The 56,621-nt window shown below is 60.8% G+C and carries 52 protein-coding genes and 1 pseudogene (1 of these 53 running past the window's edge); 34 read left to right on the top strand and 19 right to left on the bottom strand.

Going from position 1 to position 56,621, the window contains the following annotated elements:
- The 10 genes from AB4Z00_RS19810 to AB4Z00_RS19765 form a co-directional block, all read left to right on the top strand.
- On the top strand, positions 1-420 hold the 3' portion of the coding sequence (locus tag AB4Z00_RS19810) for a VOC family protein (protein WP_133085075.1). It extends 93 nt beyond the left edge of the window; 420 of the gene's 513 nt are visible here — the last part of the coding sequence; its start codon lies off the left edge, out of view; it ends in the stop codon at positions 418-420.
- A 4-nt stretch (positions 421-424) separates the two neighbouring features.
- Positions 425-1,189, top strand: a complete 765-nt coding sequence (locus AB4Z00_RS19805; RefSeq protein ID WP_133085076.1) for a tyrosine-protein phosphatase — start codon at positions 425-427, stop codon at positions 1,187-1,189.
- Positions 1,190-1,208: 19 nt separating this feature from the next.
- Complete coding sequence (locus AB4Z00_RS19800) at positions 1,209-2,492, top strand: DUF1214 domain-containing protein (protein WP_236549392.1); 1,284 nt, start codon at positions 1,209-1,211, stop codon at positions 2,490-2,492.
- 12 nt (positions 2,493-2,504) lie between these two features.
- Positions 2,505-2,960 carry a nuclear transport factor 2 family protein gene (locus AB4Z00_RS19795; protein WP_133085078.1) on the top strand — a complete coding sequence of 152 codons (456 nt, stop codon included), beginning with the start codon at positions 2,505-2,507 and terminating at the stop codon, positions 2,958-2,960.
- A 61-nt stretch (positions 2,961-3,021) separates the two neighbouring features.
- Positions 3,022-4,104 carry a TIGR03857 family LLM class F420-dependent oxidoreductase gene (locus AB4Z00_RS19790; RefSeq protein ID WP_133085079.1) on the top strand — a complete coding sequence of 361 codons (1,083 nt, stop codon included), beginning with the start codon at positions 3,022-3,024 and terminating at the stop codon, positions 4,102-4,104.
- A 2-nt stretch (positions 4,105-4,106) separates the two neighbouring features.
- Complete coding sequence (locus AB4Z00_RS19785; RefSeq protein ID WP_133085080.1) at positions 4,107-5,234, top strand: phosphotransferase family protein; 1,128 nt, start codon at positions 4,107-4,109, stop codon at positions 5,232-5,234.
- Between the two features lie 76 nt (positions 5,235-5,310).
- Positions 5,311-6,498: a sulfotransferase family protein gene (locus AB4Z00_RS19780; protein ID WP_133085081.1), complete on the top strand. Its 1,188-nt coding sequence runs from the start codon at positions 5,311-5,313 to the stop codon at positions 6,496-6,498.
- Between the two features lie 22 nt (positions 6,499-6,520).
- Positions 6,521-7,297: an SDR family NAD(P)-dependent oxidoreductase gene (locus tag AB4Z00_RS19775; protein ID WP_133085082.1), complete on the top strand. Its 777-nt coding sequence runs from the start codon at positions 6,521-6,523 to the stop codon at positions 7,295-7,297.
- Positions 7,294-8,559 carry a hypothetical protein gene (locus tag AB4Z00_RS19770; RefSeq protein ID WP_133085083.1) on the top strand — a complete coding sequence of 422 codons (1,266 nt, stop codon included), beginning with the start codon at positions 7,294-7,296 and terminating at the stop codon, positions 8,557-8,559. The genes AB4Z00_RS19775 and AB4Z00_RS19770 overlap by 4 nt, the downstream gene beginning before the upstream one ends.
- Complete coding sequence (locus tag AB4Z00_RS19765; protein WP_255490519.1) at positions 8,559-9,089, top strand: VOC family protein; 531 nt, start codon at positions 8,559-8,561, stop codon at positions 9,087-9,089. Before AB4Z00_RS19770 ends, AB4Z00_RS19765 begins: the two co-directional genes overlap by 1 nt.
- 74 nt (positions 9,090-9,163) lie before the next feature.
- Here AB4Z00_RS19765 and AB4Z00_RS19760 read toward each other — a convergent pair whose 3' ends face one another.
- The gene (locus tag AB4Z00_RS19760; protein WP_133085085.1) at positions 9,164-9,436 is read right to left on the bottom strand and encodes a PRC-barrel domain-containing protein; all 273 of its coding nucleotides are present in this window, start codon (positions 9,434-9,436) and stop codon (positions 9,164-9,166) included.
- Positions 9,437-9,582: 146 nt separating this feature from the next.
- Between AB4Z00_RS19760 and AB4Z00_RS19755 the strand changes: the two genes are divergently transcribed.
- The 3 genes from AB4Z00_RS19755 (at position 9,583) to AB4Z00_RS19745 (ending at position 12,268) form a co-directional block, all read left to right on the top strand.
- Positions 9,583-10,902 carry an MFS transporter gene (locus AB4Z00_RS19755; RefSeq protein WP_133085086.1) on the top strand — a complete coding sequence of 440 codons (1,320 nt, stop codon included), beginning with the start codon at positions 9,583-9,585 and terminating at the stop codon, positions 10,900-10,902.
- Positions 10,903-11,027: 125 nt separating this feature from the next.
- Positions 11,028-11,876: an NAD(P)-dependent oxidoreductase gene (locus tag AB4Z00_RS19750; RefSeq protein WP_133085087.1), complete on the top strand. Its 849-nt coding sequence runs from the start codon at positions 11,028-11,030 to the stop codon at positions 11,874-11,876.
- On the top strand, positions 11,873-12,268 hold the full coding sequence (locus AB4Z00_RS19745) for a carboxymuconolactone decarboxylase family protein (protein ID WP_133085088.1): 396 nt from the start codon (positions 11,873-11,875) through the stop codon (positions 12,266-12,268). The genes AB4Z00_RS19750 and AB4Z00_RS19745 overlap by 4 nt, the downstream gene beginning before the upstream one ends.
- Before the next feature lie 60 nt (positions 12,269-12,328).
- Here AB4Z00_RS19745 and AB4Z00_RS19740 read toward each other — a convergent pair whose 3' ends face one another.
- Positions 12,329-13,561 carry a spinster family MFS transporter gene (locus AB4Z00_RS19740; RefSeq protein ID WP_236549389.1) on the bottom strand — a complete coding sequence of 411 codons (1,233 nt, stop codon included), beginning with the start codon at positions 13,559-13,561 and terminating at the stop codon, positions 12,329-12,331.
- Positions 13,562-13,875: 314 nt separating this feature from the next.
- On the opposite strand from AB4Z00_RS19740, the gene AB4Z00_RS19735 reads away from it, so the two are divergent.
- The 3 genes from AB4Z00_RS19735 (at position 13,876) to AB4Z00_RS19725 (ending at position 18,188) form a co-directional block, all read left to right on the top strand.
- Entirely contained in the window at positions 13,876-14,754 is an 879-nt protein-coding gene (locus AB4Z00_RS19735) for an AraC family transcriptional regulator (protein WP_133085090.1), read from the top strand.
- 159 nt (positions 14,755-14,913) lie between these two features.
- Entirely contained in the window at positions 14,914-17,307 is a 2,394-nt protein-coding gene (locus AB4Z00_RS19730) for a TonB-dependent receptor (RefSeq protein ID WP_133085091.1), read from the top strand.
- An 80-nt stretch (positions 17,308-17,387) separates the two neighbouring features.
- Positions 17,388-18,188, top strand: a complete 801-nt coding sequence (locus AB4Z00_RS19725; RefSeq protein ID WP_133085092.1) for an SDR family NAD(P)-dependent oxidoreductase — start codon at positions 17,388-17,390, stop codon at positions 18,186-18,188.
- Positions 18,189-18,224: 36 nt separating this feature from the next.
- On the opposite strand, the gene AB4Z00_RS19720 is transcribed toward AB4Z00_RS19725, so the two are convergent.
- Positions 18,225-18,590 carry a hypothetical protein gene (locus AB4Z00_RS19720; RefSeq protein ID WP_133085093.1) on the bottom strand — a complete coding sequence of 122 codons (366 nt, stop codon included), beginning with the start codon at positions 18,588-18,590 and terminating at the stop codon, positions 18,225-18,227.
- Between the two features lie 117 nt (positions 18,591-18,707).
- Here AB4Z00_RS19720 and AB4Z00_RS19715 point away from each other — a divergent pair, with 117 nt between their 5' ends.
- Positions 18,708-19,940: a cytochrome P450 gene (locus tag AB4Z00_RS19715; protein ID WP_133085094.1), complete on the top strand. Its 1,233-nt coding sequence runs from the start codon at positions 18,708-18,710 to the stop codon at positions 19,938-19,940.
- A gap of 200 nt (positions 19,941-20,140) precedes the next feature.
- Here AB4Z00_RS19715 and AB4Z00_RS19710 read toward each other — a convergent pair whose 3' ends face one another.
- From AB4Z00_RS19710 to AB4Z00_RS19690, 5 genes are all read right to left on the bottom strand, one after another.
- Positions 20,141-21,631 carry an aldehyde dehydrogenase family protein gene (locus AB4Z00_RS19710; RefSeq protein ID WP_442046986.1) on the bottom strand — a complete coding sequence of 497 codons (1,491 nt, stop codon included), beginning with the start codon at positions 21,629-21,631 and terminating at the stop codon, positions 20,141-20,143.
- Positions 21,628-23,250 carry a GMC family oxidoreductase gene (locus tag AB4Z00_RS19705; RefSeq protein ID WP_133085096.1) on the bottom strand — a complete coding sequence of 541 codons (1,623 nt, stop codon included), beginning with the start codon at positions 23,248-23,250 and terminating at the stop codon, positions 21,628-21,630. Before AB4Z00_RS19705 ends, AB4Z00_RS19710 begins: the two co-directional genes overlap by 4 nt.
- Before the next feature lie 441 nt (positions 23,251-23,691).
- Positions 23,692-24,915, bottom strand: coding sequence for a cytochrome P450 (locus tag AB4Z00_RS19700; protein WP_442046985.1), 1,224 nt, complete (start codon positions 24,913-24,915; stop codon positions 23,692-23,694).
- A 467-nt stretch (positions 24,916-25,382) separates the two neighbouring features.
- On the bottom strand, positions 25,383-26,246 hold the full coding sequence (locus AB4Z00_RS19695; RefSeq protein ID WP_133085098.1) for an NAD(P)-dependent oxidoreductase: 864 nt from the start codon (positions 26,244-26,246) through the stop codon (positions 25,383-25,385).
- Between the two features lie 118 nt (positions 26,247-26,364).
- A complete protein-coding gene (locus AB4Z00_RS19690; RefSeq protein WP_442046984.1) occupies positions 26,365-28,884 on the bottom strand; it encodes a TonB-dependent receptor in 2,520 nt (839 codons plus the stop codon).
- 347 nt (positions 28,885-29,231) lie between these two features.
- Here AB4Z00_RS19690 and AB4Z00_RS19685 point away from each other — a divergent pair, with 347 nt between their 5' ends.
- The 7 genes from AB4Z00_RS19685 (at position 29,232) to AB4Z00_RS19655 (ending at position 38,383) form a co-directional block, all read left to right on the top strand.
- Positions 29,232-30,059: a hypothetical protein gene (locus AB4Z00_RS19685; protein ID WP_395335183.1), complete on the top strand. Its 828-nt coding sequence runs from the start codon at positions 29,232-29,234 to the stop codon at positions 30,057-30,059.
- Positions 30,056-30,646, top strand: coding sequence for a cytochrome c oxidase subunit 3 (locus tag AB4Z00_RS19680; RefSeq protein WP_395335181.1), 591 nt, complete (start codon positions 30,056-30,058; stop codon positions 30,644-30,646). The genes AB4Z00_RS19685 and AB4Z00_RS19680 overlap by 4 nt, the downstream gene beginning before the upstream one ends.
- A gap of 11 nt (positions 30,647-30,657) precedes the next feature.
- On the top strand, positions 30,658-30,915 hold the full coding sequence (locus tag AB4Z00_RS19675) for a cytochrome C oxidase subunit IV family protein (RefSeq protein WP_395335179.1): 258 nt from the start codon (positions 30,658-30,660) through the stop codon (positions 30,913-30,915).
- A gap of 1,129 nt (positions 30,916-32,044) precedes the next feature.
- Positions 32,045-32,617, top strand: a complete 573-nt coding sequence (locus AB4Z00_RS19670; RefSeq protein ID WP_395335177.1) for an RNA polymerase sigma factor — start codon at positions 32,045-32,047, stop codon at positions 32,615-32,617.
- Entirely contained in the window at positions 32,610-33,590 is a 981-nt protein-coding gene (locus AB4Z00_RS19665) for a FecR domain-containing protein (RefSeq protein ID WP_442046983.1), read from the top strand. The genes AB4Z00_RS19670 and AB4Z00_RS19665 overlap by 8 nt, the downstream gene beginning before the upstream one ends.
- Before the next feature lie 102 nt (positions 33,591-33,692).
- Positions 33,693-36,260, top strand: a complete 2,568-nt coding sequence (locus AB4Z00_RS19660; protein WP_442046982.1) for a TonB-dependent receptor domain-containing protein — start codon at positions 33,693-33,695, stop codon at positions 36,258-36,260.
- Positions 36,261-36,295: 35 nt separating this feature from the next.
- Positions 36,296-38,383: an Atxe2 family lasso peptide isopeptidase gene (locus AB4Z00_RS19655; RefSeq protein WP_442046981.1), complete on the top strand. Its 2,088-nt coding sequence runs from the start codon at positions 36,296-36,298 to the stop codon at positions 38,381-38,383.
- Here AB4Z00_RS19655 and AB4Z00_RS19650 read toward each other — a convergent pair.
- From AB4Z00_RS19650 to AB4Z00_RS19620, 7 genes are all read right to left on the bottom strand, one after another.
- Positions 38,374-40,134, bottom strand: coding sequence for an asparagine synthase-related protein (locus AB4Z00_RS19650; protein WP_442046980.1), 1,761 nt, complete (start codon positions 40,132-40,134; stop codon positions 38,374-38,376). The genes AB4Z00_RS19655 and AB4Z00_RS19650 overlap by 10 nt on opposite strands.
- A complete protein-coding gene (locus tag AB4Z00_RS19645) occupies positions 40,134-40,805 on the bottom strand; it encodes a lasso peptide biosynthesis B2 protein (protein WP_442046979.1) in 672 nt (223 codons plus the stop codon). The genes AB4Z00_RS19650 and AB4Z00_RS19645 overlap by 1 nt, the downstream gene beginning before the upstream one ends.
- 73 nt (positions 40,806-40,878) lie before the next feature.
- Positions 40,879-40,998, bottom strand: a complete 120-nt coding sequence (locus AB4Z00_RS19640) for a benenodin family lasso peptide (protein WP_132392713.1) — start codon at positions 40,996-40,998, stop codon at positions 40,879-40,881.
- Between the two features lie 169 nt (positions 40,999-41,167).
- Positions 41,168-41,779 (bottom strand): GntR family transcriptional regulator, encoded by a 612-nt coding sequence (locus AB4Z00_RS19635; protein ID WP_442046978.1) that lies wholly within the window; start codon positions 41,777-41,779, stop codon positions 41,168-41,170.
- A complete protein-coding gene (locus tag AB4Z00_RS19630) occupies positions 41,776-42,651 on the bottom strand; it encodes a phytanoyl-CoA dioxygenase family protein (RefSeq protein ID WP_442046977.1) in 876 nt (291 codons plus the stop codon). Before AB4Z00_RS19630 ends, AB4Z00_RS19635 begins: the two co-directional genes overlap by 4 nt.
- Positions 42,652-42,664: 13 nt before the next feature.
- Positions 42,665-43,276, bottom strand: coding sequence for an acyl-homoserine-lactone synthase (locus tag AB4Z00_RS19625; RefSeq protein ID WP_442046976.1), 612 nt, complete (start codon positions 43,274-43,276; stop codon positions 42,665-42,667).
- 89 nt (positions 43,277-43,365) lie between these two features.
- Entirely contained in the window at positions 43,366-44,100 is a 735-nt protein-coding gene (locus AB4Z00_RS19620; protein WP_442046975.1) for a LuxR family transcriptional regulator, read from the bottom strand.
- Between the two features lie 269 nt (positions 44,101-44,369).
- On the opposite strand from AB4Z00_RS19620, the pseudogene AB4Z00_RS19615 reads away from it, so the two are divergent.
- Both AB4Z00_RS19615 and AB4Z00_RS19610 read left to right on the top strand, forming a co-directional pair.
- Positions 44,370-44,546 (top strand): annotated as a pseudogene (locus AB4Z00_RS19615) (transcriptional regulator domain-containing protein); the annotation flags it as partial.
- Positions 44,547-44,772: 226 nt separating this feature from the next.
- Positions 44,773-45,144: a DNA -binding domain-containing protein gene (locus tag AB4Z00_RS19610; protein WP_442046974.1), complete on the top strand. Its 372-nt coding sequence runs from the start codon at positions 44,773-44,775 to the stop codon at positions 45,142-45,144.
- Positions 45,145-45,182: 38 nt separating this feature from the next.
- Here the strand turns inward: AB4Z00_RS19610 and AB4Z00_RS19605 are convergent, their stop codons facing one another.
- The 4 genes from AB4Z00_RS19605 to AB4Z00_RS19590 all read right to left on the bottom strand — a co-directional run bounded on the left by AB4Z00_RS19605 (position 45,183) and on the right by AB4Z00_RS19590 (position 47,518).
- Complete coding sequence (locus AB4Z00_RS19605) at positions 45,183-45,356, bottom strand: hypothetical protein (protein WP_442046973.1); 174 nt, start codon at positions 45,354-45,356, stop codon at positions 45,183-45,185.
- 48 nt (positions 45,357-45,404) lie between these two features.
- Positions 45,405-45,773, bottom strand: coding sequence for a hypothetical protein (locus AB4Z00_RS19600; protein ID WP_442046972.1), 369 nt, complete (start codon positions 45,771-45,773; stop codon positions 45,405-45,407).
- 158 nt (positions 45,774-45,931) lie between these two features.
- Complete coding sequence (locus AB4Z00_RS19595; RefSeq protein ID WP_442046971.1) at positions 45,932-46,675, bottom strand: hypothetical protein; 744 nt, start codon at positions 46,673-46,675, stop codon at positions 45,932-45,934.
- A gap of 183 nt (positions 46,676-46,858) precedes the next feature.
- Positions 46,859-47,518 carry a MucR family transcriptional regulator gene (locus tag AB4Z00_RS19590; RefSeq protein ID WP_442046970.1) on the bottom strand — a complete coding sequence of 220 codons (660 nt, stop codon included), beginning with the start codon at positions 47,516-47,518 and terminating at the stop codon, positions 46,859-46,861.
- Between the two features lie 426 nt (positions 47,519-47,944).
- Between AB4Z00_RS19590 and AB4Z00_RS19585 the strand changes: the two genes are divergently transcribed.
- The 8 genes from AB4Z00_RS19585 (at position 47,945) to AB4Z00_RS19550 (ending at position 56,317) form a co-directional block, all read left to right on the top strand.
- On the top strand, positions 47,945-48,583 hold the full coding sequence (locus AB4Z00_RS19585; protein WP_442046969.1) for an SOS response-associated peptidase family protein: 639 nt from the start codon (positions 47,945-47,947) through the stop codon (positions 48,581-48,583).
- Between the two features lie 103 nt (positions 48,584-48,686).
- On the top strand, positions 48,687-49,136 hold the full coding sequence (locus tag AB4Z00_RS19580) for a LexA family protein (protein WP_442046968.1): 450 nt from the start codon (positions 48,687-48,689) through the stop codon (positions 49,134-49,136).
- 3 nt (positions 49,137-49,139) lie between these two features.
- The gene (locus tag AB4Z00_RS19575; RefSeq protein ID WP_442046967.1) at positions 49,140-50,402 is read left to right on the top strand and encodes a Y-family DNA polymerase; all 1,263 of its coding nucleotides are present in this window, start codon (positions 49,140-49,142) and stop codon (positions 50,400-50,402) included.
- 123 nt (positions 50,403-50,525) lie between these two features.
- Positions 50,526-52,109 carry an SIR2 family protein gene (locus tag AB4Z00_RS19570; RefSeq protein WP_442046966.1) on the top strand — a complete coding sequence of 528 codons (1,584 nt, stop codon included), beginning with the start codon at positions 50,526-50,528 and terminating at the stop codon, positions 52,107-52,109.
- Between the two features lie 689 nt (positions 52,110-52,798).
- Entirely contained in the window at positions 52,799-53,908 is a 1,110-nt protein-coding gene (locus AB4Z00_RS19565; protein ID WP_442047009.1) for an ArdC family protein, read from the top strand.
- Positions 53,905-54,309 carry a DUF2958 domain-containing protein gene (locus AB4Z00_RS19560; protein WP_442046965.1) on the top strand — a complete coding sequence of 135 codons (405 nt, stop codon included), beginning with the start codon at positions 53,905-53,907 and terminating at the stop codon, positions 54,307-54,309. Before AB4Z00_RS19565 ends, AB4Z00_RS19560 begins: the two co-directional genes overlap by 4 nt.
- Positions 54,310-54,425: 116 nt before the next feature.
- Positions 54,426-54,806 carry a ParB/RepB/Spo0J family partition protein gene (locus AB4Z00_RS19555; RefSeq protein ID WP_442046964.1) on the top strand — a complete coding sequence of 127 codons (381 nt, stop codon included), beginning with the start codon at positions 54,426-54,428 and terminating at the stop codon, positions 54,804-54,806.
- A complete protein-coding gene (locus tag AB4Z00_RS19550; RefSeq protein WP_442046963.1) occupies positions 54,803-56,317 on the top strand; it encodes a chromosome partitioning protein ParB in 1,515 nt (504 codons plus the stop codon). The genes AB4Z00_RS19555 and AB4Z00_RS19550 overlap by 4 nt, the downstream gene beginning before the upstream one ends.
- The last annotated feature ends 304 nt before the right edge of the window (positions 56,318-56,621 follow it).

The following is a 56,621-nucleotide window of genomic DNA, read 5'->3' as shown; positions in this document are numbered from 1 at the left end:
ACGCCCGGCTTCTTCGAGATGTGCAACATCCAGCCAGGGGAAGATCCCACAGGCAAGCCGGTGCTCAAGATCGCCATTGCGGTCGTGGGGGGCGTCGAAATCGAACTGATCGAGCCGGTGGGCGACACTGCGCCGCTGTTCAGGGATTTCCTGCCGCAAGGGGATGAGCTTGCTATCCGCTTCCATCATATCGCGACCCGGATCGGCGGGCCAATGGCGAATTGGGAAGCGCATCTGGGCTCGATCGATCAGGAGCGCCACCCGGTGGTGTTCGAAGGCGCGGTCGGAGACATGCTGCGCTATGTCTATACCGACGAGCGCCCAACGCTCGGGCATTTCGTTGAACATGTCTGGATGTCTCCAGAATTGCTTGCACAAATGCGAACGCTGATCCCGAGCTTCCCCCCGGTGGAGGGCTGAGACGATGACCCTCGCGCTATCCCGCCTGAACTTTCGCGATATCGGCGGAACGCCTACCTCAGACGGCCGAAGGGTTCGGCACGGCATTCTTTTCCGGTCCGAGGGGCCGGCCAGTTTCGTGGAAGATCACCGCGAAGAACTGGTGAGGCTTGGTTTTCGCAGCGTTGCGGATCTGCGCTCGGACATTGAACGTCAATCGGCACCACACGATTGGTGCGGACCGGATTGCAGGCTTCTCAATCTCGACATGAATACCGACCTGCGCGCGCAAGGGGAGGATATGTGGGCATCGCTCGGGCAGGAGCCGAGTGCCTCGCGCGCGTCGGAAGTAATGGCGCATAACTATGGCCTGATGCCCCAGGCTTTCCTGCGCCATTTGCCGACAATGGTTGAGGCACTTCTTTCCCGCGAAACACCGATGCTGGTTCATTGTACGGCCGGCAAGGACAGGACCGGGGTCGTCGTGGGACTACTCTTGGAACTTCTGGGCGTTCCGCGAGCGGTGATTGCCGAAGATTACCGCAAGTCCGATGTCTTCGGGGAAAATCTGCGCATGTCGGATCATCTCAAGCGTGACCTTGAAAAGACGTTCGGCTTCGTGCCGCCCGACGAAATGGTCGCGGTGCTGATCGGCGTTCAGGACAGTTTCCTCGCGCGCGCCTTTGACGAGATGGAGAGCCGGTGGGGCGGCGTCGACGGTTATTTTGCCGCTGCCGGAATCGATGAGGAACAGCGCGCGGCGCTGCGCGCGCTGCTTGTCACTGACTAGGCGCGAGGTTCGTGCGGGGATGACGACAATCGCGGCCTTGACGACGATGCCGGAAAGCGGAGCGACCCAAGGTGCAGCATGGATCGGTCGCAGAAAGGTGGAGAGCGATATGAGCGATAACGGCGTATTCGAATGGGAAGACCTTCTCGACCAGCTTCGTCCGCTGGGTCAGCAGATGCGCGATCGCATTCCCGAGCGTCTCCGCAGCGATCCGCATGTCATGCAGGAATCGATGCGGCTCTTGCTCTCCGGAGTGCTCAGGACCGCGAACGATGCGATCATGCACGATCGTAGTCATCCGATCTTCGTCCCCGAACTCAATATCTGCCAGAACATCTTCCAGCCCAACGCAGACACCATTTACAAGGCGGCGCTGATCGAGAAGGGCGGCACTTACCGCATTCGCGGCGATCGCGGCACCACGCGAATGATGATCCTGGCCCAGCTCGGTCCCGACACGCTCCGCACGGGGAAGCATCATCCCGCCCAGGATGCGAATGATTTCGATGACCTGCGGATTGCGCCTGACGGCAGTTTCGACGTTATCCTCTCGCCGCAGCGTCCCGCCGATTATGACGGCGACTGGTGGGAGCTCAAGCCCGAGACGGAAAAGTTGATGGTGAGGATCGTGGCCTGCGACTGGGGTTGTGAGCGCGAGCCTCGCTTCGGCATCGTCCGCCTGGATGCCGAACATGCCGCCAAGGGAAGACCAAGCCTCGCCCAGCTCGCGCACCGGTTCGCGGAGATTCCCATGACGGCGGCGGTATGTGCGATGGCATTTCCCGACAAGGTCCAGAAGCTGCGGGACGAAGGGTTGATCAACACTCTGAAAGTGGCTGATTTCTCGCAGATGACGGGTCTTGCTCGGCAGTCGTACTATGAAGGCGCCTACGAACTCGCCGAGGACGAGGCCCTCATAACCGAAGTGCGGATCCCGAAGGAGGTCGGGTACTGGTCCTTGATCCTGACCAACGAGCTCTACGAAACGACTGACTGGTATCACAATCAGTCCAGCCTCAATGCTGCGCAGGCCGTGGTCGACGTCGACGGCGTCTTTCGGGCTGTTATTTCCGCGCGCGACCCGGGCGTGCACAACTGGCTCGATACCTCGGGCTATTCCAGCGGCGCGGTGCAGGGACGGTGGTTCAACACTGACGAGCGTCCAACCCCCAGCATGAAGAAGGTGAAATTGAACGAGGTCCGCCAGTATTTGCCGGCAGGCACCGTTTTGGTGGCACCGCGCGAACGCGCCGAGGCAATCCGCGAGCGGGCGCTGCGAGCGCATACCCGCATCATCTGGTGAAGGACGGATGCGATGAACGATGCACTTTCGATGCTGCTCGATTACGAGGCGATCCGCAACGTCAAGGCGCGCTACTGCCGCATGCTCGATACCAAGGACTGGGAGGGGTTCATCGACCTTTTTACCAGCGACGCGGTGATGGACGTACAGGAGGATACCGGACACGCGCCGATCACCGGCCATGAGGCGATACTCGACCAGGTGCGGTTTGCAGTGGCGGATGCCCGGTCGGCCCATCAGGTTCATTCCTCTGAGATCGATCTCAAAGGGGATGAGGCGAACGTCGTGACTGCTATGCAGGACCGCGTCGTCTGGGCGCCGGGCAAGAGCCCAATACCCGGCGCGCAATCCATCACCGGATTTGGTCATTACACGGAGCGTTACGTCCGCCAGGCCGGGACATGGAGGATCGCCTCGCTCAAGCTGACACGTCTTTATGTCGAGGTTCATCCCGAGCCTGTCTTTTGACAGGTTGCAATCAAAGTCGCGGCCGCAAATCTGCGGCGCATAACGAACTGAGAGGATTTCAATGACGCTGGCGGTGGAACCGGGAGCACAGGCGCTTTTCGACAGGTTCGGCACGTATATTCTGCCGGGGCGTGTCAACGACCCGCGGCGCGGCATCGAAGAAGCCCGGGAAGCCGAGCGGATCGGCCTGGGGTGCGTGTGGATCTCCGAACGCTATGCGCTCAAGGAACCGGCTGTGCTCTCGGGCGCTGTGGCTGAGGCCACATCGAAGATCCGCATAACGGGAACCATGTATGCGACGATGCGCCATCCGCTGGTGACTGCAAGCGTTGCGGACATGATGCAAGCGATGAGCGGGGAACGCTTCCGCCTCATGTTCGCCCGCGCGGTACCGGCCTATATGAAGATGCTCGGATCCCCGCCCATCACGATGGAGCGGCTTGCCGATCTGATCACGATCTGTCGCCGGCTCTGGGCCGGTGAAAAGGTCGATTACGACGGCATACTCGGCAAGTTTCCGGCCATCAACCTGACCGATCGCCACGGAGGAACGCCCCCGCCGATCATTTTCACGGCGATCGGGCCAAAAAGCCTCGAATTTGCAGGCGAGCACTGCGACGGCGTGCTGCTTCACCCCTTCGTTTCGGCGCAGGGCGTGAAGAACAGCGCCAGAATCGTCCGCGAGGCCGCGGAAAAGGCAGGGCGCGACCCGATGTCAGTGCGCATCTACCATAATATCATTGTCGCTCCCGATCTGCCCAAGGACGAGGAAGAGGCCGTCGTCGGCGGGCGCGCGATCACCTATTTCGAACTCCCCGGTTTTGGCGACCTGATCGTCGACATCAACGGCTGGGACAAGAAGGTGCTCGACGACATCCGCGCCCACCCCAAGATTGCAGGGCTCAACGGAAAGCCCGCCGACCAGGCCTATACGCGTCAGGAACTCGTCGATGTAAGCCGTCTCATACCCCAGCAGTGGCTGGACGAGGGGGCTGCAGTGGGAACGGCAGCGCAGTGCGCCGATCAGCTGATGTCCTTCCTTGATGCAGGCGCCGACGAAATCCTACTGCACGGCTCCTCCCCCAAGGACATGGGTCCTCTCACGAGCGAACTGAAGCGCGCATTGGCTGCAAAGGGACTGTGATCATGGACGTGCTGACCCCCGATCGCATTACCGTCCAGTTGCAGGATTGGCTGGCCGGGCAGAAACCGCAATGGCGCCAGATCCATGTTCGCCCCCTCGACGTGACATTGGGGGCGGGCTTCTCTGCCGACATCTTCTTCGTGGAGGTCGACTATGTCGACGAGGCAGGCCCCCAGGCGCAGACACTTGTGGTGCGCCGCCAGCCGATGGACCTGGAAGTCGTCTTCGGCAGCAGTCTGGCCCTTCAGGGGAAAATGATGGCCGCGCTCGATGCGCGCGGAGATCTCCCCGTTCCGCCATGGATCGGGATGCACCTCGATCCCGAGATTCTCGGCCTGCCTTTCCTCGTGATGGGCAAAGTGGCGGGTGAATGCGCCAAGCAGACGCCGAACTACAATCTTGAAGGCTGGCTGGTCGACATGGCGCCGGAGCAGCGGCGCGCGGCCTTTACCAATGCCATATCGGCGTTTGCCAGCCTGGCGAGTATTGACTGGCGCGACGGGTTCGAATTCCTCGCACAACCCGAAAACGGTGAGCCGGGCCTCGATCAATACGTCGGTGCATTGGAAGCGTGGCACAAGGCCGCAGGACGCGGGCGGGCAATGCCCATTGTCGATACGGCAATGGCTTATGTGCGCGCCAACATGCCGCAAGATGCGGCCGTCAACGTACTGTGGGGCGATCCCACACCGTCCAACGTCATGTTCGCGCCCGATGGCCGCGTCAACGCGCTGATCGACTGGGAACTGGCAGCGTTAGGACCGGCCGAGCTCGACCTCGCATGGTGGCTTTACTTCGACGACCTGTTCGGTCGCCGGTTCGGCATTACCCGGCTTGAAGGGCTGCCCAGCAAGCAAGAAACGATCGCGATCTGGGAGGAGACCACCCGGCAGACGGCGAGAAACCTTGAATACTACGATATCGTCGTCGCACTGCGCATGGCGCTGGTGGCGATCGGCGCGTTCGACCGCCAGGTTGGTATCGGCAATATTCCTGAGACCAACAAGTCGCTGAATGACAACTTCATGACGCTCTACCTCGCGGAACGTCTGGGTTTGCCAATCCCTGAATTGGGTCCGGATTTCGTTGCTTTCATGAAGAACCTGACACCGGTCGAAGACAAGGCCTGAGCGACCGGATTCCATACCGGATCGCGGCACCTGGGAGAAGTACGGCAATGGCGCAGCACCGTGAAAAGCGGCCTGCATGAACGCGGGCTCTTGTGAAGCGGCGGTTTTGGAACCGCAAACCCTGATCGCGCGCGCGCGCGATCTCACGGGCCTTACGGATTTCGGAAATGACCTTTCGTTCATGGCCGGCTTTCAACGTCTGGTCGAGGCGGTGGAGACGATGGATCCGCCGCCGCAACTGCGCCAGACAGTAAGTGAGAAGATTGTCGGCCTGCTGGCGACCCGGCTGCGCTACATCGAGGATGAGAAACGCCACCCGGAGATTACGCAGCAGGATCTCGGCGACCCTCTCATAGTCTGCGGTCTGCCGCGCACAGGGACAACGATCACCTACGATCTGCTCTGTCTCGATCCGTCCGCGAGGGCGCCGCGCGAGTGGGAATGGTATATTCCCTGGCCCGCTCCTGAAGAAGCAAATTTCGAGAGTGATCCGCGCATCGGCCAGGTCCAGGCGATCTACGAGAATTGGCTTAAGCATGCCCCGCAGCTGGCCGACATCCAACGGATGGATTGTACCCAGCCCGGTGAATGCAATCACGGGATGATGCTGCATTTCGCCAGCACCAATTTTCCGGCCGAACTCGGTGTTCCCGATTTTGCGCGCTGGCTGCAGGAAACCGTGCCCGACGGGCAATATCGCACGCATCGGAGAATGCTGCAGCAATTCCAGTGGAAAGGTCCGAAGGGACGGTGGACGCTGAAGTCGCCGCAGCATCTGATGGACCTGCCAGGCCTGCTGCAGGCCTATCCCGGCGCGATGCTGGTCTGGACCCACCGCGATCCGGTTCTCACCTTCTCCTCGCTCTCGAGCATGATTGCAGGTTTCCTTGCTGCTGTGGGCGGCGCGAACGACCTGGCGGCAATCGGGCGATCGGTCGTCGACACCTGGTGTGCGGCGATGGCGCGCGCGACAGAAGCACGGTCGGGCGATCCGGCGTTGGAAGGTCGCATCGTTGACCTTGCTCACCGCGATGTCGTCAGCGATCCAATGGCTGCAATCGAACACATCTACAGCCGGTTCGATCTGCCATTTTCGGTGCAGCACCGCGATCGCATCGCCCGCTTTCTTGCCGAGAATCCTGCAGCGAACCGGTTGGGGAGGCATCGGCACAGTCCGGAGCAGTTCGGGATTGATCCGGCCGAGGTACACGCGCGCCTTGCCGGATACTACACGCGCTACGGCCATCTTTTCGACCATTCATAGGCCTGACCTGGGGAACGAGACCATGGGCATTCTCGACCGTTTCCGCCTTGACGGGCGCACTGCAATCCTGACCGGCGTTGGTCCGGGAGTGGGGGAACATGTTGCGCGGGCTTACGCCGAACTGGGGGCGAATGTGGTGATCTCCGCCCGTTCGGGGGATCGTCTCGAACGGCTGGCAGGAGAGATCAATGCGGCCGGCGGCGGCCGCGCTGCCGCCATTGTCGCGGACGCCGGGAAAAGGAGTGATCTTGAGCGGCTCGTGGCCTGCGCACGCGAAGCCTTCGGTCCGATCCACATCATCTTCAACAATGCTGCAGCCGGGGTCGTATATGCCGCCGATGGCGGGCTTTGGGCGAACACCGACGAAGTGTGGCGCACCGCGTTCGACGTCAACGTCATGGCGACCTGGTGGCTGGCCGAACTGACCGAAGCCGACATGAAGGCACATGGGAAGGGTAGTATCATCTCGGTGCAAAGCTGCGGCGGTTTCACGCCCATCCCGCCGGCTGTCGCCTATGGAGTATCGAAAGCAGCGCTCCACTTTCTGGTGAGGGAACTTGCCAAGTCGCAGGCCCCGCACACGCGCGTGAACTGTCTGTGCGTCGGTTCCATGAGCCCCGATGGGCAGGAAGCGGAAATCCACAAGGGTCTGGGGCTGGCAGAGCGGAACGCCATCAAGCGCTTCGGTGCCGCGGACGAAGCTGTCGGGGCGGCCATCCTGCTTGCTAGCGATGCCTCCAGCTACACTACGGGAAGCACGATCTTCGCTGAAGGCGGTAGGGTGGGAACGATATCATGACGGTCAATCCGCTATGGACGGAAGATCAGGCTTCAGCCGAGCGGCTGGCCCTGCGCCTCATCGAACGGCCTGACGTTCGCGCTGCGCGCGAAAGCGCACGGCAGATTCTGCTTGGCGATCCGCTATCAAAGACGCTCGATGGGCGAATTGGCCTCGATCGTGCGCTGGATCAATGGGTCCTCGGCCTTGCTATGCGGGAAGCTAACGGCGATCCCGCCGATCCCAAGGTCGTGTGGAATATCAGCAATGCGCCTCGGGATTGGTTCGGTCACATATTTCCCGGCGCCGCCGTCGCGATCGATAATCCGGATAATATCAATCGCGAGATTCCGATCGACGGCGATGGCGGGTACGCGGTCCAAATCCGCTTCTCCGCCGATCCGCCCCAATTCAGCATCGTTGCGGAGGTCGAGCCCGAACACCATGCCGGCCTCGGTCGAAATCTCGGTGCGCTCACTCTTCAAGACCTGTTGCCGCTCTGCGATTCAAGTCGGCGCGTGACGGTCACGGTGGGCCCTGGGGACGGCGGGCCGGCCCATCTGAAAACCGAGAGTGGTGCGCGCATTCAGGTCTACACGCGCGACAGCCAATGCGGCTGGGAACAGGTACCCGCCGAAGTCAGGGTCAGTCGTCTCGACCAATTGCATGCATCGATGCCACGCAGCGAGGAGGATATCGCCCGCGCCATCATTGCCGACATGCCAGCCTGGGTGACATTCTGGTCGCGCTTCAAGGACGACTTTCTCGGGTATCCGCAGCCCAATCGGCTAGTCGGACCTCAGGGGCGGGATGGTGACTGGGGTTATCTTGCAGGAGGTCGTTTCGCGCTCGGGGACGGCGAGGGGCTGCTCATCACCATTGATCCAGCAGGAAGCCGTTACACGGGTATCCAGGTTGCCGACCCCTGGACAATATCGCCCGATCCAATGCTGCGCACGGTAAGTCTTGCTAGCTCACAGGTTGCGCCCTCCGCCGACGGCACGATCACTTATGTCCTCGCCGGCGTGGATGCCGGTATCGCCAACTGGATCGACACCGCAGGGCTTGGGGAAGGCTGGGTATTGCTGCGCTGGCAAGGCGTGCCGGAGGGAAGCGATCCTGCGGCATTCATCCGCGACGTGCGCGTCGTCGATCTTGCGACGCTTGGGGATGGTGAAGGACGGCTGCCGCCCTCGGATATCGCGCTGCGGCGCAGGCAATTGGTTGACCGGGCCCGCAGTCACGGGCTGCGGACCGCCGCAGCGAAGTGGAGTAAGGGCTGATGCAACCCAATGGCTCGATTCTCGAACTATGCCAGGTCGTACGCGACATGGACCGTGCGCTCGACCACTGGACGAGGGTCATCAAGGCAGGACCTTTTTTTGTCTTCGACGTGCCGGTGTTACCGGGCCAGATCTATCGAGGCGAGCCAACGCAAGTTGCACTGAAGGTCGCCTTCGGGTTTTCCGGCGGCCTGCTGATCGAACTTCTTCAGCAGACGAACGAGAGACCATCCGTCTTCACCGAGATGCTGGATCGCAGCGGAGAGGGCTACCATCACGTCATGCTGCGGATTCCCTACGAGGAGGGCGTTCAGCGGCTCTCGGCCGAAGGTCATGAAATCGCTTTCAGCGGCACGATGCCTTCGGGTGAGCGCTTTGCATTGTTCGATACCCTGGCCGCCAACGGGGGGTTCATCGAATTGATGGAACTGTCGGGAGCCATGGAAGCATCGCTTCAGAGGATGCATGCAGCCCATCTCGAATGGGACGGCATCAGCCGGCCCATTCGCGCCATCGCCGATCTTGCGTGAACCTGCTGGCAAGAGCCTCGGCCCGTTCGCCTCAAAAAGTCATGGCTCGCGGCGAGACCGACCGGTAAATCCGCCTAGAGCTTCTTGATGTCGTCGGTCGACATGCTCGTTGTGACGCCCTTTTCACCGGCGGTCAGCGTGGCGACAGGGATCGTGATGAACTTGCCGCGGAAGATGATGCGCACAGCGGTCGCGGTACCGTCGCTATCCGTCAGGACCCGCTCAACTTTGCCGATCCGTGTGCCGTTCGCGGAATAGACCGCGTCGTTCCGCTTTACCGCTGCTCCGTCGGCAAGCGCAGGAACGGACAGGCCAAGTGCCATGAGTGCGATGATTATCTTCTTCATGCAATAAGATCCCCTCAATCAAGGTTGGCGGCGTGGTGGCGCAGGTCTTGCCGTCGATCAAGTGAAAAATGATACACTTGAGAGAAAAAGTGTTCTACCTGTCTCATGCGAGGCAAAAAGTCCGCCTAGGGAGAGCTGCCAAACCTATGTCCAGTTTCACGATGCGTGACCGTTGGTTTCTGCTGCTTCTGGGCGGAATCTACATGCTCAATTTCATCGATCGCACCATTATCGCGGTGGTTGGCGAGGCGATCCGCCGCGATCTCAAGCTCACCGATCTCCAGCTTGGAATGCTTGGAGGATTGGCCTTCTCGCTCTTCTACGCAGTCCTTGGAATTCCACTTGCCCGTCTTGCCGAGCGGTATAGCAGAGTGAAGATCATCGCGGCCGTCACTGTCATCTGGTCGCTGATGACGGCTCTTTCCGGCATGGCGGGGAGCTACGTTCAGCTCCTGATCTGCCGCATGGGAGTAGGGGTGGGAGAGGCAGGATTCACGCCGGCCCTCGTTTCCATGATTTCCGACAGGTTTGAGGCCAGCCGCAGGGCGGTCGTGTTCTCGCTCATTGCGCTGGGGGTCCCTATCGGCGGCGCGGTTGCCGCAATTGCGGGAGGGGCGGTCGCCCAGACATTTGGCTGGCGCCTTGCCCTGGTCTGCGTTGGATTGCCCGGGATTCTTCTGGCGGGCATGCTGATAACGACGATCCCTGAGCCCGCTCGGATCGATGCCGGCAAGAGCGCCGATACGCCAAAATTCGGCGCTGTTCTGCGCAGGCTGGGCCGTTCGCCCGCTTTCCTCTTCCTTACCGCCGGGAGCGGATTTGTAGGAATGGTCGGCTTCGGTACCAACCTCTTCCTGATTCCGCTGCTTGTACGGCGATATGAATTGTCCTTGTCGCAAGCCGGGCTCGTCTTTGCATTGTCGTTCAGCCTTGCCACGATGGTGGGACAGGCAAGCGGCGGATATGTCATCGCGAGCCTTCTTCGCCGCGACCTGCGTTGGGGAGGCTGGGCACCGGCGGCGGCCGTTGCTCTAGCCTTTCCACTCTATCTGCTCGCTATCTACCAGGACGACTGGCGCTGGCTCGTGGGCTTCCTGTTTGGTGCGACGGCCCTGCTTTATGCCTTCACGCCCGCAATAATGACAATAACCCAATCCCTCGTCGAACCCAGGATGCGCGCTTCGGCAGCGGCACTTCATTCCTTCGGCCAGACCGTGGCGGGGCTTGGACTGGGGTCAGTGCTCCTGGGCTATCTCAGCGATCACCTTGCCGCCTGGCGCTATGGGGCCGGTTACGCGAGCGATTGCGTGGGCGCCGCGGGAGGTTCGATGACTCGAGCCTGCCTTCAGGCTGCGGCCGGCGGGTTGCAGCTCAGCATGGCGGCAACAGCATTTGTGCTGGTTTTGGCGGTCTTTCTATATTTACGCGCCGCAACAAACCTCCCCGCCGAAGCAAATGCATCGTGAGAAGCTGTAAATTTGTCGCGTTTCGGCCAACGGGCAGCTGTCAGGATGACGTCGACGGCCCAGCTATGCCACGATTTGAAACATGTCGATCAAGTGGCCGAGGCGCCGCGCATGAGAGGTAGAAAATGGGAAAAGCAGGAGTCATCGGGTTGGGTCAGATCGGTGCCGGCGTTGCCATATGCCTGGCACGATCTAAGCAACTCGCGGCAGTCTACGACATCCGGCCGGATGCATCCGATACGCTGGACGGCGTGCCCGCGGTAGAGAGCTCCCCTGCCGCTGTTGCCGAGCAGGCCGACGTGATCGTCATCGCTGTCGTCGATGCAAAGCAGACGATCAGCGTGCTCACCGGCCCCGATGGAGTGCTTGCGCGGGCGCGTCCGGGCATGACCGTCGTTCTCGTGGCGACCGTCTCGATCGAGGACTTGAACGCCATCCGCAGGCTTACGGAGCAAGCCGGAGTGGAGTTGGTGGATTGCGGCGTGACCGGCGGCCCGAAATCGCGCGAACACGGGCTCGTCTGTCTGGTGGGCGGCAGCGATCAAGTGATTGACCGGGTTCGGCCGGTGCTTGACGGCTTTGCCAAGCACGTTGCCCATATGGGCGGTCCAGGTTCCGGCATGGCTGCAAAGATTGCACGAAACGTCATTGTCTTTGGGGGACTTCGCGCAGGATACGAAGCGTCGATATTGTGCCGCAACGCCGGCGTCGACATCCGTCAGCTCAACGAGGTGATCGAGGCCAGTTCCGACAGTGTAGGGGGGCCGCTGATGCTGGCCATTCGCGACGACCCGTCGTCGAGCAAGAGCGAAGCGGCGGTGCGCGAATATACCCGCTCACTGATGGTAAAGGATCTCGACGCCGCGATCGACCTTGCGCAGAGCTACGGGATTTCGCTTCCGCTTATCGAACTGACCCGCCGCACCGACCTGGCGGTTGTCGGCCTTGAAGCAGTATTGGGAGAAAAGGCATGAGTATCGACGAAACACAGTGGCAAAAGGGTCTCGAAACCTTTGATCAGGTCTATGGGCCGGGTTCCTCGGACATGGTGCTGCCATTCCGGAACTCATCGTTCAACCAGGAGATCGTCGGTAATCAGTTCGCCAACCTTTGGGCAAGCGATGTCCTGTCGATGCGCGAGAAGCGTCTGCTCGTGCTCGGTGCAACAGCCATGCTCGGCCGCACTGATCTCGTGGAAATTCAGATGAACGGCGCCTTGATCAACGGGGAGTTCACTGACGAAGAGCTCGATTTCATTCCCCTTTTCACGCTGTTCTATGCCGGCGCAGGCAATACCACGGCGCTCTTTAGGGGGATCGAGGCCGCCAAGGCCCGGCGCCGCGATCGCGTCGAAGCGGCCCAATAGGGAACAGAGATTTCAAGTTTTCGGGAATGGCCCGGCTCGCACGAGCCGGGCCATAATTCTTTAGGCGATTTGTTTCTTCTGCGCGCGGCGAATGGACCGCGATGCCAGCAACAGCACCAGTCCACCGGCAAACGTGAACAGCATAGCCGTCCCGATGCCCCATGCGACTCCCTCGGTCCCGCCCACGAAGTCGCTGACAGCTCCGATCAGATAGGTCCCGGCGCCAACACCGATCAGATTTGCGCCAAGTTGCACAAGCGATACGGCAAGACCGCGCAGGCGCGGGCCGGCTATCGTGACGATCACCGCATAGATCGGGCCGTTGTAGGAGGCGCTCAGGAAGCCGCAGGCCATGAGGAGCGCTTGCATGGGACCAGTTTGTGAAACGACCACCGTGCCGATCCCGGTCAGGGCAGTAAGAATGGGGATCACCGCGCCAAAGAGGGCGGTTCTTGCCGGATCGAAGCCGCCGCGCTGGCGATTTATCTGATCGATTGCCCACCCGGCAAGGAAACCGCCCACCGAGCCGAGGCCGCCGTAAGCAATGGCGATGGTGACGCCCGCGCGCGAGATCGGCATACCATGAACGCGAATGAGGAACGTCGTAAGCCAGGTGCTCATCCCGTAGATGCCGGCCGCAATCAGAATGATGGCGGCTATGCACAAGAACAGTCCCGGCCGCGCGGCGAGTTGAAGGATGCGTGCGGCAAGACCGGGCTGGCCCTCGGCTGGCCGTGCAGGCACCGGATCGTCGTAGGCGCCTCGCTGCGGCTCACGAACGGTCAGGAACAGGATCGGCGCCAAAACAAGGCCGGGCAGTCCAGCTGCGGCAAAAGCCCATCGCCACCCACCGACCTGAACGATGGCCCCTCCAATCAGGAAGGCGAGGGCAAGACCGATGCCCGAACTCAGGTACCATATGCCGATAGCCGTCGCCCGCCGTTCCTCGCCGAAATAGTCGCTAAGGAGTGACATTCCGGTGGGAGAGCCGGCAGCTTCTGCGGTGCCGACCGCGGCCCTGCCGAGTAGGAGCGTCCAGAAACCGGATGCCAGACCGCATAGCGCTGTTGCGCCGCTCCAAAGCGCGAGTGCGATCGCCATCAGGTTGCGCCGGTTCAGGCTGTCCACCGCGATGCCGAAAGGCAGCGCGGCCAATGCGAAGAATATCCCGTATGCAAACCCGGCCAGAATGCCAAGCTGACCGTCGGTGAGTGAGAATTCCTTGCCTACCGGTGCGAGCACCAGACCGATGATCGCGCGGTCGATCCCATGGCAAGTCTGCGATAGTGTCAAGATGCCAAGCACATACCAAGGGTAGCGATCGGCGGATTTGACTGGGTCCGGAGCTCTCATCGCACGGACCCGGTTTTGACCGAAAGGTTATGCATAGGTCTCCCCGTTGTGACGAGAACAGCCTAGTCCCCGGGAAACGTTCCGCCATCCACGGCCAATGCCGTCACTCGGCCAGATCGTGTCGCGCATGGGCCAACGGATAAATTGCCGACAGCACTTTCGGGCATCTTGACGACCTACCCGAAGATAGAGGAACTGGAGGCGGCACAGGTATCTGATGCCCTCATAAAAAAAGAGAAGAGGCAGAGGTAACGATGTTTCGTCCGGAGAGCGATTGGACCGGCCAGGACAGGTTCGGCGTCGATGATTTCTACATCGAAGCGTTGGCATCGGTGAACGATGCCCGCGTCGATATCCGGCACTTCAATTGGGTGCGGCCCTGCAGCGGCGTGTTCAGCCCTGAAAAGCATTACCTCGACTATTCCCTCAATACCCAGCCTCGTCGCAGCATGCTTTCGATGGGGCGTTCGGACGGGTTCGTGGCGAGTGGCGACATGCTCTACATGCCGCCTCACCGTCAGTACGTGGGTGAGCCGGCCCTGCAGGAACGTCATCTCGTTTGCGTCGCGCTCGGCGAGGCCTTCCTCGAAGAACTTTTCGATGGCGAACGCCCCTTCCACGGGCTGGAACCTTGTGCCGATGTTCAAAATATCGCGATGAGGCGCTTTTTCGAGGGGCTGGCGGCAGAGCTTCGTGTACCCGGATTCGCAAGCCAGGCCTTGATCGAATCCATGCTCATGGGACTTGCCGTGGAACTCGTTCGGCATGTGAGTACACAGGAATTCGGCGCCGGCAGCCCACGTAGTACACGGCAAGTGCGCCATATCGTCGACTATGTGATGGATAATCTGGCGGCGCCGCTCGGAGTTGCTGACATCGCTCGTGGTTGCAATATGAGCGTGCGGCACGTGGCGCGCGTGTTCAAGGACGGTACTGGCGTAAGTCTGGGGGAATTCGTTGCGCGCAGCCGGATTGCTCTCGCCAAGGAACTGCTGCGCGGCGACGGCACGCGGATCAAGGAGATCAGCTGGCGCTGCGGCTTCAGCAGCACCTCGGCTTTTTCGGCCGCGTTCCGTGTGGCGACCGGCCAAACGCCCAAGGACTTTCGCTGCCAGCCGCGGCAGGTTCACTGACAGACGCCTGAACATATCGAGCGACGGCCAAAACATGTCGCGCCGCAGTCATTAACTCCGCAACCACTATGGAGGAAAATCCCCCGCGCTTAGGCTCCCCCCCGCGTCAACGTGCCGAAACAGGCACGGAGCAAAACAAAAACGACGTGGGAGGAACGGATGACCAAGGCTGTCATACTGGCGACTATAGCGACAGGCGCGTTGATTGCTGCGTGGGGGCAACCCGCACACGCGCAGCAAACACAATCAAACGAAACTACCGGGATCCAGGACATCATCGTTACGGCTCGCCGGATCGAGGAGAGTCTTCAGACCACGCCGATTGCGGTAACGGCGCTCAGTTCCCAGGCACTGACGACTGCCAAAGTCGAAAACGTCGTGGATCTTCAACGTACGGCGCCCGGCCTGGTGATCGGCCGCGGTTCGGCGGGCGGCGATGGCATCGTGTTCGTGGCCATTCGCGGACAAGGAAACCTTCAACCGATCCTCGCCAACGATCCGGCAGTGGCGACATACGTCGACGGTGTCTACATTCCGCGCCCTTCGACCGGCATGACCGACATCCAGGATGTCGAGCGCCTTGAGGTGCTGCGTGGACCTCAGGGCACGCTCTTCGGGCGGAACACGACCGGCGGGGCTATCAACATCATCACCAAGGATCCAACCGACCAACGCGAAGGCAGATTCAAGGCGGAGTTTGGGAACTACAACAACCTCGGTGTTCAGTCCACGATCAACCTCCCCTTGGCCGAAGGGCTGGCGATCCGCGTCAGCGGCGCGATCAACGATCGCGATGGCTACGGGAACAATCCACTTACAGGTCGGGATTTTGCTGACAACAACAGCAAATTCCTGCGCGGTAAACTCAAGTACATTGGCAATGGCTGGGACGTCACTCTTTCCGGCGACTGGAACCGCCAGCGAAACAGCGGGCAGCAGATTGCTCTTTGGACCTTCAATCCCGCAATTGTCCCTGCTCCCTTTCAACCGGGTCTCACCGCAGGTCTGCTGACCAAGGACAACTGGTGGGACAATACCGCTACCGGTACCTCGGTGCCGGCAGGTATTGGCAGACTCACGCCGCAGGCGCAGGCTCTCTATGGGGTGCAGCCGTTCAACACTCTGGAAGTATACGGTTTTTCCGGCACCGTTAATGTCGAACTGGGCCAACTCAATCTGAAGTCCATTACTGGCTATCGTCATTCGATGAACTACGGCCTGAGCGATACCGATGGTACCGCGGTTCCCTTGCTCGGGACCTTCGCTGGATCGGGGTCCTATTACCTTTCCCAGGAACTCCAGGTTTCGGGTAACGTAACGGACGGGCTCAGCTTCATCGCCGGTGCCTACGCCGGGAAAGAAAGCGGCTACGAGTTCAGTCGATCCCAGATCTTCGGCGGCCTCATTCGCGATTCCAATGCGGACGTTACCAACAAGACGTTCGGCTTGTTTGCGCAAGCCTACCTGGAGCTGACCTCGAGCCTGCGCGCCGTCGGTGGCTTCCGCTACACGTGGGACACCAGGGACAGTGTTTTGCACAATGCCCAGATATATGGCCTGCCCTATGACGTGCCGGTCGCAGGCACGCCCACCGGCATCAATTGCACGGTCACTCCCACCGAACCGGTCACGGCCACGACCTGTAATCAGGACCAGAATGCCAAGTTCCACTATCCTGCATGGAACCTCGGTCTCGACTGGCAGGCAACGGACGATCTCTTCCTGTATGTCGCGACACGCGGCGCGGCGAAGGCCGGCGGCTGGAACCTGCGGGCAGGCGGGCTACCGGCATTCTCGCCGGAAAAAGTGAAGGATGTCGAAGGAGGTCTGAAGGTGGATCTCTTCGATCGGCATCTGCGCTTCAATACGGCGGTCTTCCATACTTGGAAGAGCGACAACCAGGCGATCGTCAACAGCTTCGTTCCCGGGATTGGCGTTACGCAGTATATCCAGAACAACGGCAAGGTGCGGATCTGGGGTGTCGAGGCCGAAGCAACTGCGGTTCCCTGGAAGGGTATGACCGTCAGCCTCAACGGGTCGCTTCAGGACGGCAAGTACGTCAAGGGCACATTTAACGAAATTCAGGTGGTCCCGGGCAGTGGCTGTACCAACGGATCGGGCGTGACAAACGGCTGTGTTGTCGACCTGAGCGGATTGCCGCTGCTGCAGCTGCCCAAGGAGCAGCTCAACGTCAGCGCGACCCAGAAGGTTCCGCTGGGTGCGGGCAGCTTCGCTGTTACGGGCGCCTATTCCTATATTGGGGCTCAGCATTTCGACGCGGTGAGGGCGGCCGATCAGGCATCCGCTGCGACCAAGGCCGCCTACGACACTGAGAACAGCCTCGGACGCGTGCCGGGATATGGTGTCTTCAACGGCCGGATCGCCTACCAGTTCGACAACCCCGACATCGAAATAGCCGTCTACGGACGGAACATCACCAACAACAAGTATCTGCTGCGAAGATTCCCGGATCTCTATCGAACCCTTGGAATTGTCGCAGCCTATGTCGGGCAACCGGCGACCTATGGGGTGGAATTGACGTTCAACTACTGATCGGCCGCGTCGAGGCGAACTATTGAGTAAGCGAGGGGACAACTTGGTCCCCTCGTACACGTCCGGGAGAATTGTGAGAGATGAAACGGCTAGAAAACAAGGTCGCAATTGTGACTGGCGGCGGCGGCGGCATCGGTACGGGTGTTGCGCGGCGGTTCGTTGAGGAAGGCGCGCTGGTCGTCGTCGCAGATGTTTCCGAAGAGGCCGCGGCGCGCACTGCTGCATCTTTGGGAGAAAGGGCGCTCGCCGTACAGTTCGACGCGGCCGCGCCGAAGTCGGTCAAGGCCATGGTCGACAAGACAGTCGCGCACTTTGGCAAGTTGGACATACTTCACAATAATGCGGCCATGACGGATCCGGTCAAAAGCCCGCAGGATACGACCGCAGTCGATATCCCGATCGAGATATGGCGCGAGATCCTCGACATCAATCTCACTGGCTACCTGCTCGGATGCAAATACGCGATTCCGCACATGGTGGCTGGTGGCGGCGGCTCGATCATCAATACCGCCTCGAATTCAGGCTCGGCAGGAGATCTGGCCCGTATCGCCTACGGTTCATCCAAAGCCGGTATCATTGGGCTGACGCGGTACATCGCGACGCAGCACGGACGCGACAACATTCGCTGCAACAGCGTGGCCCCCGGTGTCGTGCTGACCGAAGCGCTGGAAAAGACGGTGCCGGGTCTCAAGGAGATCATCCAGCGGCATATATTGACGCCCAATTTCGGAACACCTGAAGACATCGCTGCGCTTGTGGCGTTCCTGGCGTCCGACGAGGCTCGCTACATTACCGGTGAGAACATCTCCATTTCTGGCGGCGGCCTTGTCCATCAGCCGCATTATGCGGATCTGCTTGCCTTCATGCAGGCAGCGGACTGATCGATGCCCAAAACCCGCATTCGGACCAGGAAGCTTCTACCGGGCAGTCCGATGGAAGTATCTAATAGCCAACCGGCCGCCGGCAACTTTGTAGGTCTCGAGGCTGGTCAATCTGACCGTGCCGCTATCGGTCTGAAGGTGATTGGCGACATAGGCGGCGCCTTCCGTTCCATTGACTATCACATCAAGAAGTTCGGTGGTGCATTTGCCCCCGTATTCCTTCCACATGGCGGCCATCGCGGTGGGGCCGTCGACTGCGGAGGATCCGACATATTCGATCGTGAAACCTTGGGGCCCGAGCGAGCGAAAAAGCGCATCGAGCTCTTCGCGCTTGCCTTCGTTCCACAACCGGTAGTTGTCCCTGATCGCCTGCTCGAGATCCGGAGTGATTGCGTCGCCCATTTTCGTGGCCTCCATTGGCTGCGGATATTCCGCCCCGCCGCATTCGCATCCGTGCAGCGGGCGACGCACCCATCTTTGGCAAGGGTTGCCACTTTCCGTTGAGCTCTGGAGAATACCATGACTTCACTCGCCAAATCCTCGCTCCCCGCCCATGTTCCGGCCGAATTGGCGTTCACGCTGCCTCTCTTTGCGCGCAAGGTCGTCTATGAAAATCCGCAGGAAGTTCTGATCCCGGCAATGCACGCCGAGCTTCCACCCGTCTCTTACGTCACTAACATTTTTCCGGGGGATCAACCCGGCTGGCTGCTGAAAAACGCCGAAGATGTTCAGGCGATGCTCCGCGATCCGGACAACTTTACCAAAAACGGCATGGGAAAATGGGCTCAGAATATTGGTGAAGACTGGCTCGTGATCCCAACGGAGGCCGATCCGCCGATCCATACCCAGTACCGCAAGGCGCTGAACGGCCATTTCGCGCCGCAGAAGATGTTTGCAATGAAGGAACAGGTCCGTGAACGCGCGCGGTCTCTCATCGGCGCCTTGCGAGAGCGGGGACAATGCGACTTCATTGCCGACTTCTCGGAGAAGTTTCCCATCTACATCGTCCTCGACCTTTTGGGCCTGCCGCAGGGACGAATGACCGAGTTCCTGAAATGGGAAAAGGAACTGCTCCATTCCAACGACTGGGAAGTGCGCGGAAATGCCGTGCGAAAGGTAAAGGCCTACCTGCTCGAGGAAATCGCAGCGAGGCGCGAGCAGCCACGCGACGATTACATCACCAAGGTGCTCGACTTCGAAGTAGACGGGCGGCCCTGGAATGATGACGAGGTCTTGGGGCACTGCTTCAATCTCTACATCGGCGGCCTCGATACGGTCACGTCCCTGCTGGGCAACATCTTCAACTATCTGGCATCGCATCCGGAAAAGCAGAACGAACTCCGAGCCGATCCTTCGCTCATCGTTTTGGCTGTTGAGGAGTTCCTGCGCGCCTTCGCACCTGTCACCGTGTTTCGCATCGCGACCAAGGAGATCGAAATTCACGGCCAAAAGATCATGCCTGGAGACTATGTGGCCTTCAGTTCGCCGGTTGTGGGTCGCGATCCGGTATTTTACGATGAACCGCAGGAAATCCGGTTCGACCGCAAGGCGGCGCACATGTCATTGGGAAGCGGCATCCACAAATGCCTGGGCATGCATCTCGCCCGGCTGGAGTTGCAGATAGCAGTGGAGGAGTTTGTGACGACGCTGCCCGAATTCAGAATCAAGGACGGCTTCAAAGTTCCCTATTACGTCGGCAACATCTTGCACGTGCCCGATCTTCATCTTCAATGGGATAGCGCATCGGCCTGACAGCTGAGCGTCCGGGAAGCCTTGTTGGGCCTCCCGGACGCTCAGGAGTATCAGCCATCCAGCCTAATACTCTGCGCGTGCCGATAGCGAATTTTCCAGCCTAGAGCGGTTGATCCGACTGCATCGGATCAACCGCTTTAAACTTCTGGTTTGGCGCGTTTTCCGAGTCATCAGGTGGTTCCACCTGATTAGAAAACGCTCTAGCGACCGATTGGGTAGAACACGGATTTCTGGTTCTGATATTCGTGAAGCCAATCCGGACCATACTCGCGGCCGATACCTGACCTTTTGTAACCCCCGATCGGCGCATAGGTCATCCGCCCGGTCCCGCCATTCAGCATGACGCTGCCTGCGCGAATCTGCATTGCCATCTCATACCCTTTGGCAGCGTCAGCCGTCTCGATGCCGCCGTTGAGACCGTATCTGGAATCGTTGGYGATGCGGATGGCCTCGTCATCACTGTCGAAACCGATCACGCAGCCGACGGGCCCGAAGACTTCCTCCTGCGCGATGTTCATCTGGTTGTCGACATCGTCGAAGATCGTGATCTCCGTAAAATAGCCCTTGTCGAGCCCCGCCGGCCGTCCGCCGCCGTGAACGAGCCTTGCGCCTTGATCGCGGGCCTGGGCGATCATGCGTTCGACCTTGCTACGCTGGCTCTCGCGGATCAGCGGGCCCATCGTCACCGTTGAATCGCTGGGGTCGCCGATCCTGAACTGGCGGGCGACAGCGCAGACGGCCTCGACGAATTTGGCCCGCACACTGTTGTGCACCAGAAGCCGCGTGAGCAGAGCGCATCCTTGTCCAGCATTGACCGACAAGACAGCGGCGGCCATTGCCGCGGTTCGGGCAATATCGGCATCGTGCCTGACGATCAGCGCCGACTTGCCGCCTAGTTCTAGATGAACGCGCTTCAAGGTCGGGGCCGCCTGCGCCATGATCGCAGCGCCCACGGTTTCTGATCCCGTGAAACTGACAAGATCGACGCGCGGGTCGGTAGTCAACAGCGACCCCACGTCTGGTCCGCCGGTAACGATATTCAGCACGCCCTTGGGCAACCCGATTTCTTGCGCGATCTCGCCGAACAGCAGAGCGGAAAAGGGCGTAAATGGGGACGGCTTGAGCACCAGCGTGTTGCCTGCCAGCAAGGCAGGTACGATTTTCGCCAGGTTGAGCAGAAAAGGGAAATTGTAGCCGGTAATCCCTGCAACGACGCCAACCGGTTCGCGGACTACCGTCGTGCCGCCGATTTTCTTTGGGCCCTGGGGATCAAATGGATCGGGAGTCACGTCGATCGGTAACCGGACACTGTCGTCCCGTGCCGAGTGGTTCAGCGCAGCAAGCAGATGGTCGAGCGGGTTGCCGACCTGCATCGTATGGGTGACGCGTTGCGAACAGCCGACCTCTGCCACGATTAGCGTCGCGATCTGGGCTCGCCGACCATCCAATGCGGCATGCATCTTGCGAAGGTATTCCGCGCGCTCGGCCATCGCCATGCGGGGCCATACACCGTTATCGAATGCATCTCGCGCCGCGGCGATGGCTGCGTGTGCCGCGATGCTATCGCCCACGGGTGCCCGGCCGATTACCGCCTCGGTTGCCGGATTGAGGATGTCGTCCCGATCGCCGGCGGCTTCGGCCCAGGCGCCGTCGATGTAAAGACCATCGAAACTGGTGAAGGGAATAGTCAAAGTCCATCATCCTGCTGGGGCCGCAAAATCATTTCCGCGGCGTTGAGAGCGATCGCCATGGCCGGCGCGTTGGTATTGCCCGACACAATGGTCGGCATGATCGATGTGTCCACGACCCGTAGACCGGTGACGCCGCGAACGCGCAGCTGCGGGTCGAGCACCGCACCCGTATCGCTTCCCATCCGGCAGGTCCCGCAGATGTGGAACGATGTGCCGCCAAGCCCGATGGCATTCGCGAGGATGTCCTCGTCGGTTTCGAGGCCCGCCGTGGCGCCGGTTTCCTCGATAATCCAGTCCCGCAAGGCCGGCTGCCGGGCAAGGTTGCGCAGCCACCTGAACAGAGCCAGGAACCGCTCACGATCGTTGGCGCTCGCAAGGTGATTGGCATCGATGGCAGGCGCAGCATCGGGATCTGCCGAGGTAATCCTCACTTCGCCCAGACTGTCGGGCCTCATGTAGTAGGCGATCACCGTCAGGCCGGGGAATGGGTCGAGAACGACCGCGCCCTTTTCATCGGTATGAAACGAATAGAGACCCATGCCCACTTGTGCGTCGGGTCGCTCGAGCTGCGCTTCTGTCTTGATGAAGCCGCCAACTTCGTGCGCCGAATGGGTGAGGGGACCGCTCGAGGCAAACAGGTAGCGAAGGAACGATGCGACCAGACCAGCGCCCGACAGTCGCTGGTTCAGACTTTGGCCGCGAACCCGGAAAGTGAAACCCAGATATCGGTGCTCCTGCAGGTTGGCGCCCACCCCGGGTGCATCGACTACGACCGGAATACCCAGCCCCTCCAACAGGCGGCGTGGGCCGATACCCGAGAGCTGCAGAAGTTTCGGACTCTGGATCGCACCCGCACATACGATTACTTCGCGCCGTGCTTGCACCTCGAAAGTTTGACCGGCCTTGCGCGCGACAATACCGCAGGCCCGTTTGCCTTCGAACAGGATGCGCAGGACATCGGTGCCGGGCGTAACGTCGAGATTGGATCTCCCACGCACGGGTTTCAGAAATGCGCGCGCAGCCGAAAAGCGTTTGCCATTATGCGTCGTGGTCGGCTGATAGCCCATACCGCCGTCGGTGACCGAAGGGATGTCGTTCATGTCTGCGACCCGAGGAATTCCGGCTTGCTCACTGGCCTCCAGGAACGCTTCGCAAAGCGGATCGCCCGCGGGATGAACACTGACTTTCAGTGGACCGCCGGTGCCGCGCCATTCATTGGCACCAAGCGCGTGGTCCTCGAGTTCGACGAAATGCCGGCCCATTTCCGTCCAGCCCCAGCCATGACAGCCCGCCCGTTCCCACGCGTCGTAGTCGGCCGGAGCGCCCCGGACATAGACCATACCGTTGACGGAACTTGAACCGCCAACCGCTCGGCCCTTGAGCCACACTTCGTGTGACGCGTTCCCGCCCGGGGATACTTGATAGTCCCAGACATGCGGGTTTCCCGGGGCAAGCAGTTTGCCGATGCCGCGCGGCATCCTGATCAGAGGACTCTTGTCGTCAGGGCCCGCCTCGACCAGCAGCACCGAAACGTCGGGATCGGCAGACAGCCTGTTTGCCAGAACGCAGCCGGAGGATCCGGCGCCGACAATGATGTAATCATAGATTTTTTGCTGCATGCCGCGGAGTGAACATGCTGGCACGCTACGCCCACCTGTCTGAAGGAAGGTCGGCGCACCTTCTGTCCAAGAAGCTGAACGTTTGCGGGCTAATTTCCTGGCAGTCGCCATATCGGGGCGTCTACATTGGCGTAAGCCGCCTCCCGCCGCCAAAGTGGAGAGGGCTGGGCCGGGCAACATGTTCCAGGCCACGATCCTGCGTTGGCATTCGCGGGAAATCTGACGAAATGGGGTGCACACCGATTCCCTGCGCCGGTGCGCAGGTCACGGTCTGAACGGCCCAAGTGGCTGGTTTAAACCGGCTATCAAACACTGACCGGAATGGCACAATATGCCATTCCGGTTTGCTGCAGTTCGCATGCGTTGCGTCAGCTTGAGGCTGGCTTCGTAACTGGAACGGGTTCCACGCGCCGATAGTGCGTCAAGAACGCACAGCGTCTCTTAGTTCCACTGAAGTTCGAGGCGGGGCACGAAAGTGATATTGCCCACGAAATATTTCGGTTCGAAACCGTCTTTGAATCGAAATTGCGGAATTTCTTTCAGAAACAGTTCCAGGGCAGTCTGCAGTTCGAGCCGGGCGAGATGCATGCCGAGGCACTTGTGGATACCCCCGCCGAGCGCCACATGCGCGGCCTTGCGATCGAAACGGACCTCCGCTGGGTCTTCATGGATCTTCGGATCCTGGTTCACGACGGGCGTGCTGACCGAAACATATTCGCCCGGCATGATCTTCTGCCCGTGAATCTCGATTTCGCGCGAAGCGATACGGAATGCCGTAACCGGCCCGTAGACCCGAAGAAACTCCTCGACCGCCAGGACCATTCGATCCGGATTGTCGCGCAGTTCCTGCTGCTGATCAGGATGGCGTGCGAGATGTGCGAAGATATTGCCCAGCATGGTCGTGACCGTGTCGAGGCCGCCGAGAAAAAGATTGAAGCAATGGCCGAGGACCTCTTCGTTATTCCACTTGCGGCCGTCTTCGGCTTCGAAGTCGAATATCTTGGTGATGTAGTCGTCCTGAGGAGTACGGCGGCGAGCATCGATCTCGGACTGCAGATATGCCACGACCTGGCGCACCGCGTTGCTGCGCACCTGCCAGTCATTGGTGTGCAACATCTCCTTTTCCCAGACCAGGAATTCGGCCATCCGTTCCTGCGGAAGTCCCAGGAGGTCGAGAACGATGAAGATCGGGTAGCGTTCGGAAAATTCGTTCACGAAATCGCAGTGGCCGCGGTCTTTGAATGCCCCGATGAGATCGCTTGCGCGTCGCCGCAGCTCGTCTTTCATCGCGGCCATCTTCTGCGGCGAGAATTGGGGGTTCAGGGCCTTGCGGTAGAAACTGTGCATCGGAGGATCCACCTCCGTGGGCACGACCAACCAGTCTGCGCCGATGCTCTGCGACCATTGGCCCATGCCGTTCTTGGTGAAATTGTCGGGATCGCGCAGCATGGCCATGGTGTCATCATAGCCGGTGAGCAGCCAGCCGGGCTTGTCTCCGGGGAAGATGTTGGTGACATACGTAATGGGTCCCAGGGTGCGGTGCATCTCGGGAATGAGCGTTTCCTGAGGGCACTCCTTCACTTCCTCACGAGCGAAATAGGGCAACCACTTTGYCATCTCGGCCGGTACGTGGGGAGGAATTTCCTGTGTGGGTGCGCTCGCCATCAAATCTTCTCCGAATCCTCTTTGCCCCGCTGGCCAGACCGYTCGCCTGTGCGCTGCCATTCTGGTTTACCGAAGCGTCTAGTCCTGTTTCGCGCTGCGATCAGACGATGGGAAATGCGTCAACGCGTGGCCTGCGCAACCTTCCATAAGATAGGCGCCGGGCCGCCGTTCGCTGCGAACCGGCGCCCTGTCGCGTCGCAGTCACGTCAGAGCGGTTTGGCCGGTTGTTGAGGTAATACCGCTGGCTCGCATTCACAGGGGGCGTCGATGAAAGACATTGGCCGCGCCCCTGGTGGCCGGGAGTACCTGCGCGGCGGCGCCGGACGAAATCTGCGAAAGCATCTCGCTTCACTGCTTCCGGCGCCTTGCGTGTCGGCACTTCGGCTACCCCTATCAGACCGCGCGACGACTATGGCGAATGGGCTGAGCCATATCCGATTGGTCGCCCGCGGCCTGGTTAGGGGCACTCAGGCGCCGATTGGTTGGCCGAGCGGATATTCCAGTCCTGATGTGGAAGCGGCGTTCTCCCGGATCAGTTCTACCATGGGAAGACGGACGCCGAAGCGAGCCGCCTCGGCAATCGCGACCTCCAGATCCTTCACCATGAGCATCTGGAAATATTCGCGTAGCTTCGTCTCGTCGGCATTCCCAGCCGCTTCGGGACGTCTCGCCATGGCAAGGGCGCCCTCAAGCCCGCCGCCGGCGGTCGGGTCGCCTGACAACGCGAGAGTGAGCTGATCGAGGCTGACGCCATAGTTGCGCGCAATAACTGCCCCCTCGTAACCCGCTCTCATGCAGCCGAAGTACGTGGTGTTGCGAGCGATCTTGGCGGCCATGCCGGCTCCCGGGCCGCCCATGTGAAGGACCTGCTGCGCGAATCCGTCGAATACGGGTTTGGCGGCCGCCAGATCACCGTCTTCGCCGCCGGCCATACAAATGAGGCCGTTTTCGGCAGATTTCGGTCCGTTCGTGACCCCGCAGTCGATGAGGATAACGCCGGCATCCTTGCACATCGCCTGCGCTCCGGCGAGATCTGCCATATTGATCGTCGACAACAGAATGACGGTCTGGCCGGGTTTGTTTGCCGCGAGCACTCCGTCCGGTCCGGAGAGGACTGCAAGGGTCTGCTCCCCGTTGAGGACCGCGATCAGCACGCAGTCCGAAGCCTCGGCCAAGGCACGGGGGCTAGAGGAAATTGGAGGTGCACCCTTAACGCGATCCGCGGCTGCCGCCTGAACGTCATAGATTGCTGCAAGCTGGCCGGATCGCTGAAGGCATATGGCGACGCCTCCGCCAATCGATCCCAAACCGATAACGCCGCCGGTCTTCATCACTATTCTCCTGTATCGGAAAAACACTGGTGCTGCCGAGGGGGGCTCGACGCTTCCAGGATAATTCAAAGTCAAAAAGGGGCGGATCGCGTCCGCCCCTTCATGGTTGTTCCGGCTATCAGAACCTGTAGGTCGCCTCGACGCCCCAGGTGCGCGGAGGGCCGAGATAGAGGCTGTTATATGGGGCATTCGGCAAAATGACCGAAACGCCCGCCTGATATTGAACGTCAAACAGGTTCTTGACGTAGAAGCCCAGGTCCAGCCCCGTGCCGGCAATTCCCTTGACGTCGATACGCCCGTTGGCGAGGGAATAGCCCTTCAGCTGGTAGCCTTGCTGGCCGCCGTAGTCGGCCGTCATGTAAAGATCGCCGCTGATGATGACATCTGCATTTGCCGGATGGACTGGCGTAATCCAGCTGGCCGTGACGGTACCGGAGAATGTCGGTGTCAGCCTGTTGATCTGATCTGCGCCGAAGGATCCGACATTTGGTCCGAGTTCGCCATTCGTATTGATGGGAAGCAGCTTTGCCACGTCCGTTTTTGTGATGGCGCCATTAAAGCCCAGAGTCAGGTTGCGATCAGGCGACACACTGGCATCGATTTCCACACCGTAGATGTTGAGATCGGCTGCATTGATGATGATCGAGGAGGGCGGCGCGTCCAGGGTTCCGCGAGGAAACAGGAAGTTGCCGGAATTCGACAGGAACTGCGTGGCGTTGTCGTAGCGCGAATAGAAGGCCGCGACATTGAGCCGTCCTTGTGCACCGGCCACATTGAAGCTCAGTTTCTCGCCGATCTCGACATCGGTTACCCGTTCCTGCTTGATTGTCTGGTACCCACGCAGATCCACGCAGGACATCGAGTACGCCTGGGATGGGCAGGTCACCGGAGGAGATTCGAACAGCGGGAAATTGAGGTTCTTGGGGCGAACGCCGCGGCGGCTCGTGATATAGACCATGAAATCCCGGCTGATCTTGTAGTCAAACCCAACGGTCCATGTCGGATAGTTGTCTTTGACCGATGCCTGTCCGAAACCGTCGCTGAATTCGGTCGGCGTCCCCACCCGATCGGCGATATTCTGCTTGCACTGTGAGAAGTCAACAGATGCGAACGTGGCCGTATTGCCAGGATTGTAGCAGAATTCCGACTTGTCCCAGCTGTAGCGACCGCCGATGTTGAAATTCAGCTTATCCGTGAGCGGAATGCCAAATTGCCCGTATACCGCGAGGCTTTGATTTTTCACATGAGTGGTGGTGGGCGGAACGCGGCCAAGCGACGAGAACACGGTAAACTGGTCGCCGGAGGGGCCGGCCGGGCCATCCACACTGTAGTAGACGCCAAGAATACCGTTCAGTCCGCCCGAACCCTTGTAGATGAACTGGAAGTCGTTGTCGATATAGTCGCGAACATAGCGTTGTTCGGCGTAGTAGGTAATGAAAGGCTGGGTAACAAGGCCGCCCAGGAACGGATTCGCTACGCCTCCCTGATCCAGCACCGGCACGGCAGCAGTGTTGATCGACTGGTCATTCGTATTCTTGCGATAGCCGAAAATGTTCCGGAGAGAGAAGCTGTCGCTCAGCTCAACGTCGGTCGTGTTGACGACCGCGATCGACTTTCGATAAGCCCGGCCTCCGTCGATCCCGCCGTCGAACGCGCCGCGAGGATGCGCCTGCGCGTAAGCCTCGACGAGGCTTGCAAGCTGGACGGCGGTGGCAGCCCGACTGGCGCTACCAAGGAGCGGCAGGAAAACGGCCGACTGGAGCGGCGCGAAATCTGCCTTGTAAAGGTAGAGACCGGATGCCAGTTCGTCGGCCTTGAAATATTCGGCGACCGTCGTGTTCGTGATCCCCTCGGTCGGGGCGATTGTAAGCGACACACGAACGCTGTCGTTCTTGATGTTCTCGAAGCCGGGATAGCTGTTGGCTTTCGGATCCGTAGCGCCCAGGGCCTTCACTTCAGGCAGCGCGAAGAAGTCTGCGTCCAGAGAGCGGATCCTGGGGTCCTGGYGCCGTATCTGGCCGGCAATGCGCAACGCGATCTTTTCCGACACGATCGGGACGTTGACCGCCCCTTCGATCGCCCAGTAGWTCCAGCGGCCATACGTGCCTTTCACGTAGCCTCCGAAATCGTACAGGTCCGGTTGAACGGTATTGACGAGGATCGCGCCGCCGAGCGTCGATTTACCGAACAGAGTGCCCTGCGGTCCCTTGAGAACCTGCACATTCGCGATGTCGTAGGTAGGAATGCTCGACCCAAGGCTGGGAATCGCGATGTTGTTGAAATAGGTTACAACACCTGGGGTCGTAAGACCGACGGGAAGCTGGCCTACGCCGCGCAAGCTCACATTCGTCGTGCTTTTCCCGCCCTCCGAATTGAAGTTCAGGCCGGAGGCGATTGTCCTGACATCCGAGAGTTCCTGTACAGTCGAGCGCTGGAGAGCGCTGCTGTCAAATGCGGCGACCGCAACCGGAACATCCTGCAATCGCTCGGCGGTTCGCCGAGCCGTAACGATAATTTCCCCGGTACTTTGTGCGCCGGCGGTGTTTGCCGGAGCATTGTCTTCTTCCGCCCAGGCCTGGCCCGAACAGATCATCAGGGCGCTCGAGCCGAGCAATACCCTACAAATGCCCTTTTTCATTTCCATCTCCCTGCCGACTCCGATTTTCTTGCAGTCTACTGGTGGTCCGCCGCAGGGCTACCTATCGAAGGGTGGGGCGGTCCTGTTTCCATTTAGGTTGCGCAAGATCTCCGACCTGAAAATACGCAATAGGTGAGGTGTCACTAGACTGCCGCAATGTGTTTGGGAATCCGAAGCGCGGGGCACATTTTCGCTGTTTCCGGCGTGCTAGTCTTTCAGTCGCAAGGCGATCACGGGCCGTGCGTGAGCACGCCGGACAAATGTGTCGAAGCGGTCTCTCTCATACGAATGGTTGAAAACACCTCGGGTGCAATATGGCGGATCGATGCTCCGATGGCATTTAGCAAATGGTCCTTCAGAAGCACCGCCTTCCGCAGGTGAAAGCCGTCTCATCCGGCAAACCCTATCCTCGGGTGGGTGCTCTTCGCATGGGCGCTACTCACGATCCAGGAGAACAAATCCGCGGAGGGGTGATGGGTAGCCAGAGCACGACAATGAAGCTGTGCACTTACATGGGCGCGATTGCAGGAACAATGATGTTCCTGGGAATCTGGCCGGTTGCACACCTCTTTCCGCCGCTCGCGCCTTCAATGCCATATGCTCAAGTAGCCCAATACTATCGCGAGCATCAGGTCGGGATATTGGTCGGTGGCATTCTTATAACCTCGGCATCGGTCCTGTTTTTCCCATTTCTCGGCGCCTTGGCGACATTCATGAAGAAAATTGAGGGTCCAGTGTCTCCGTTGACCTGGTCGTTCGTGATGATCGTTGCTTATGGGTTTGTAACACTGTTTTTCGCGGGGCTTTTCTTCACCGTCGCGGCCTATCGGCTGGATCGACCAGACACCGAAATCGTCATGCTGAGCGACATTGCGTTCTTTCTGTTCGTCATGCCCGCCGTCCCGGCGTTCGTGCAGAACATTGTCACCGGTATCGTGATCCTTCAGGATCGGAAGACGGCCCCGACGCTTCCGCGATGGCTGGGTTACCTGAACCTGTGGACTGGTGTCCTGTTTCTCCCCGGCCTCGCGGTCGGCTTGTTCAAGTCGGGTCCTTTTGCGTGGAACGGCGTTCTTGCTTTTTGGCTTCCAGCTGTCGTTTTCGGCATATGGTTCAATGTGATGATCTTCGCCATGCTGGCGGCGATCAAGCGCGGTGCATTGGCCGGCGAATGACGGACAAGCAACAAACAACACCTGCGATCAAGACTCCCGCCGGTCGTATACCGGGGGAGGAAGGCGTGTGGGTCTTCATTGGCGGCGACCTCATAGTCTTCGCAGTATTTTTTATAACCTACGCTGTCGCACACCGGCAAGAATCGGCCCTCTTCGAGACATCCCAGCGATTGCTTGATCGCCACCTCGGCTTGCTCAACACGCTACTGCTGCTGACCAGCAGTCTTTGCGTAGCGCAAGCCGTCACGGCTGTCCGAAAAGGCGATCGGCGCGCGCGCCACTTCCTGCTTGGCGCGATTGCACTCGGTATGGGTTTTGTCGCGGTGAAGGCTGTCGAGTACTCGGCAAAAATCGCTGAGGGCTTTACGCTCAATACCAACGCATTTTCGATATATTATTACATGTTTACCGGTATTCATCTGGTCCACGTCGTGATTGGCATCGGTGTACTGTGTTTTGCCGCATCGCAGATCGAATCGTCCGGTCAGATGCGCGGGAGCGTGGCCCTCATTGAGGGGAGCGGCGTGTTTTGGCACATGGTCGATCTCCTGTGGATCATTCTCTTCGCGTTGCTCTACTTGTTGTGAGGGGAGCCCTGATGCCTTCAGTTCTGCAAAATCGCGCAATCATTGTCTGGACGATCTTGGTCGCTGCGACCCTCCTTTCGTTCGAAACGATGGTCGTGGGGCGTGATGGAGCCGCCCGCTGCGTGATCCTTATCGTCGCGTTCGCCAAGGTGACTCTGGTCGGGCGTGAGTTCATGGAGCTCAGGCACGCACCGAAGTATCTCCTCTGGCCGTTTCAAATATGGGTTGCGGTCCTCGGCGTGGCGCTCGTCGTCTTGTTCCTGGCTTGATCCAGAATCCGGGCCGGACATCTTGTTCATCTGACGCCCGTTATCGGCCCCGTCCCTAGGGAATAACGGCATTGTGCGGCATTGATGAATTACGGTCTCAATATGATCGTATTGCAGCCACTAAATTGAAAAATCGCCGGATAGAAAAATAAAACTTCGATAAAAATTAAAAAAGTGCGGGAAAGGATTTGTATGTTGATGGTTCGCTTAAGTGTCAGTTTAAGTTTTTTGACCGTTATTCCAAATTCGACTTGTGCTGAACGATCCGATTTCGTTCTGACGTCGCTTGAGCGGCCGGATTTGCCGCGAGCTTACGCGTCGTACGCACCCACTTGCAATAGTCCGTGTGGCTGGGCGGCGCTCCCCTTCACGCGCTAAGTTCCGTATAGGCTGTCGGTGTCGATCGTATCGCAGTGGGAACTTTGATGGGCAATGAACTTCGCCGCTGTCCGGCTGGCGGTGGCGATAAAACCCCATGAGTGAGCGCGTTGAAGGAAGTGCCTTGCGGGGCAGGTGGATGAGACATCGTCTCAAGCCATGGAATGCAGGCCGGGCATGTTCGGTAGAGATGTGAGGCATCGAAATTTATTCGCGCGCTCTAATGGCATCATCAATAGCGCTGACGAGCCCGTCGCTGGGGATTTGCTGCATTGCGTAATGTGGAGGGTGATTGAACGATACGTAGGCGCTTTGCCCTACTGATTTTTCGGCGGCCGAATAATTTTTCTATCCATTCCAAGTTAGGCATCAATTGGATGGCGTCTGGAAGGTGGCGGGATACGGCCAATCTGGTGTTTTAGGCAGTGTGTGAATTGTGTCGATCATGCCACATATGACAAAGTTGTAATTTCGTTCTTGAAGATCGTCTCGCATATAGTACCTTTTGCAAGCATCGTTCTTTTGTTCGATGCCGAGGCGTGAGAACCTCACAAGTGAATAGGGATAGTCTCGCCTTGCGGGAATAGACCGGATGGCTGATGCATATGTCCAGGACCCTTTGCGGTCTAAACGCGTCGGCGCATGTGCTTGCATGTTCTCAACATCCGGTTCCTACCGGCTCCGCCTCGCTAGTCGAGCGGAGCCGGTAGATGTTTTCCATGACTGATCTTGGTTTACCTGGCAGCAAGTCATGCGATTTGCCTTAGGGTTTGGTAGCGTCCCGCTCGGTGACGATGAACCTCTTCCCCCTGATGACGACCGGGTTTGCGCGGCTAGCGAGACGCTCGACCGAATTTACCGCGTCGAGCGCTCGGGGTTGCTGCGTTTCGTGATGCGCCGATCGCGTCGGGAAATTGCGGAAGATGTCGTCCAGCAAGCCTTCGCGCGATTTGCGGCACGTGGTAATGTGCATCAGATTGAGAACCCGGGAGGCTATCTGCGGCAATCGGCGGTCAACCTGCTGCGTGACAACGCCCGGCTGGCAATGCGCAATCCGGCGCCGTGTTCCGAGGTCATGGACGTTGCGGAAATTCCCGATTGCGATCCTGTGGCGGCACTCGAGGCCCGTGACCGTCTTCGCCGCATCGAAGCCGCGGTGGGCAAGCTCAAGCCTCTGACACGGCAGATATTTCTGGCGCGAAGGGTCTATGGTTATAGTCTCGCCGAAATCTCGAAGCAGACGGGTCTGAGTCAAAAGGGGGTCGAAAGGCACATGGGCATTGCGATCAAGAAGCTCGGCCAGCACTTGTGTAGCCATGACTGACCGGCCTCCGTACTCGCTCCCGGAGCGGCTTTACGAAGAAGCGAACCGATGGGCTGAGCGCTGCGATGCGGGTGAGCCTGGCGTAACGGAAAGCCTCGCGGCCTGGCTCGCCTCCGATCCACGCCACCGTCAGGCCTATGAGGAAAGCAGGGCCTTGCTGGGCGAAGCGCGGATCGTCCCCAAAGGTCTCGGTGGTTTTGACGGAAACCTGACGAAGGCTCCGTTCTACGCACGCCAAAGTACCCACATCGCGCTAGGGACTGCGGCGGCGGTCTTCCTTGTCGGTTTAGCGACCGTCTGGGCCAGCGGCCATCATCTCTTGCCCCAATTGGTGACCCCGGCCGAGGCGGCGACGTACGAGACTGGAATCGGGGAAATCAGGACGTTCCGCCTCGCCGATGCGAGCGCGATCACCCTCGATACCGATACCCGAATTTCGGTTTCACTTTCCGGAGGGATTCGTGACATCGTTATTGCGAAGGGCCGGATCAGGGTGGAAAGCGCGCCGGGTTCAGGCAGTTATGCGGTGAGCGCGGGCACAAACAGCGCGACGGTCCAGGGCGGTGTCTTCGATGCCTTCCTGACAGGTGCAGTGCTGCGAATTGCCGCTCCGCATGGGGCGGTCGAACTGAACGCGGCCGAGCCGCCAACCGGCGCGCCGCGGCAGATCGCTGCCGGTTCGCAGATCGAGATCGGATCGCCGGCAAGCACTTCCTCCGTTCCGGGGCCCGACGTTGAATGGGTTTCCGGGATGCTCGCGCTCAATGGTACCCGGCTTGATCAGGCTGTGGAGGCGATCAACCGTTACAATCGCGCCAAGATCCGCCTGGGCGCCCAAGAGCTGGGATCGCGCAAGCTCAGCGGCGCTTTTCCGGTAGGCGATCCCGAGGGGTTTGCCGAGGCGGTCGGCAAGATGCTGGATCTGCATGTTGACTTGTCAAATCCTGCTCAGATTGTCCTCTCGAAACAGTAAGAATTAGTTTCCAGGAAATGCGCTGAAAAAAGCGTAGGGCAAAGTCTCGTCCCATCGTTCCCCTCATGACCAGCCAATTCGTGGCGGAGGGGAAACAAAAAAATGGAAAAGAGAGCATATTCGGTCACGCTTTGGCTGGCGTCGACGTCACTTGTCGCATTTTTAGCCTGCCCTTCGGTCGCAATAGCGCAGCAAACTGTGCAACTATCCGTCGATTTGCCAGAGCAGCGCCTGGCGGATTCGCTTAGGGCTCTTGCGCTGCTCTCGGGCCGGACGGTCCTTGCGGATGACGGGAGCGTTGCCGCGAGGCGCGCTCCCGCTCTGCATGGAACCTTCACGCTCGAGCAAGCTCTTGACCGTCTTCTCGCAGGTTCAGGTCTGAAAGCGGAGGCTGCGGGCAACGGTTATGTCGTCCGCGGCGCGGCGCGCGGCGGCAAGCAGAGTGCTGCTGGGGGCGACGATATCGTCGTGACCGGTACGAGACTGCGCGGCACCGAGGTGGCTTCCCAGGTCATCGTCCTTGGCAACCAGACGCTTCAGGATTCCGGCTTCGGCGACCTTGGCGATGCTGCACGCAATATTCCGCAGAGCTTCGGCGGCGGGCAAAATCCCGGGATCGGCCTCAACGTCCCGGCTTCGGCGGGCGCAAATGCCGGTGGCGGTTCGACCGTCAACTTGAGAGGGCTCGGCAGCGACGCGACGCTGACCATACTCAACGGCAGGCGGCTTCCCTACGACACGGCGCTACAGGGCGTTGATATCTCGGCGATTCCGCTTGCCGCAGTCGACCGTATCGAAGTCGTCGCCGATGGATCTTCGGCGATCTACGGGTCTGATGCTGTCGGCGGCGTGGTGAACGTGATCCTGAGGCAGGACTACGAAGGCCTGCAGACCCGCGCCCGCATTGGCGGCGCAACCGAGGGCGGTGATTTCCAGCAGCTTTACGGGGTGCTTGCAGGACATCGCTGGAACGGCGGCGGCATGTTCGTGACTTACGAATACAACCGCAACACGGAGCTCAATTCGAACCAGCGCGACAGTACGGTATCGCACCCCAACATGACGCTGCTCCCCGCGAGCCAGCGCCACGCCGTAGCGGCGCATGTGCATCAGGATCTGGTGACCGGTCTCACTTTCGAAGGGGATATCCTCTACAACGAACGGACCGGTTCGCTGACTTATCCGCTCAATGCGGCTTCCGATCCGCATGTCAGCCGCGTCGACCAGTCCTACAATTCCTACTCGCTCGCGCTTGCCGGTGCGCTTCACTACCAGCTCGGCCACTGGGAAGTCACGGCAGCAGGAACATACGGCAAGGGGCGCAACGACCTTCTGGCCGAATACGTCTACAGCGATGTCACGGGGCTCACGTCCGCAAAGCGCTACCGCAACCGTTCGACCACTGGCGAACTTGCGGCCTCTGGTCCGGTGTTCCGCCTACCCGGCGGCGATGCCCGGATCGCGGCGGGGCTGGGCATCCGCGACAACGGTTTCGAGATATATGCAGGACCGGGCAGTTACCAGAACGCGAAACCGAGCGAGACGGCCCACTATGTCTTCGGCGAGCTCAACCTGCCGCTCATCAGTCCCGATCTTGCCGTTCCCCTGGTTCGCAAGCTGTCACTGAGCGGAGCGCTGCGTCACGAGGATTACGATACGGTCGGCCAGATCACGACGCCCAAGCTGGGGCTCATCTATGCGCCGGTGGACGCGCTCGAGCTTAAGGCTACATGGGGGCGCTCGTTCCGCGCACCGAGCTTCTATGACCAGTACGGTGCCCAGACCGCCAGTCTTTACGCAGCCTCGCGCCTGGGCGGGATCGGCTATCCGGCGAGTGCGACGGCTATCCTGCTCGGTGGCGGCAATCAGGACCTGAAGCCCGAACGGGCGAGAAGCTGGTCGGCGACGGCGTCGTTCCATCCCGCCGTTCTCGAAGGCGCGACCTTCGAAGTGACCTACTTCTCCACGAACTACGTGAACCGCGTCGTCACCCCGATCACACTGACGGCGCAATCGCTGTCCAATCCGATCTACGCGCAGCAGGTCAGCTTGAACCCGAGCGCTTCCCAGCAGGCGGGCATCATTTCCGGTGTCGACCAGTTCTACAACTTCACTACGGGGGCGTACGATCCATCGCAGGTTGTTGCCATCATCGACAACCGCAAGGTCAACGCGGGCCGCCAGACCGTTCACGGCATTGACGCGCTGGCGCAGTATTCGGCCAAGCTGGCCGGAGGCACAGCCTCGTTCGATCTCAACGCAACCTATCTCGTCAGTGAGCGACAACTCTCGGACGGGCAGCCGATAGAGACGCTCGCAGGCTATCTCTACAATCCGCCGCACTGGCGCGGACGCGCGGCGGCAAGCTGGGATGACGGTTCGTGGCGCCTGACGGGAACGCTCAGCTATATCGGCGGGGTCGTCGATACGCGCGCAAGTCCGCCGGACAGGGTGCACGGTATGACCACGCTCGACCTCTCGGCGCGCTATCGCTTCATTCGCGAAGGCAGCGTGCTCGATGGTCTCGAAGTCGGGGTGTCGGCGAACAACCTCTTCAACGCGATGCCTGCCCAAATCACCACCACGACCTGGGCCGATACGCCCTACGATTCGACCAACTATTCGCCCGTAGGGCGCTTTCTGGCTCTCGAGGTCGTCAAGAAATGGTAACGACGACTTCTTCCGTGCTCGCGTTGGCGAGCGCTATGCTCGGGCTTTCGATCGCCACCCCGGCTGCCGCGGCGGACCGCTGTTCGGATCTGCTGCCTTCGGTTGTGCGCCCGGTTGGGCCCAAGCGCGACATCACGCCCGAGGACCTGGTCCGGCTCCGGCAGATCGGCCCGCTCGAGGCCGTAGTTCCAGCCCCGTCGGCACTTGCCGTCTCGCCAGACGGTCGCCAGCTGGCTTTCGTCATCACCCGCGCCGATCCCGCAACCAACAGCCATTGTGTCGGGCTTGCGGTCGTGGATGTGGCGGGTCGAAGTGCGCCGCGGCTTCTCGATCAGGGAGGCCAGCTCGCGCTTGTTTCCAACGAGTATCGAAAGCGGATCTGGGGTATCGGATATCCGCTGACGATCACGCCGCATTGGTCGCCCGACGGCAAGTCTATTGCCTGGCTTCGCCGGGACAATGACGTCACGCAAGTCTGGATCGTCGATGCCGCTTCGGGACAGGCACGGCAGGTCACGCATTCGCCGGTGGATGTCGAAGCGCTGGCATGGCGCAGTGACGGCAAGACGATCGTCTACGCCGGCCGCCGAGGGCAAGTGGAGGAGAGGGCGGCCTTTGCGAAGGAGGGACTGTCCGGATTTCACTACGATACCCGCTATGTGCCGATCATGTCGAACAAGCCGATGCCCGACGCGGCCATTCCCTGGACCGCTTATGTCGTCGATCCGCTAACAGGCGAGGAGCATCCGGCCAGTCAGGATGAAGCGGCGCTCCTTCCGCCCGACATGATCGGCAAGGTCGAGCCGCCGCCTCGGGCCGCAAACGCCGATGGCCGGCTCGCAGAGACCCACCGGAGTTCTGCCAATCCGGTCAGTCCGCTGCTTCTCTCGGTCCACGCGCCCGGCGGCGCCCCGATAGATTGCAACGCCGAGGCCTGTCGCGGTTCGATCGACAGCATGTGGTGGACTGGGGATGGGAGGGCCCTGATCTACCTTCGGCGCGAAGGCTGGGCGCGCGGCGACAGTGCGCTCTATCGGTGGGTGCCGGGCAAACGCGCGCCGCATCAGCTGCTCAGAACGAAGGATCTTGTCAGCAACTGTGCGATGGCGCCGGATGGACTTGTCTGCCTCTACGAGCGGGCGACCGCACCGCAAAGGGTTGTGCGGATCGATCCTGCAACCGGCGCGATGCGCGACATTTTCGATTCGAACCCGGAGTTCCTGGGCATCCGGTTCGGACAGGTCCAGCGTCTCGAATGGCGCAACGACCAGGGCGCCGAGGTGCGCGGCGACCTCGTGTTGCCGCCCGATTATCGCCCCGGAACGCGGCTGCCGCTCATCGTCACCACCTATATGAGCAACGGCTTCCTGCGCGGCGCCATGGGCGACGAATATCCCATCCATGCCTTCGCGGCGGCGGGGTTTGCGGTGCTGAGCTTCAACAAGCCGCGCGCCGTCGCCGACGACAATCCGGGCCTCGATACAATCAAGAAAGTACAGGGTGACGGGATACGGAACTGGGCCTGGCGGCGCGAGGTCCAGTCGGCCATCGACCGCGGCGTCGACAAGGTGATCGCCATGGGCATCGCCGATCCGAAGCGGATCGGCATCAGTGGGCTAAGCGACGGGTCGAGTACCGTGCAGTTTGCGATGATCAACAGCCGTCAGTTCGCCGCCGCTTCGATGAGCACGTGCTGCCTCGAGCCGTGGGCGGTCAATGTGGGTTACGGACCGGCATTTGCGGCGCATATGCAGGAGCAGGGCTGGGGGGCGCTCACTGCTGACGACCGCACGTTCTGGGCACCGGGCTCGATCGTGCAGAGCGCGGCCAGTACCGACACTCCGCTACTGATGCAGGTGGCCGATCGTGAATATCTTGGCGGGATCGATGTCTTTGCCGCGCTCCGGGAGCAGCACAAGGCGGCCGACATGTTCGTTTTCCCGGACGCCTATCACTTCAAGTATCAACCGGCGCAGCGGCTGGCCGTCTATCGGCGCAATCTCGACTGGTTTGCATTCTGGCTCCAGGGCAGGATCGATGCCGATCCTGCCAAGGCCGGGCAATATGCGCACTGGCAGGAACTCGCCAAGGAGAGGGAGGCAGCCCAGCGCCCTCAGGATTGAGGGTGCCGGGCTGCAAGCCAGGCCTCGACCTGTGAGAGTTGGAGCAGACGCCTGTGGGCGGTGTCCCTGATTGGCCCCGTGTCGCTTGTGGCGCGTTCGACCGCATCGCTATCGATGAGGCCGAGCCGCCGCAACTGACCGTCGAGGAGCATCGATCGTACGGTTTCGCGGTTCTTGCAGTAGACGTCGGCGACGAAGCTTTCGGGCGATCCCTTCGACTGCCGCATGACGATCTCCCTCGGTAAGCGCTCGGCGAAAGCGTCCCGGGCGATGATCCGGCTGCGGACATCGCGGAACCACCACCAGCTTGGAACCCGAAGGCATGCCTCGACGACCGGCTGGCTGGCGAGCGGACTGATATGCCGGACCGGGCTGAGCAGGTCGCAGTCTTCTGCCCATCCTTGGGCGGCGGCGATGACCGCCACGTGGGCGGCCGCGCCATGCTCAGTCTTACTCGGCGCGCTGAGCCATGCGTGCGGTGCCTGCGATGCGAGATTGGCGATTGCATCGGGGGCAAGAAGGGCAAGGTCCGGCCGCCACCGAAACGTGGCCGATCGCCGGAACCGGCGGCGGGCTGCGCGCCACAGCACTTCGAGCGCGCTGGCCTGTCCGAGCGCGGCAACTGTTCTCGCGCACGACCACACCGTCTCGTACGTATCGGCGTATCGCAAGGCATCGGTGACAGGTGCAACCGAATTGAGAGCAAGGAACACGTTGTCGCCGCCCCCGCCGTCGAGAGTGAGATCGGCGCCGAGTGCGTTGGCTGCGCTGGCAAGCGCTGCATTCGTTCCCTGCATGAAGACCCGCGAGCCGGGGGATGGCAGCTCCGCGCTTTCGGACCGCGTGACGTCGACAGCGCTCAGCGGAAAATCGCGTTCTTCGAGCTGGCAGCCGAGGCGGCGCGCGACCATCCGTGCCCAGTTGCGCTCGTCGCCGGAGCTGTCCGCGTGGACGAAGTTGACGCAGCGATATTCGCCTCCAAGCGACGACAGGCAAGCGGCGAGGATCGAGGAGTCGATACCGCCCGAGAGCATGAGCAGCGTCTTCGCCGCATCTCCCCTGAGGGCGCGGAGCGCCTGATAAATCGCGCTGCGAACTTCATGCTGTGCCTGCTCCGTCGTCTCGTACCACTGGGCGCGCTCAGCATGGGGCCAGGGCGACCAGGCTTCTGCCGTGGATGCTCCACCGGGCCCGATTAGCAGTGTTGCGCCGCCCGGTAGGTTGCCGATCCCCGTCAGGCACGTGCCCTGTCCAGGGAGACCGGGGAACGCCAGCCGCTCGGCAAGTGCGCGGGCGTCAGGATTGCCCATGGCTACGCCGGCAACTCCGAGCGCAGCGACATCCGATGCCGCGATCGTCATCCCGTCCTTGAAGCCATAGAGGCAAGGCAGTTTGCCGAACGGCGCGCGAAGGACCGTGATCTCGCCGCTTCCTGGCGCGCGCAGCAATGCGACGTAGTTGCCCCAGAACCGGGTGACGAGGCGGTCCGCATCGACCGGCCGCTCCGCCAGCATACGACCGATGCTTTCTGCCGAGCTGGCGAGGTTGGTGCCGCGCGAGAAGACCTCGCCAATCACCATGCCGCGGTCCTCGCCAAGATGATGATGAGCCAGTGCCGGCGAGACCGCAACAAAGAGGCGCGCGTCGCTGTGGCAGATTTCCAGACCGGCTGTACGCGACCGTTCGGCAATCGCCTCGCGATTGGGGGTCGGCCGATCCGGCGTGCCAATCACAGCGAGATAGCGTCCCATCATACAACCAGGATCGGGACATAGGGAGCGACGGTTCCGGCATCCTCGCACACGAGGCCGGAACCCACTTCCACCCAGCAATGCGCGCTGAATGGCCCCAATTGCACACCCATGACCATCCGGGCGCAAACGCCGGCTTTGGCAAGATCGCTCATCAGGGCCATCGAAGTCGGAAGGCAGCGCCCTCGGGTCGATCGGATGAGGCCGGCGTGGCGATAAGCGCTGGCAACAGCTTGCAGCGCGGCGGCCAGATCACGCGCGGGCTGCAGGTTTTCGCGCCTGCGGATGACGTCGGCGATGTTTGCGGCAAGGGCTCTCGTACGGACCCGCCGGTTCCACAGGGACCTGTTTGCAAGCGCCCGCGCGGTGCCCAGCGGCGCAAGGCGCGAAACGGATGCAGACGCTCCATCCTGCGCCTGCGCACTTGCAGTGATGGCGGCGCGGCGCGTGCAGGCCGTTAGCGGGTAGCCATGCCCCATCGACAGAACGCCGATGCGTTGCAGCGCCTGCTGGGCTTGGGCCTCCACCTCGCCGGTTTCGGCGAGCCGGTGAAACTGGCGGTCGAGAGGCTGGGGCAGGCAGAAGTAGCGATCCGCCTCGAGATCGAGGAAGATGTATCGCTCGCCAATAGCGCAGAAGCTCACGCCGCGGCGAAGTCCGTGACCCGACATGATCGTCTCCAGACACGTTTCCCGATGATCTCAGAGGAGTGGCGCGCAGCCCGAGCTGCGCGCCACCCTGGGCTCAGTCGTCCGACAGGCCCGCCTGCGGGCTGCCGATGCCGACATCGAGATCGTTGGGCTGCACGCCCTTGGTTTCGGTGCTGGCGGTGCCGAGTTCGATCGGCGTGTTTTCACGGTCCATCGTCTTTGCTCCTTCAACATGCTGCCGGAATTGGCAGCAGAAGAAGCTTACGAATGAGCTGGCGATATACGGAATATATAGTGACTCTATATCGAGAATATATCGGCTCTTGCGCGTTAATTGATTTTATTGACTGTCGTTATATCGATCTTCGTGAAAAAAAGGGTTGCTATTCGTATGGTCTAAAGCGTCGCCATCGACGAATGAGCTCAAAAGCCGAGCGATGGCGGCGTTGATGATAAGACTTCAAAATTTTGCCGATCGAGTTTCCCGGAACCTCGGTAAGCGCAATTTTGAGTTCTTCGAATTCCCCGTCGACGTCTTCCAGCAGGTCGGACTCGATATGACGAATCGCATGAAGGTTCGCATTGAGGCGCCGCATGGCGATGCGGTATTGCGTGTTGTTCGAGCTGTAGACGAGGTCCGTGAGAAGGCTTGCCACGCGATCGGGATAATCGTCGCCCCGTCCGAGCCTGGCGGGATCGCGTCCCGCGAGCGTTCCGGATCGCAGCGAAAGACCGATGAGCGTGCGTGACCAGGTATAGAGATCGCGCAACGCCGGCTCATCGAGGGTGATAACGAAGAAACCGCCGGGGACCAATGTTTCCACCATGCCCTCGCCGACAAGGCGATTGAGCGCCTCGCGAACCGGTGTGGCGCTGGCTTCCAGATCCTTGGCGATCGCCTTGGGGTCGAGGCGAAAACCGGGCCGCATATCGCGGCGGGTTATGAGAAGCCGGATGTGCTCGTAGATCCGGTCCGATGTCGCGCCTGCGTTCATGACACACCTCCCTGCACGGCGATGCGATTCTCGATAAGCGCTTGCTGATCGGGCCGGAGCGCGTCGATCGCGGCGAGCGGCAGGCCGGGATCGTAGTCCTCATCCAGCAGGATCGAGGGACACTGGCCTTCGTAGTTGCCGAGGTTGGGCCGGTGCTGGCGGTAGCCCACCAATGCGGCAAGTTCGGGATCGAACTTGCGCGCAATCCCAGGTGGATAGGCGAGCCACTGCGCTTCGTACGGTTTGAGCCAGCCGAGCGAATAGCCGACGACGATACCGCGACGAACCTGGCTGGTACGGTTGCTGCCGGCCCCGTGCAGGGTCGAGCCGAGGAATAGGAGCGCGGAGCCGGGCGGGATTTCGACGGCAACCGGGCGGCCGCTCGGTTCCGGATCGAGAGCGGCGCTGCCATGGCTTTGCGGCCAGACGAGTGTCGCGCCGTTCTCGGAGGTGAATGGGGTGAGGGGCCACATCACATTGACAAGGTACTCGGCCGTGCCCTTGGCTGCGGACCACATGTCCTGGTCACGGTGCGGCAGTTGTGCGGGCGCACCGCCGTGGACGGCGATCGCCTGCGTCGTATTGAGCTGAATGCAATCACACCAGGGGAGCAGGATCTGCTCGACGATCGAGACGATGAGGCTGTGGCGCACTAGCGTTTCGGCGTGCGGCGAGCGGGCGAGGAGCCGGCCGAACCGCTTGGTCGTGGCGCCGTAGAATCCTCCCTCACAGAACGGCGTGCGATGGAAGCGAGGCGCGATGTCATCATCGAGCGCGGCAATGGTCTCGGCGGGAAGCGCGTTCTCGATCACGCAATAGCCGTGCTCGCTGAGATCGGCGGTGTAGCGGGCGACTTCGGAGAAAAGATCCATGATCGCGGTCTCCTCAATTCGCCCCGCGGTCGGAGCCGCGGTGGTTCGTGGTGATGCCGGCTGCCGCCAGTTTGTGAGGTGTGTCGCGGTCGATATCGATGCGGATCGCTGCGAGCATTTCACTTCCACTGAAACGGGGAGGGCCGAGCGGACGGCAGTCCCATCCGAACTGCAGCACCTGTTTGAACCAGCCGGCGGACGCGATTGCGGTGTAAGTGGTGATCCCGTTGATGAGCGCGTGGTCGACGAGAGCGCAGATCAGCGCATCGCGCGCTTCGCGGCGTTCGGTTGCGCACAGACGCCGATCAAGGCAGAAGCGCGTAATCTCCTTGATCGCAGCGCCGCGCGGCACTTCGTTCTCGCAAAACTCGGCGTAGAAACTGTCGAGGATATGCGGCCGTGTCGTCGGCAATAGCCTGGCCGAAGCATAATGTTCGCAATCGGGCCCGGCCAGAATGACGTAACGGGCGTAGGGATCGTCGAACTGATCGAGTTCATACCGTTCGGCAAGTACCGGCAGGTCCCATTTCAAAAGGTCGACGAAGACGGATTTGCGAGCCGCCCACATGGCGCGCAGCGCCTCGTCGGGAGCCTCGCGATTTTCGTAGCTTTGGACGTTGAGCATGGGGTCATTCCCTGGCCGTGACCATTCGCGGTCACGTGCCAAGGGTCATCCGGAACGGCCGTTCCAGGCCATACCGGAAAAGGGGTATGTTACCGCCGCAGGATATCGGTGAAGGTCAGGTTTCCATCGAGCAGAGCCCGGATAACCGCCAATGTCCGCTTGTTCACTCCATATCGTCCGCAAACATTCCTGACATGAAGCGCGATCGTTTCCTCGCTACGGCCGAGATATTTCGCGATCTCGCGATCGTTCATGCCCCAGGCGACAAGGACCAGGATCTCGCGCTGCCGATCAGTGAGCCTTGCGGGTTCGATCAGGCGGCTTGCCCCGCGTCCGAGCCACAGTCCTCTCGCCGCATCGAACGCGAAGAGGGCGATCGACTGGACGATCGGCAGAATTGGATCGTAGATCGGAACGGAGACCGAGTTCACGAAGGAAAGCGATCCGCGCCATTCGCCCGGAACATAGCCCGGAACCGTGTAGCCGTGGACTATTCCCTGTTCGCGCGCCATCGTAAGAACGCGCCGATCCCCTTCCGTCATCGGGATCAGATGGGGAATACGTTCCCAGCGGAAACCCAGGTTCGTGACGTTGCTCGCCCGGTGGACGGGGTCATTGAGACCAAGACCGAATTGGTCGTAGAACTCCGCCCACTGATCGGGATAATTGTGAATCCGAAAAGTCTCGCCCGCGGGATCCAGAAATCCCCCATGGTGCGAGAGCGCAAAGCGCTGAAAACCGAGTTCCTCTGTCGCTTCGCTCATAGCTTCGGTCAGATCGTCGATGCTGCCGATAGTCTCGAAGATGCTCACGAGGTGCGTCATGAGCGCCAAAATTCGTGTGCCCAATGTTCGACTTCGCGATCGTCGGCGGCGTTGCTTGTCACCGTCGGTCCGGCGATCGCCCTTCCTGCTTCGTGGCCGTCCAGCGGGTTCTCAATCCGCCATCGGGCAGGTTGTGTCGCAAAAGTGTCATATCATTCCATGTGCGCACTCTGGAATGGTCTAATTCGGACAGAATGTCCGTATATCGGTGAAAATTTGTTAATTGCCTGCGAACACGTTTCTAAATTCATCTCGGATGCCTTGTTCAAATGAGGGTGGGTGTTTCTGCCAATTGGCAAGACGCTGAGTCCTATGCATATCTAAAGAAGGCTGATCGTACGGGTTTGATGTGGGAATGGCTCCGCAGGGATCCAGCTTATCTTGCATGGCACGCCAAAGCGTCTCTCCTCACCGGCGGACATTCGTCAGAGCCGTTGAATTGGGGGCTTCACTTTCGCGGAAGAGCCGGACCGGGATTGTCTCTCGGCCCGGATAATCTGGCATGCCCTTCACGATCCATCGACACTGAGCGTCGAGGCGGGGCCAGGAACGCCCGGCGATGCCGGATGCCTCGATGTCGAGAGGATCAGACCTTGGCTGACTGCGATTCCAACCGCTTCAGGCGGCGAACACGCGGTATTGTCCGACGGGAGTCATCATATCAGGCTGGACGTGATCGCGGGATCCCTGAGCCGGCATTCCACCGTCCGGTTGCGCTTTTGCTTCGATGGCGTGACCCGGGCCGAACCAGGCGTGCTCTCGCTCCAGCGGCTCCTGGCACTCCATCGCCACGGTCGGTTTGGAAAGATGCTCTACCCCCGCGACCCTGCTATCGCGCGAGGTGTCGTGTTGCTGCGCGTCCATGACGCATTGAGCGATGGTGCGAGCCTTCGCGATCTCGCCTGCGCCATGGTCGGCGGGGATGTCGTCGAACAGGATTGGGGTGGTCCCTCCGATTCCCTGCGCTCGCGCATTCGCCGGCTCGCGCGGCAAGCACGCGAGATGGCGCTGGGGGGATACAAGGAACTCCTGCTTCGCAAATGAGACCCCGCCGAAAGATGCGCAGGAAATGAGCGCGGCTCTTAGCGGGACTTGGCCAGTCCGGGGACCAGACGCGCGGCTGCGAGAGCGCCGATCATGTACGGACCATCGTCACGCTTGCCGCTGCGGATTTCCCTTAGAAACTTGCGGTTGTCGAGACCCCGGCTTTCAAGTTCGCTTGCGACTGCGTCGCGGATCTGATCGATGCTGTCCATATGCTCCGTCCTTGAGGGTGGAACATATATAGAACAAAATTGAACCGATCAAGTCCGACGCGGACGCCCCCGCTTCTTCGCGGGAGGGGCAAGCATCAGGTCGACGAGCTCGATGCTGCGTACCGCGATCGGCGGATCTTTCGAAATCTGCACCGGCTCGCCGCCGTTTAAGTAGATGTCCTCCCAGTAGGTGATGCGCCGGACGAACTCACTTCGTAACTGTTTGGCGAGGTCCCGCTGGGACTCGGAGGACCCGAACTGCGTGCTGAGGACGGCGTGCTTGGCGGCATAATCGGCAGCAATCTTGACGATATCGAGCGGCGTGAAGGCAATGCCGCCGGCCGACAATGCGTCCTGCGCTGCCTCCGCCGCCTGGATGACCTGCTCGCGGGCGAGGGTCCGGGTTGATTTGGCCATAGGAACGATCTCTCAGGAATTGTCATCGTCCGTAAGCTGACAAATGCGACCGCTTCGCGGACGCTCCTGTCCTCTATTCAGCGACGTCTCGATAATCCCTCTCGGTCCCGGCGCTTCCCGGGTTGGGAGACTTTCCGCGCAATTTGTGCATGGTCGCTTCAGTTTTTGGAGCCGTTGATCCCGTTCCCGGAGGTGCCGGACGCCGCAGGGAGACTATACCGGTAATCTGCGCGGGGGATCTGCAGGACGCCGCCCGAGCGCCTCGCTATGAAAGCCGCCTTGCTGTCGGTGACGAGCGTGATGCCTTCGATGGCGTCCGGACCATAGAGCGCGCAAAGGCAGTTGTCGGATTTCAGAGTCTTCCGTTCATTCTTTGCGCGCTGGGCGCCAAGTTCCCGAGCGGCCGCAGGGAAAGTGAACATCGCCGCTTTCAGCGCGATACCAACGGTGATGATGGCGACGAGGAGAAAGGTCATGGCGTAGACCTCCCGCAGCGAGGGCTCGATGTGGAAGAACTTGCGCGCGCGTTCCGGATCCGAGCTGTACTTTTCGACGAGATGCTTGATGAAGCCATACACGATCAGCACCAGCAAGATCGCAGGGACCGCCAGAGCGTAGAACTTGGTGCTCTCGGCCGATGCAAGCACGATTTCCAGCCCTTTTGTCGCCAATCTCGTACTTGGCAGGCTGAATGTTCCTTCGGGAAGCCCGAACCCCTGTCCGTAGCTGTCGTAGTACTGCACGCCGAGATAACTCAGCCACGCATAGCCCGTACTACCCAGGAGGAGGTGGATCGCGCCTAGGACCAGGGCCGTGAGTGTCAGCTCTTGAAGTCCCAGAAGACTGGTCAGGGAGAACGGCGCTTTTGTGTCGCTCGGAGCGGGTGTTGTGGGGGCAGACATCTGTAGCTTCCGGTTTTGGTGCAGTTGGTGCGCACCGCTTCTGGAAAGTCATGCCTTTGATGCAATAGGAAAAATTTACCCACCGACGGATGTGGCCACCGGTCGGCGCAGTTCGGTTCCGGCTGGCGCCTGAAGTGCGGGAGCAAAGTACTGCGGCCCGCACTCCAGACGAGGTACGCGCTGTTATTCGGACGGCGCCGCATTGGTTGCCGACTTCGGCTTTCTCGCAGTCTTGCCGCCGGTGGCCGCCTTTTTCGCGGGGGCTTTCTTGGTCGGAGCCTTATCGGCCGGAGCGCTCGCGGAAGGCGCAGTAGCGGCTGCAGGGGTGTCGCCGGGAACAGCGGAGGGTTCGGCTACTGCATCGGCAACTGCGGAATGCGCCTTCTTGCTCTTGGTTTTGGCGCCCTTCTTGCGCCCGAGGCCGATCTCCTTTGCAAGCGCCCGCCGGCGCTCGGCATATTCCGCCGCGACGAACGGATAGCTCGCAGGCAGATTCCAGCGCGCCCGGTAATCCTCGACCGAAAGCTGGTGGTCGGTGGTGAGGTGCCGCTTGATCGTCTTGAACTTGCTACCGCACTCGAGGCAGACGATGCCATCCGGCTTTACCGAAGCACGCACGGAGACCGCGGGTGTAAGCACTTCCGGTTGCGGCGCAGGAGCTTGTCCAAGCGACGCCAGCGATCCGTAAACCGCCTCGATCAACTGGGGAAGCTGCGCTGAGGGAATCGAATTATTGCTGACATGCGCGCTGACGATGTCAGCCGCCAGCGTAAGTAGAGCTTGGTCTGCCATGATGTATTTACGTGCCCGAATTTCTTTTTGTGGGCGTTTCGTTTCGTTCATTGTCATCGCGGGCGCAAGCGGGATTGCAGGCAATGCGGATCAATTCTTTCCCTCGCCGTGATCCCTTTCCGGACCGTTTCCCAAACCGCTCATGTCGCCCGGCATTGAAAGCGGTGTGATCGGACAGTGCTTCTCCCGAAGTCCAGACGGCCGCCAATACGCCGCTGCCGCTTCCGGGAGTGAGGCCACGATATCGATCACCCGCCGCCCGCCTCCATAACGCGTACCCCTGGCCTCCTCGTCCTTTTTGGCGGCGTGCAGGCAAGCGTTACGAATTGGGTCAGGGACTACGGGCGGTGACCGGCGTCTTCGGCGCCGCCGCCCATATACGGTACTGCCGCAGGCATGATAGGTTCGAGTGCCGGGCGGGTCATTGGGCAGGCTTGGTCGGTACGGGCAACAGCCACGGCAGAGGAGAGGGCCGCCATGTGCAATCGAGCCAGAATGCGCGGTGAGCCGGAAACCCTGTTCGGCTCGGCCGCCCACCTGTTCACCGAGCGTCCGCGTGACAATCGCTTCGATCCGCAGGAATTGCGGCCGAAAGGACGCAGCTATGTGATCCGCGAAGAGGGCGAGATGCGCGGATGGGATATCATGACCTGGGACGTGCTCGGCGGAAAGGCGGCCTGGCCGATGACCAATGTGCGCCAGCTCTCGCTGCCGCAATGGCGCCGGCTCGCGGAGAAGCCGGAAAACCGCTGCATCGTGCCGCTCACCGAATTCTGCGAGTTTACGCCGGAAAAGCACGATCTCGATGATGGGAAGCCCCCGCTTAAGGGCGAGATGTGGTTTGCAGTCACCGACCAGCCAACCTTTGTCGTTGGAGGCTTCTGGCAAAGGACCGAGACCGGCAACGGCTTCACCATGGTGACCTGCGATGCCAATGCACTGGTCGCGCCTATCCACCCGAAGGCCATGGTGACCATCCTCGATCCAGGTGACGTGACGACCTGGCTGCGCGGCAGCTACGACGAGATCGTTTCGCTGCAGCGGCCCTACGATCCAGCAAAGATGGTCGTGAGAGGGCCGGTATTCCCGACGCGGCAACCCCAAGCGGAAATCTGAAAAGCGTGATTTGACAGCGGGTTGAACGGTTTATCCGTCGAAATCGCTCCGTCGTCGTTTTCTTATGTTCCCAATATGTTCCGAATCGCGTTATTGGGATGGCATGTCTTCCGGCTTTGCCTTGCCCCCTTCGATTCCTCTGCCGCTTGGCGAACTGCCGCGCGAGTGGTGCCTTCGCGTTATCGGCGCAGCCGGCGCCGGCTTTCCCTCGCCGGCCCAGGACTGGGAAGAATCCGCGATCAATCTCGTAGAGCTGCTCCGGCTCGATCGCGCTGCCAGCTTCGTATTCCGGGTGAGCGGGCAGTCCATGGTCGATGCGGGGCTGTTCGATTCCGATGTCGTTGTGGTCGACAGGGATGCCAAGCCCGTGAACGGGCGCATCGTCATTGCCGTGGTCGATGGCGGTTTTGTCGTTCGCCAACTCTGCTTTCGCCATGGTGTCCCGATGCTCGAGGCGCGCAATAGCCGCATGCACTACGAGCCGGTCGTGGCGGACGAGACAGTGGAAGTCTGGGGCGTCGTGCGCGCGAGCGTGCGCAACCTTCAGGGCTAGCCCATGACCTGGGCCATTCTCGACATCGAGAACTTCTACTGCAGCGCTGAGCGCGTCTTCGATCCTTCGCTGCGCGGTGTGCCGCTTCTCGTGTTGTCGAACGGTGACGGCTGCGCCATCGCGCGCTCGGCCGAAGCCAAGGCGCTCCACATTCGCATGGGCGCGCCCATGTTCCAGATCCGCGATGTGGTGGCGAGGCATGGCATCCAGTGCCGTTCCTCCTCCTACGAGCTCTACGCGGACATGAACCGGCGCTTCAATGCGGTAATTGCTGAGTTCACCGATACGGTCGAAATCTACTCGATCGACGAATCCTTCTTTCGTCTGCCGGTATTGCCGAGCGGCCTCGGCGACGTCGAGATGGCGCACCGTGTCCGCGCTGCGGTCAAGCGCTCGGTGGGTCTCCCCACCCGCATTGGCCTCGGGCCGACGCGGACACTCAGCAAAGTGGCAAACGCCCTCGCCAAGGCGTCCGAAAAAGTTTGGGGCGGGGTTGTCGATCTGCATGACGAAGGCCTGCGGCGGCGGCTCTTGGCGGCCTGGCCGGTCGAGGAAGTCTGGGGCATCGGACCTGCATTGGCGAAGCGCCTGCGGCCGCTCGGCGTCCGGACGACTGCCGAGCTTGCTGCACTGCCCGCAGAAGTGGCGCGCGACGTGGGAACGGTCGTGCTCGAGCGGTTGGTGCGCGAACTCAACGGCATCGAATGCACCGATTTCGAGCCGGAGCCGGCTGCGCTCAAGTCCACGGCGGTCACGCGCAACTTTGGCGAACCTGTTCGGGACGTCGAGGCGTTGCGCGAAGCCATGGTGCGGCGCGCAGTACGCGCGGCCGAGAAAATCCGTCACCAGCGGTTGCAAGCGAGCCGCCTGATTGCCTTCGCACATGGCAGCCGCTTCAAGCCGAACGCGCCCTCGGCCTCGCGCGTCGGGCGGCTTTCGCCTGCCAGCAACGATCCGCGCGTCATTGCCGGCGTGGCCGGCAGGATGGCCGAGGCCATGTTTGAGGTCGGCGCAGTCTACACCAAGTGCGGCGTGATGCTCGAGGGTCTGGAACAGGAGGCGCGTGGGCAGCTCGACATGTTCTCCGCCCCGGATCCCAGATCGCCGAAGCTGCTGGCCGCGCTCGACGAGATCAATACAAGGTTCGGGCGCCAGACCTTGCGGCTGGGTTCTGAAGGGATGGGCGTGAAGGCCTATGATACCAAGCGTGCCTTGAAGAGCCCCTCCTGGACTACACGGATCGATCAGGTTCCAGTGGCGCGGTGATTAGTCACCACGGAGGTGTGAATCGATCGCCAAGCCGGGGTCATGCCGTTGAAGTGGGCAAATACATTGCGATTGCGGGTGTATGACCTTAACTGCGCTTCGTAGCTCCCAAAGAGGCAACACATGTCCGATCCTGCAGAAGTCCTGAAAGAAATACTCGACCGTCATCCGGCGGCCCCATTTCTCTTTGTCGGTTCGGGATTTTCGCGACGCTATCTAGGGACGGAAGCTTGGGCAGGCCTGTTGGAGCGCTTCTGCGCGCCGATCAAGGCATTCGGATATTACAGCTCGCGGGCCAATGGCGATCTCTCGCAGGCCGCGTCCTACATGGCGCTCGACTATAACGAGTGGTGGTGGAATGCTCCCGAAATGGAGGCCAGCCGCCAGGAATCTGAGAAAATTGTAAGATCGGATTCTGACGCGCTTAAAGTGGAAATATCCAATTACATTGGTAACTTCTCCCTAGACGACGGTCGATCCTCTGAAAACGGTGATGAGCTCGCGACGTTAGCGAGCGCGGCCGTTGACGGTATCATAACGACGAACTGGGATTTCCTCCTGGAGGAACTGTTTCCCGACTTCAAGGTGTTCGTGGGGCAGTCGGAGCTTTTATTCTCCAATCCTCAGGCGATTGGTGAAATATATAAGATACATGGATCTGCTGGTGATCCTAATAGTCTGGTGCTCACTAGCGAAGATTATGCCGAATTTACGTCGAAAAATCCATACCTCGCTGCAAAGCTGGTAACAATTTTTGTCGAGCATCCGATCATCTTTATCGGATATTCTATCACCGATCCTCACATTCGGGCGATAATTACATCTATCGCCCAGTGCTTGACGCAAGATAAGATTGCGGCGTTCCAGGAAAATTTGATCTTTGTGCAGCGGGTGAGCGATGGCGAAGTGCCGTCGGTCGAAAAGGCTACACTTCAGTCGGACACTTTCAGCGTGACCATGACTGTCGCGAAGATCGCCGACTTCCAGGAACTCTATGGAACCCTGACCACTGCCAGGCGCAAAATACCCGCCCGCGTATTGCGGTTCTTCAAGGAGCAGCTCTACGAGCTGGTTCACACTCCGGACGAAATCGAGAAGAAACTGGCGGTGGTGGATTACGAGGAAATCGGCTCTGCCGATGAGGTCGAATTTGTGGTCGGGGTCGGTGTTGCGAAGAGGCAGAAGGAATTCGGAGCAAAGGTCGAGGAAGCCTTAGCGAAAAAGGGGTACGCAGGGATCACGGCAAATGAGCTGTTCTCAGATTGTCTGGCAGACAAGACGCGCTTTGATCCTGCGCATTTGCTTGCGACAGCTTTTCCTGTCTTTGCGAGATCAAATAGAACCTTCACGCCTATTTTCCGTTATTTGAGCCTTGCGGGAATTTCGAGCAACGAAGATCTTAACGATTCGAAACTGGAGGGCGCCAAGAAGGTCGTGCAAAAGTTACGCTCGGCAAGTTATACGTTGCCTGCGTACAGGGCTCGCTTCGATAAAGGCTTCGCAGGACTGTCGACGGCTGAAATAATAGAAAAGTGCTCGGTCTCTGAAGCTGTGCTAATGTTGCCTTTTCAACCGGCTGAAGAGGTTGATTTGGATGTTCTTCGCGAATTCTTGGTTGAAAACGCTGAGGCCGATGGAAACGAGTTCTTTAAGAATAATTGCCGAAAGATGGTTTGTTGTTACGATCAACTTAAATATGGTTTTTGAATTCGCGTGGCGGAATGCGACAAAATTACTCGATCTCCATCGTGGACTTGATCATCTACTGATCGCTTGGCCGCGTCCTCTGTTGTTTGGATTTACGACGAGGCGCCTCGCGCCCGCCGGCGCGACCGCGCTCCATGCCGCGCCCGGGCGGGCTGGCCGCCCTTAGCCCGCGCGCAGGCACCGAGCCCCTCTCCGGGTCTCGGCCTGCCGGTTAGGATCGCTGGCGCGGATGAGGGCGAGCATGCTCGCCCTCATATGGACCCTCACGTGCTTCGCCCGCGCGCGGCGCCGTTTGTGAGCCTCTCCCGGGCAAAGCCGGGGGTGGGCTCGACGCCCGTCTAGGCCCGCCGCCGGCTCCTGCAAGCCGCTCGTTCCTCGCGGGCTCCTCCACTGCGTTACGGCCCTTGCCACCCCGATCCAGCGGATCGGGGCCCCGGCTGCGGGTGCAGGCGCCGCCTGGACGCGGGCCTCGTCGGTCGTCCGGGCCGCCCACCCCCGTCTTTTCCGGGGAGGCCATGGTGGTTTTTGGGCAGGCTTGGAGGTGAGACATGCGCAGCAATCGCAAGGCCTCGCAATGCGCGAGGTCGCAAGTTCGGGTTCTCTGTGAAACCGGTTCCGGCCAAGGCAGCTCAACCGGACGTGCCCGGCCAAAACGGTCGGGGACATCGGAGCGCGGGCGGCCCGACGATGTGGACAAGCCGGTTCATAACTGCCGGCACAAGCTTGGGGGTAACTCTGCTGTCAGCCGTTCCCGGGATCGGCAGTCCGGGCAGGAAAGTGAGGCAAAATCCCGATCCTCGCTTTACGACGAGGTCACTGCGCGGATCGTGGCGGAACTGGAGGAGGGACGTTTCCCTTGGGTGCAGCCGTGGAGTAGTGCAGCTTGCGGAAGCGATCTCGGGGGCGGCGGGGTGCCCTGCCTGCCGCGCAATGCGCTGACCTTGCGAACATACTCGGGCATCAACATTCTCCTGCTCTGGGCATCGGCGCTTGCCCACGGCTGGGAGCGCCCCGGCTGGCTGACCTTTCGGCAGGCGCTCGCGGCGGGCGGGAATGTGCGCAAGGGCGAGCAGGGGACGCAGGTCGTCTATGCCGATCGCTTCACGCCCGAAGCCGAAAAAGAACGCGCGCGGGCGAGCGGTGACGAGGCCAAGTCCGTTGCCTTCCTCAAGCGCTTCACCGTTTTCAATGTGGCGCAGTGCGATGGATTGCCGGATGATCTCGTTCCCCCGCCGGTCGCCTTGCCCGAACGCGAGATCGTTCCGGTGGGTGAAGCGGTCATCGCCGCAAGCGGGATCGATTTTCGTATAGGCGGCGACAAGGCGTTCTATTCGCCGGGGCGGGACTTCGTGCAGGTGCCCCCGCAGCAGGCCTTCCACGATCAGGTGAACTTCTATCGGACGGCGCTGCACGAATTGACGCACGGCGTCGGCCATAGTTCGCGGCTCAATCGGAACCTGACCGGCGCATTCGGTTCGAAAGACTACGCACGGGAGGAATTGATTGCGGAATTGGGTTCGGCGTTCCTTTGCGCGGCGCTCGGGATCGTGCCGACGGTGCGCCACGCCGACTATCTGGGGGCGTGGCTTGAAGTCCTGCGCGAAGACAATCGCGCAATCTTCCGGGCCGCCAGCATGGCGAGCAAGGCAGCGGATTGGCTGCTCGCGCGCCATGCCGCCGCAGATGCGGAAGTGGCGGCCGATCTCGCTGAGGAAATCGGGGCTGCGCGAACCGGCGCGCCAGCATGCGCGCGCCGAACCGATGTCGTGCCCGCAGATGAGGGGAGGGCCGGGGCATGACGATCATTTCCCAATCCACCCGCGCGATGCTGAGCGCCAACTTCGAGCATAGCATCAAGAATCCCAAGTTCGATCCGCTGCCGCTGGTCCGCCTGTTCAATCCGATGGGCCGCGCGGTCTGGCTTGCAACCGAACTCTATGCCGACGACGACACGCTCTACGGCCTTGCCGATATCGGGCTCGGGACGCCGGAACTTGGCATCTTCTCGCTTCGCGAGATCGAGGCCATCCGCCTTCCGCTCGGCATCCGGATCGCCCGCGACCTCGGATTTGCCACCCGGCATCGTCTGTCGATCTGGGCCGAGGCGGCGCGCCTCGCAGGGTCCATACCCGACGCCGCCGACCTCCTGAGCCGCCTTACCCGCGAGGATCCGGGCGCAATCAGACTTCTGCCCCGCTGAGGGGCCGATGACGCAGGCGGTCGGTGCAATCCCGCTCGGGCGCCTCAACCTAAGCCGGTCCACCTTATCCCATCACGAACTCGGTGGACCGGCACTCGCAATCAGGAGTGCTTTCCATGAAACTCGAATTCATTGCCTTGGGCAACCTTGCCGTCAGCAAATCCAATATGCGTTACGCCCGTAAGGCCCCCGACGTGTCCGACATTCTTCCGACCGTCCGGGCGCGCGGCGTAATCCAGCCGATCCTCGTCCGGCCGAACTGCCAGCCGGGGCACTACGAGATCGTTGCGGGCGCGCGCCGCTTCCATGCCGCGCGGATCGTTGCCGACGATACCCGAGCGAACGCCGCGAAAGGGGAGGGGGCACGACCGGACGATGGCGGCGACGAGGCCGAGGCGATGATGCTTCCCTGCGCCATTCTCGATGAGGGCGACGACGCCGATGCCATCGAGGCATCGCTGATCGAGAACATCGCCCGGCTCGATCCGACGAAATGACGCAGTGGGAATGCTTCACTCGCCTGATCCGCGAAGGCCGCAAGGTCGAGGAAATCGCGATTACATTCGGGCTGCCGGACCTTGCAGTCAGGCGCGTACTGGCGCTCGGTAATCTGCTGCCGCGCATCCGCGATCTCTATCGCCGCGAGGAAATCGACGTTGCGACCGTCCGGCAATTGACCCTCGCCTCTAAGAGCCAGCAGCGTGATTGGCTCGCGCTGCGCGACGACCCCAATTCCTATGCTCCCTGCGGATATCAGCTAAAGGCATGGCTGTTCGGCGGTCAATCGATCGCCGTAAGCCACGCGCTGTTCCCGGTCGAAGGCAGTGGCCTTTCCACGGTATCGGACTTGTTCGGCAGCGAGGCCTATTTTGCCTGCGGCAAGACATTCTGGCCGCTCCAGAATGCCGCCATCGAGGCGCGCTCTCGGCAATATCTGGAGAAAGGCTGGGTTGATGCAGTCGTGATCGGACCCGAGGCCAACTTCCACTCGTGGGAATACGAGAAGACGCCCAAGCGCAAGGGCGGCCGTGTCTATCTCGATGTGCGCGCGAACGGCGAGGTCGTGATCCATGAAGGCTACCTCTCACGCAAGGAAGCCGCCAAACTGGCCCGCAGCGAGGCCGCGGGAGCAGGGCAGAAACCCGTGCGACCAGAAGCAACGGCCATTACCGGGACCTATGTGGATTTGCACCGCCATGCCGCCGTGCGCGCGGCGCTTATCGGGCATTCCGGCCTCGCGCTGCGCATGATGGTCGCGCATGCGATTGCCGGGTCCCCGCTGTGGCGCATCGTGCCCGAGCCACAGAGCGTCAGGAACGATGCCGTCAAGGAAAGCGTCGAGAATTGCCGCGCCGAGGCTGTGTTCGACGAGCGGCGACGCGCGGTTCTGGCGCTGCTGAACTTGCCCGACGACGAACCCACGGTGATTGGTGGAACCGGCTACGGCATGCGTGGTTCCGGGCGGGAATTGTGCAGGCTGTTCGCCCGCCTCGTCGAACTTCCCGATGGCGTTGTCATGGAAGTTTTGACCATCGTCATGGGAGAGGCGCTGGCCGCTGGCAGTCCTGCGGTGGAGACGCTCGGTGTCGAGATGGGAGTTTCCATGGCCGATTGGTGGGAAGCGGACGCCGCTTTTCTCGAAACGCTGCGCGACCGCGAGGTGCTTCTGGCAATGGTTCGTGAAATCGCCGGTGATGTCGTGGCCGACGCCAATGCCGGGCAAAAGGGCAAGACGCTCAAGGGGATCGTCCGCGATCATCTGGCCGGAAACGGAGGTCGGGAAAAGCGCGAGGGCTGGGTGCCGCGCTGGATGACCTTCCCGCCTTCCGCCTATACGGCGCGGGGCGGGGTGGGCACCGTCGAGGCGCATGTGCGCGCCATGCGCGCGCCGGGGCCTGACGAGGATTACGGTGAAGGGGAAGGGGCCGAAGCGGAATCGCCGGACGACGATTTCGTTGCCGATGAAGGCTGCGAAGTAGGGACTGGCGAGGACCGGGAACCTGCGTGAAATAATCGGGCGGAGGCGGATTTACCGCTTCCGCCCGATCCCCTTGCGAGGGCTCGAAATTTTTGCGGCGGTGCCGCGCCCTGAAAGGCGCGGCCCCGCCGCCTATACCAAATGTTCATTGCCCGGAGCCATTCGCGGCGGCACGGTTTATCCTGAGAACACCGGTAATAAAAGGGGCCATCCGTCGGCTGAGAGCACCGGGATAAAAAGGGGCCAGTCCTGCTAACCTCCGTTTTTGGGCGGAGGAGAAGGATGAAGAGAGTGGAGCTTTATCATCAGAAGGTCCGGCGTGCGGTGATGATCG

This window comes from Novosphingobium sp. YAF33 (assembly GCF_052113265.1).
Taxonomy (GTDB): Bacteria; Pseudomonadota; Alphaproteobacteria; order Sphingomonadales; family Sphingomonadaceae; genus Novosphingobium.
This window is presented reverse-complemented; position numbering and strand designations above follow the sequence as displayed.

Bases quoted from the DNA above. Each gene is read 5' to 3' on its own strand.
- AB4Z00_RS19775 (WP_133085082.1), top strand. From the start codon at position 6,521: ATGGGCATTCTCGACCGTTTCCGCCTTGACGGGCGCACTGCAATCCTG.
- AB4Z00_RS19660 (WP_442046982.1), top strand. From the start codon at position 33,693: ATGGAAAAGAGAGCATATTCGGTCACGCTTTGGCTGGCGTCGACGTCA.
- AB4Z00_RS19695 (WP_133085098.1), bottom strand. From the start codon at position 26,246: ATGAAGACCGGCGGCGTTATCGGTTTGGGATCGATTGGCGGAGGCGTC.
- AB4Z00_RS19675 (WP_395335179.1), top strand. From the start codon at position 30,658: ATGCCTTCAGTTCTGCAAAATCGCGCAATCATTGTCTGGACGATCTTG.
- AB4Z00_RS19665 (WP_442046983.1), top strand. From the start codon at position 32,610: ATGACTGACCGGCCTCCGTACTCGCTCCCGGAGCGGCTTTACGAAGAA.
- AB4Z00_RS19795 (WP_133085078.1), top strand. From the start codon at position 2,505: ATGAACGATGCACTTTCGATGCTGCTCGATTACGAGGCGATCCGCAAC.
- AB4Z00_RS19680 (WP_395335181.1), top strand. From the start codon at position 30,056: ATGACGGACAAGCAACAAACAACACCTGCGATCAAGACTCCCGCCGGT.
- AB4Z00_RS19720 (WP_133085093.1), bottom strand. From the start codon at position 18,590: ATGGGCGACGCAATCACTCCGGATCTCGAGCAGGCGATCAGGGACAAC.
- AB4Z00_RS19800 (WP_236549392.1), top strand. From the start codon at position 1,209: ATGACGACAATCGCGGCCTTGACGACGATGCCGGAAAGCGGAGCGACC.
- AB4Z00_RS19605 (WP_442046973.1), bottom strand. From the start codon at position 45,356: ATGGACAGCATCGATCAGATCCGCGACGCAGTCGCAAGCGAACTTGAA.
- AB4Z00_RS19705 (WP_133085096.1), bottom strand. From the start codon at position 23,250: ATGCAGCAAAAAATCTATGATTACATCATTGTCGGCGCCGGATCCTCC.
- AB4Z00_RS19750 (WP_133085087.1), top strand. From the start codon at position 11,028: ATGGGAAAAGCAGGAGTCATCGGGTTGGGTCAGATCGGTGCCGGCGTT.
- AB4Z00_RS19725 (WP_133085092.1), top strand. From the start codon at position 17,388: ATGAAACGGCTAGAAAACAAGGTCGCAATTGTGACTGGCGGCGGCGGC.
- AB4Z00_RS19735 (WP_133085090.1), top strand. From the start codon at position 13,876: ATGTTTCGTCCGGAGAGCGATTGGACCGGCCAGGACAGGTTCGGCGTC.
- AB4Z00_RS19770 (WP_133085083.1), top strand. From the start codon at position 7,294: ATGACGGTCAATCCGCTATGGACGGAAGATCAGGCTTCAGCCGAGCGG.
- AB4Z00_RS19625 (WP_442046976.1), bottom strand. From the start codon at position 43,276: ATGCTCAACGTCCAAAGCTACGAAAATCGCGAGGCTCCCGACGAGGCG.
- AB4Z00_RS19555 (WP_442046964.1), top strand. From the start codon at position 54,426: ATGAAACTCGAATTCATTGCCTTGGGCAACCTTGCCGTCAGCAAATCC.
- AB4Z00_RS19630 (WP_442046977.1), bottom strand. From the start codon at position 42,651: ATGGATCTTTTCTCCGAAGTCGCCCGCTACACCGCCGATCTCAGCGAG.
- AB4Z00_RS19780 (WP_133085081.1), top strand. From the start codon at position 5,311: ATGAACGCGGGCTCTTGTGAAGCGGCGGTTTTGGAACCGCAAACCCTG.
- AB4Z00_RS19730 (WP_133085091.1), top strand. From the start codon at position 14,914: ATGACCAAGGCTGTCATACTGGCGACTATAGCGACAGGCGCGTTGATT.
- AB4Z00_RS19595 (WP_442046971.1), bottom strand. From the start codon at position 46,675: ATGTCTGCCCCCACAACACCCGCTCCGAGCGACACAAAAGCGCCGTTC.
- AB4Z00_RS19645 (WP_442046979.1), bottom strand. From the start codon at position 40,805: ATGTCGGGTCACGGACTTCGCCGCGGCGTGAGCTTCTGCGCTATTGGC.
- AB4Z00_RS19590 (WP_442046970.1), bottom strand. From the start codon at position 47,518: ATGAACGAAACGAAACGCCCACAAAAAGAAATTCGGGCACGTAAATAC.
- AB4Z00_RS19580 (WP_442046968.1), top strand. From the start codon at position 48,687: ATGTCTTCCGGCTTTGCCTTGCCCCCTTCGATTCCTCTGCCGCTTGGC.
- AB4Z00_RS19585 (WP_442046969.1), top strand. From the start codon at position 47,945: ATGTGCAATCGAGCCAGAATGCGCGGTGAGCCGGAAACCCTGTTCGGC.
- AB4Z00_RS19755 (WP_133085086.1), top strand. From the start codon at position 9,583: ATGTCCAGTTTCACGATGCGTGACCGTTGGTTTCTGCTGCTTCTGGGC.
- AB4Z00_RS19670 (WP_395335177.1), top strand. From the start codon at position 32,045: ATGCGATTTGCCTTAGGGTTTGGTAGCGTCCCGCTCGGTGACGATGAA.
- AB4Z00_RS19575 (WP_442046967.1), top strand. From the start codon at position 49,140: ATGACCTGGGCCATTCTCGACATCGAGAACTTCTACTGCAGCGCTGAG.
- AB4Z00_RS19640 (WP_132392713.1), bottom strand. From the start codon at position 40,998: ATGGACCGTGAAAACACGCCGATCGAACTCGGCACCGCCAGCACCGAA.
- AB4Z00_RS19570 (WP_442046966.1), top strand. From the start codon at position 50,526: ATGTCCGATCCTGCAGAAGTCCTGAAAGAAATACTCGACCGTCATCCG.
- AB4Z00_RS19655 (WP_442046981.1), top strand. From the start codon at position 36,296: ATGCTCGGGCTTTCGATCGCCACCCCGGCTGCCGCGGCGGACCGCTGT.
- AB4Z00_RS19745 (WP_133085088.1), top strand. From the start codon at position 11,873: ATGAGTATCGACGAAACACAGTGGCAAAAGGGTCTCGAAACCTTTGAT.
- AB4Z00_RS19785 (WP_133085080.1), top strand. From the start codon at position 4,107: ATGGACGTGCTGACCCCCGATCGCATTACCGTCCAGTTGCAGGATTGG.
- AB4Z00_RS19715 (WP_133085094.1), top strand. From the start codon at position 18,708: ATGACTTCACTCGCCAAATCCTCGCTCCCCGCCCATGTTCCGGCCGAA.
- AB4Z00_RS19560 (WP_442046965.1), top strand. From the start codon at position 53,905: ATGACGATCATTTCCCAATCCACCCGCGCGATGCTGAGCGCCAACTTC.
- AB4Z00_RS19600 (WP_442046972.1), bottom strand. From the start codon at position 45,773: ATGGCCAAATCAACCCGGACCCTCGCCCGCGAGCAGGTCATCCAGGCG.
- AB4Z00_RS19635 (WP_442046978.1), bottom strand. From the start codon at position 41,779: ATGAACGCAGGCGCGACATCGGACCGGATCTACGAGCACATCCGGCTT.
- AB4Z00_RS19765 (WP_255490519.1), top strand. From the start codon at position 8,559: ATGCAACCCAATGGCTCGATTCTCGAACTATGCCAGGTCGTACGCGAC.
- AB4Z00_RS19550 (WP_442046963.1), top strand. From the start codon at position 54,803: ATGACGCAGTGGGAATGCTTCACTCGCCTGATCCGCGAAGGCCGCAAG.
- AB4Z00_RS19760 (WP_133085085.1), bottom strand. From the start codon at position 9,436: ATGAAGAAGATAATCATCGCACTCATGGCACTTGGCCTGTCCGTTCCT.
- AB4Z00_RS19620 (WP_442046975.1), bottom strand. From the start codon at position 44,100: ATGACGCACCTCGTGAGCATCTTCGAGACTATCGGCAGCATCGACGAT.
- AB4Z00_RS19685 (WP_395335183.1), top strand. From the start codon at position 29,232: ATGGTCCTTCAGAAGCACCGCCTTCCGCAGGTGAAAGCCGTCTCATCC.
- AB4Z00_RS19650 (WP_442046980.1), bottom strand. From the start codon at position 40,134: ATGGGACGCTATCTCGCTGTGATTGGCACGCCGGATCGGCCGACCCCC.
- AB4Z00_RS19805 (WP_133085076.1), top strand. From the start codon at position 425: ATGACCCTCGCGCTATCCCGCCTGAACTTTCGCGATATCGGCGGAACG.
- AB4Z00_RS19790 (WP_133085079.1), top strand. From the start codon at position 3,022: ATGACGCTGGCGGTGGAACCGGGAGCACAGGCGCTTTTCGACAGGTTC.